Here is a 56,638-nt window from a genome sequence, read left to right as displayed (position 1 = left end):
GGGGGAGGGGTGGTGCGCGGAATTTAATCTGACCGGAAAACAAAACCCCCGGCCTGGGCCGGGGGTTCTGGTATCACTCGTCGAGGAAGGAGCGCAGATGCTCGCTTCGCGTCGGGTGGCGCAGCTTGCGCAGCGCCTTGGCTTCGATCTGACGGATCCGCTCACGGGTTACGTCAAACTGTTTGCCCACTTCTTCGAGTGTGTGGTCGGTGTTCATGTCGATACCGAAACGCATGCGCAGTACCTTGGCTTCACGGGCAGTGAGGCCGGACAGCACTTCGCGGGTCGCTTCTTTCAGGCTTTCAACGGTTGCAACATCGATTGGCGACTGCATGGTCGAGTCTTCGATGAAGTCACCCAGATGAGAGTCTTCGTCATCACCGATCGGGGTTTCCATGGAGATCGGCTCTTTAGCGATCTTCAACACCTTGCGGATCTTGTCCTCAGGCATTTCCATGCGTTCGCCCAGCTCTTCCGGAGTCGGTTCGCGACCCATTTCCTGCAGCATCTGGCGGGAAATACGGTTGAGCTTGTTGATCGTCTCGATCATGTGCACCGGAATACGGATGGTGCGGGCCTGGTCGGCGATCGAGCGAGTGATCGCCTGACGGATCCACCAGGTGGCATAAGTCGAGAACTTGTAACCACGACGGTATTCGAACTTGTCCACCGCTTTCATCAGACCGATGTTGCCTTCCTGGATCAGATCGAGGAATTGCAGGCCGCGGTTGGTGTACTTCTTGGCGATCGAGATCACCAGACGCAAGTTCGCTTCAACCATCTCTTTCTTCGCGCGGCGGGCCTTGGCCTCACCGATCGACATGCGACGGTTGATGTCCTTGATTTCAGCAATGGTCAGGCCGGTCTCGGTTTCCAGCGCAATCAGCTTCTGCTGGCAACGGATGATGTCCGGCTGTACGCGACCAATGGCTTCGGCGTATTTGCTCTTGCCTTTGGCCAGTGCGTCGGACCAGCTTTCGTCGACTTCATTGCCCGGGAACTGACGCAGGAAATCGGCGCGTGGCATACGTGCATCACGTACGCACAGTTGCATGATCGCGCGCTCTTGCTGACGCAGACGATCCAGGGCGCTGCGAACACGCTCGACCAAGGCTTCGAATTGCTTCGGCACCAGTTTGATCGGCATGAACAGCTCGGCCAGGGCCAGCAACTCGGCAACCGCTGCCTTGTTGTGACGACCGTGCTTTTTCAGGGCCTTGCGGGTGATTTCCATCTGATCGGCCACAGCGCCGAAACGCTGGGCAGCGATGACCGGATCCGGACCGCTTTCGGCTTCTTCTTCGTCATCCGAAGCTTCGGCGTCATCGTCGTCGGTGTCGTCGTCAGCCTTGGCGGCTTTCGCGTCGATCGGCGGCGGCACTTCGGCCGCCGGCGGCGCAATGCCGTCGTCCGGGTCGATGTAACCGCTCAGTACGTCGGACAGGCGACCACCTTCGGTGGTGACGCGGGTGTACTCGGAGAGAATGTGGTCAACCGTGCCAGGGAAGTGCGCGATAGCGCTCATCACTTCACGGATGCCTTCTTCGATACGTTTGGCGATTTCGATTTCGCCTTCACGAGTCAGAAGCTCGACCGTACCCATTTCACGCATGTACATGCGCACGGGGTCGGTGGTGCGACCGATATCGGTCTCCACCGCTGCCAACGCGGCGGCTGCTTCTTCCGCAGCGGCCTCGTCGGTATCGGCGTCGGCCAACATAAGGGCGTCCGCATCCGGAGCACTCTCGTGTACGGGGATCCCCATGTCGTTAATCATGCGGATGATGTCTTCCACCTGCTCCGGATCTGAAATATCCTCGGGCAGGTGGTCGTTGACCTCGGCGTAAGTCAGATACTTCTGCTCACGACCCAGTTTGATCAACTCAATAATACGAGACTGCTGTTGCGCTTTTCCGGACATAACACCCTATCCACTGAAGGTCTTGGCGGGCAAAAAACAAGCCGAGGATTATACCTGAGCTATGACCTCACGCGCCAGTTGAGGTCGGGTTTGATGCGGAAACATTGCGACTTAAAAGGTCGCGCAGTTGATTTTTCTCTTCGGCACTCAGTTCGCTTTGACGCGCTTTCCTGAGCAACTGTTCCAGATTTCGCTCGCGTTGGCGGGCTGACAAGCTAGTAATGGTGTCGAAAAACTGTTGTTCAAGGTTATCTCCGTCAATCAACCATTCCTTTTCAGCCAGTGCCTTGAGCAGACGCCCCTGTTCAGTGCCGTGCCATCGCGCGATCAACTGAAATGAGTTTAGCTTGGGATTCTTCTGTACGGCTTCGAGCAAGGCCACAAGCAACTGGGCATTGGTCTGGTTTTCGTCCGCAATGTGCCCGGCGTCTTCAACGCGCTCGGCCAGTTGCGGGTGATGAAGCAAGGTGCGCAGGGCGGTCAGGGTCGGCGATTCGACGCCAATCGGCGTGCGCTGACGCTGCGGTTGATCGCGATCGCCACGCTTGCCGTTCTTGTCCCAGGGCTTTTTGTCCCATTTCTTGCCGCCAGCGCCGGGTTTCTTCGGCGTCCACTCCTGCTGCGGCACGTACATGTCCTGTGCCTGCGGCTGATGGTAGTCGCTGTAATCCGGCATTGCGTCGTAGTCGATGCCCGGATCGTAGGCGGGCGGCGCTTCCTGCGGCGCACTTTGCGCCAGCTGGCTGACAGTTTCGCTGCTCAGGCCGGTGATTTCGGTCAGGCGCTGCCGCATCAGGATGCGCAAGTTCGCGCCCGGCACTTTGTCGATCAGCGGTGCGGCGAGGGTGGCCATGTGCGCCTTGCCCTCGAGCGAGCGCGGATCGGCTTCTTCGGTCAATTGCTGGAAGAAATAATCCGCCAGTGGCTGCGCATGCTGATTGATTCGCGCCTTGAAGGCGTCGGTGCCTTCGGCGCGGACCAGAGTGTCCGGGTCTTCGCCCTCCGGCAGAAACAGAAAGCGCGCGCGGCGTCCGTCCTGCAGGCATGGAAGGGTCGCTTCCAGTGCGCGCCAGGCGGCATTGCGGCCGGCCTGGTCACCGTCGAAGCAAAACAATACGTTCGGCACCACGCGAAACAGGCGTTTCAAGTGTTCTTCGCTGGTCGCGGTACCCAGCGTGGCCACGGCATTGCGCAGGCCTTGCTGGGCGAGGGCGATGACATCCATATAACCTTCGACGACGATGATTTCGTCGAGGTTGCGGTTGTTTTTGCGCGCTTCATAAAGGCCGTAGAGCTCCTGGCCTTTATGGAATACCGGGGTTTCCGGTGAGTTCAGGTACTTCGGCTTGTCGTCGCCAAGCACCCGGCCACCGAAAGCGATGATTCGGCCACGGGTGTCGCGGATCGGAAACATCACGCGATCGCGGAAGCGGTCATAGCGTTTGCCGGTTTCGGCGTTCTCGATCAGCAGGCCGGCGTCGATCATGGCCTTCTGTTGCAAGGTGTCGCTGCTCAGGTGCTTGAACAGGTTGTCCCAGCCCGGCGGTGCAAAACCGAGGCCGAAATCCCGGGCGATTTCGCCAGTCAGGCCGCGGCCCTTGAGATAGTCGACTGCGGCTTTGCGTGCCGGGTGGCTCTTGAGCGCCTGCCGGTAAAAATCGGCGGCGGCGGTGAGCAGCGGGTACAGCGGCGAATCCGTCGGTTGACGCGGTTTGTGTGGGCGACCGCTTTCTTCGCGGGGGATTTCCATGCCGGCGGCTTTGGCCAGATCCTCGACGGCCTGGGGGAAGTCCAGGTTGTCGTGATCCATGAGAAAGCCGAGGGCATTGCCGCCGGCGCCGCAGCCGAAGCAGTAATAGAACTGCTTGTCGGGGCTGACGCTGAACGACGGGGTTTTCTCTTTGTGAAACGGGCAACAGGCGGTGTAATTCTTGCCGGCCTTCTTCAATTGCACGCGCGAGCTCACCACATCGACGATGTCGGTGCGGTTCAGCAGGTCGTCAATGAAGCTCTGGGGAATCAGCCCGGCCATGGCGTTCTCGTCTGCGCTGTAATGAGTCCGATGCGAAGGGCGGCCGGACGCAGGTCTTGAGTGAAACGCACACAATGGGCGGTTCGACCGGGTTCGGTTGCGTAATCGCTGTCGGGAAGTGTATCTGCCGAAAATCCACTGACGTTAGTAACAATCAGCCTTCGACTATTTGAAAGTGTTGCGCTGAATCCGCTGACGGCCGGTCAAGGGCCTCGGATAGCTCAATAAAGCGGGCACGCATGCAGGTGCCTTGGGCTGATCGTCGTGAGAGGAATCAGTGGGTGTGCTCGTCAGTAGCCTTGAAAGGCTCGTCAGAAAAGACGTGCACCGCTGGCAAAAGAGCCAGGCCTGACGCGGTGAAGCGGGTTTGTCTAGGTCGCGTGTGCGGCTTCGACGGTGAAGCATCAAGCGTTTTTACGCAAATGCCATTAGCCCGGCTGAGGGCCGGGCTTGGCAGAAGCTTGCTACGATCGTCTGCGTATTAGTACAGACGAACGGCGCGGCGCTGTTCGCGCTGAACTTTCTTGGCGTGACGCTTAACAGCGGCTGCTGCTTTGCGCTTACGCTCAGAAGTTGGCTTCTCGTAAAATTCGCGGCTACGAACTTCAGCCAGTACACCGGCTTTTTCGCAGGAGCGCTTGAAACGACGCAGAGCTACGTCGAAGGGTTCGTTCTCTTTAACTTTGACGGCTGGCATCCAGAGCTACCTTCATTCATTACCGGGGTCAACATCCTCGCGGCAAAAGAGCACTTGAAGACGTCGGTTTTTAAGGGTTGCGGATGTTAACCCCTCATCGCTCGGAATGCAAAGCCTCTGATCGAAAACCGCTAGTCGGGGCATCGCGTGGCGACTATTATGCGCGCCTTCGAATTCAGCCTAAACAAGGCGCAAACCCATGCTAGTACTGGGATTAGAAACCTCCTGCGACGAAACCGGCGTCGCATTATATGACAGTGAACGCGGTCTGCTGGCCGATGCGCTGTTCAGTCAGATCGACCTGCACCGCGTCTACGGCGGTGTCGTGCCGGAGCTGGCCTCGCGTGACCACGTCAAGCGCATGCTGCCCTTGATTCGTCAGGTGTTGGCCGAGGCTGACTGCGTGCCTACCGAGATCGACGCCATCGCCTACACCGCGGGGCCTGGCCTGGTCGGCGCGCTGCTGGTGGGTGCTTCCTGCGCGCAGGCACTGGCGTTTGCCTGGGGCATTCCGGCACTCGGTGTGCACCATATGGAAGGCCACTTGCTGGCGCCGATGCTGGAGCCAAAACCGCCGGAATTTCCGTTCGTCGCTTTGTTGGTCTCCGGCGGTCATACGCAGCTGGTTCAGGTCGATGGCATCGGCCAATACAGCCTGCTCGGCGAAACGCTCGACGATGCCGCCGGCGAAGCGTTCGACAAGACCGCAAAAATGATGGGCCTCAATTATCCGGGCGGACCGGAAATCGCCAAGCTGGCCGAGAAGGGCGTCGCAGGACGTTTTACCTTTCCGCGTCCGATGTGTGATCGCCCGGGCCTGGATTTCAGCTTCAGCGGCCTGAAAACCTTTGCTCTCAACACCTGGCAGCAATGCGTCAGCGCCGGGGACGACGGCGAGCAAGCCCGTTGCGACATCGCGCTGGCGTTCCAGCAGGCCGTGGTGGAGACTTTGACCATCAAGTGCAAGCGTGCCCTGAAACAGGCCGGGATGAAGCGTCTGGTGATCGCTGGCGGCGTCAGTGCCAACAAGGCGTTGCGTGTTTCGCTGGAAAAGATGCTCGGCGATATGAAGGGCGATGTGTTTTATGCCCGTCCCGAGTTCTGCACCGACAATGGCGCGATGATCGCGTTTGCCGGTTGCCAGCGTTTGCAGGCCGGTCAGCAGGAAAGTCTGGCGATCAGCGTGCAGGCGCGCTGGCCGATGGAGCAGTTGTCGGCGCTGTGATGAGCGGCGTTCACGGGCGGTATTTAAAAATGCCGTTCGCGCCCGGCAAACAGGTCGCGTAGATTGCCGCGGTGGCGCCAGACGATCAGTAGCGTCAACGCGCTCATCGGCAATAGCGCTTCCGGTTCCTGCCAGGCCAGCAAGGGCAGGGTCAGCGGCGTGGCGATCAGCGCCGCCAGCGAGCTGGTGCGGGTCAGGTAGAACGTCAGCAGCCAGGCACACACCGCCAGCAGCGCGGCGGGCGGATACAGGCCCAGCAGCATGCCGGCAGCCGTGGCGACGCCTTTGCCGCCGCGAAAGCGGAAGTACAGCGGGAACAGGTGACCGATCACGGCGCACACGCCGATCCAGGCCTGATCCTGCAGCGAAAGGCTCATGGCCGCTGCAATCAGCACCGGCACCAGGCCTTTGCACAGATCACCCAGCAGGGTCAGGATCGCCAGTTTGCGACCGGCCAGGCGCAGCATGTTGGTGGCGCCGGCATTGCCCGAGCCACTCATTCGCGGATCCGGGTTTCCGGTGAGGCGGCTGAGCAAAATGGCGAAGGACAGAGAGCCGAGCAGGTAGGCGAGAGTCGCCAGTAACCAAAACATGCTAACTATTCCGGGCGAGGACGCCCTGATTCTAACGGCGCATTGCGCCCTTGTCGTGCAGCGGAGAGAAGTGCTTGGACAGAGTGTTTATCGAGGGCCTGGAAGTCGACACCGTGATCGGTGCCTACGACTGGGAGCGCGGCATCCGCCAGTGTCTGCGTCTTGACCTGAGCTTCGCCTGGGACAATCGTCCGGCGGCGGCCGGTGACGACCTGACCCTGGCGCTCGATTACGCCAGCGTCTCCACGCGCATCCAGGCCTTTGCCGAACAGGCACAGTTTCAACTGGTCGAGACGTTCGCCGAGCGTCTGGTGGAAGTGCTGATGAGTGAATTCAAGATCACTTGGGTGCGTCTGAAATTGACCAAGCCCGGCGCCGTGCCGGCGGCCAAGGGTGGCGTGGGCGTGGAGATCGAGCGCGGATGTCGCTGACTCAGATTTATCTCGGGCTCGGTAGCAATATCGAGCGTGAAACCCATTTGCGTGCAGGTCTCGACGCATTGGCGACGTTCTTGGTCGATATCCGCTGTTCGGCGGTATTCGAAAGCCAGCCGGTGGGAATCAAGAGTGGGCCGTTCTTCAACTTCGTGGTGTCGGCCTATACCGATCTGTCGCTGATGGAGCTGGATCGCCGCTTGAAGTTCATCGAGGCTGACAACGGCCGTTACGCGCCGGATCGCAAGGGTTTGCCATTGGATATCGACGTGCTGTTGTACGGCGATCTGGTGGGGAATTTCGATGGATTGACGCTGCCGCGCGCCGAAATCCTGAAAAACGCCTTTGTGCTGTGGCCGCTGTCGCTGATTGCGCCGGATCGCGTGCATCCGGGCGTGGGAAAAAGCTTCGCGACAGTGTGGGCCGAGGCGCAGATTGATCAGGTACTGGCGCCAGTGGCGTTCGAGTGGCGGGGCGAGCAGCTCACGCCTGCTGATTTGATGTGAGCTGACCGACGCCTTCGCGAGCTAGCCCGCTCCCACAGAGAAGTGCATTGCAATGTGGGGACGGACTTGCTCGCGAAACCTTTCAAGCTGACGCCGCTTCTTTGTAAGCCTTCAACGCCTTGAGCCGCTCGCGCTTGAGCGCCTCGCCCAGCTCCGGGCCTTTGAACCCTTTCTCCAGCAACGGCTGTACTGCCACGCCAAGCGCTACCTTGGCCGCGCCGCGTAAATAATCCGCTTGTGGATAACTACGCTGCTCCAGCCCTTTGCGTCCGCGCGCATCCATTTCGCAGGCGACGATGAATTCTTCGAAACGCTGCGGCCGGCGATACACATCGAAACTGTGCAGCAGCTCCAGCAGCGTCGATGCTTTCAGTTCCAGGGCGCGATGGCCGTGGGTGTGATACTGGCCCACCAGCAACGCCAGTTCCTGGCAATCCTTCGGCGCCTTGAAGCGCTCGTTGACTGCTTTGATCAGCCGCAGGCCTTTATGCTCATGGGCAATGTGCCGAGGCCACTCGTCTTCCGGTGTCAGGCCTTTACCGAGATCGTGCAGCAGGCAAGCCCAGCGCACGGTCAGCGGTTGCTTGTGCAGGGCTGATTGCTCCAGCACGCTCAGGGTGTGAACACCGCTGTCTATTTCCGGATGATGAGCCTCGGGTTGCGGTACGCCGAACAGCGCGTCAACTTCCGGCATCAACACTTTCAGTGCGCCGCAGTTGCGCAGCACCTGGATGAATACCTGCGGCTGATCTTCCATCAAAGCCCGAGAGATTTCTTTCCAGCTGCGTTCAGCCGTCAACGCTTGCAGTTCGCCGGAGTCGCTGAGCTGGCGCATCAACGCGAGTGTCTCGGGGGCGATCGTGAAACCCAGTCCGGCATAGCGGGCGGCGAAGCGCGCCACACGCAGTACCCGCAGAGGATCTTCGGCAAACGCCGGGGAAACGTGGCGCAAAATCCGGTTCTCGAGATCACGTTGCCCCTGATACGGATCAGTCAGATGCTGCTGATCGTCTTCGGCCATCGCATTGATGGTCAAGTCGCGGCGGATCAAGTCTTCTTCAAGCGTGACGTCGGGGCTGGCGTGAAAAGTGAAACCGCCATAGCCGCGACCGCTTTTGCGTTCGGTGCGGGCGAGGGCGTACTCCTCGCCGCTTTTGGGATGGAGAAACACCGGAAAATCCGCACCGACCGGGCGATAACCCTGGGCGAGCATTTCTTCCGTGGTTGCACCGACCACCACCCAGTCGACATCGGTAACCGGGATACCCAGCAAGCGATCGCGAACCGCGCCGCCAACCTTGAAAATCTGCATAAAAAACCTCCGTTAGCCTGACAGGATAACCCTTGTGTCAGGCTTTCGGAGGCCGCAAGCGGATCAAAGATGAATGACGGCGAGGTCAAGTCGGCCGTAATCCCCTTCGCTGTGTTCACTGCGTGGCGGAACGTGATGGGTTTTCATGATCTGGTCGCCTTGCAGGGTTTCCAGATGAATGTCGAAGCCCCACAGGCGATGCAGGTGTTTGAGCACCTCGTCGGTGGAGTCGCCCAGCGGTTTGCGGTCGTGCTGCTGATGGCGCAGGGTCAGCGAGCGGTCGCCACGGCGGTCGATGCTGTAGATCTGCACGTTCGGTTCGCGATTGCCGAGGTTGTACTGCGCAGCGAGGGTTTCGCGAATGATTCGGTAGCCACCTTCGTCGTGGATCGCCGGTACCAGCAGATCATCCTTCTGATCATCATCGAGAATGCTGAATAGTTTCAGGTCGCGGATCACCTTCGGTGACAGGTATTGCAGGATGAAACTCTCGTCCTTGAAGCTGCTCATGGCGAACTTGATGGATGACAGCCAGTCAGTGCCCGCCAGGTCCGGGAACCAGCGCCGGTCCTCTTCAGTCGGCTCTTCGCACATGCGCCGAATGTCGCGGTACATGGCAAAGCCCAGGGCATACGGGTTGATCCCGCTGTAGTAGGGACTGTCGAAACCTGGCTGGAACACCACGCTGGTGTGCGAGGTGAGAAATTCCATCATGAACCCATCCGTGACCAGGCCCTCGTCATACAGGTCGTTCATCAGCGTGTAGTGCCAGAACGTCGCCCAGCCTTCGTTCATCACCTGGGTCTGGCGCTGTGGATAGAAATACTGGGCGATCTTGCGCACGATCCGCACGATCTCGCGCTGCCAGGGCTCCAGCAGCGGCGCGTGCTTCTCGATGAAATACAGAATGTTTTCCTGCGGTTCGGCCGGGAAGCGTGCGTTGTCCTTGTCGCTGTATTTGTCTGCGCCTTTGGGAATGGTGCGCCACAGATCGTTGATCTGCTTCTGCATGTGCTCTTCGCGGTCCTTCTGCCGCCGGCGTTCCTCTTCGGCGGAAATCGGATACGGACGCTTGTAGCGGTCGACACCGTAGTTCATCAGCGCATGGCAGGAGTCGAGCAGGTCTTCCACTGCGTCGATGCCGTGGCGTTCCTCGCACTGCATGATGTACTGCTTGGCGAACACCAGGTAATCAATGATCGAGCTGGCGTCGGTCCAGGTGCGGAACAGGTAGTTGCCCTTGAAGAAGCTGTTGTGACCGTAGCACGCGTGCGCTACCACCAGTGCCTGCATGCAGATGGTGTTTTCTTCCATCAGGTAGGCGATGCACGGGTCCGAGTTGATCACGATCTCGTAGGCCAGGCCCATCTGCCCGCGGCTGTAGGATTTTTCGGTGCTGAGGAAATGCTTGCCGTAGGACCAGTGGTGATAACCCAGTGGCATGCCCACCGAGGCATACGCATCCATCATTTGCTCGGCGGTGATCACTTCGATCTGGTTGGGATAGGTATCCAGCGCATAACCGGCCGCGATACGGGCGATTTCGCGGTCATAGGTCTGGATCAGCTCGAACGTCCATTCGGAGCCGGTGGAAATGGGTTGGCGCTTCTGCTCTTTGGCGGTCATGTCACTAACCTGCGCTGGAAGAGTTCACGGAAGACCGGATAGATATCCCCGGCCGAGACCAGTTGCTGCTGGGCAAACGTGTCGGAAAAGGCTTCGGCGATGCGTTCGTACTCGTACCACAAGGCCTGATGTTCGCGCGGGGTGATCTCCACATAAGTGTAGTACTGCACAAACGGCATGATCTGGTTGATCAGGATGTCGCGGCAGATCGGCGAGTCGTCGTTCCAGTTGTCGCCGTCGGAGGCTTGGGCGGCGTAGATATTCCACTCGTTGCTCGGATAACGCTCGGCCATGATCTCCTGCATCAGCTTCAGGGCGCTGGAAACGATGGTGCCGCCGGTTTCCCGTGAGTAGAAAAACTCCTCCTCATCGACTTCTCGGGCGCTGGTGTGATGGCGGATGAACACCACGTCGATCTTGTCGTAGTTCCGCTTGAGAAACAGGTACAGAAGGATGAAGAAGCGTTTGGCGATGTCCTTGGTGGCCTGGGTCATGGAGCCGGAGACGTCCATCAGGCAGAACATCACCGCTTTCGAACTGGGGTTGGGCTGCTTGATCAGCAAGTTGTATTTCAGGTCGAACGTGTCGAGGAACGGAACGCGATGGATACGCGCGCTGAGTTTCTCGATTTCTGCCTCAAGCTCCTGAATATCGCCGAAGTTGTCTGGTTCTTCGCGTCTCAGACGCTCAAGTTCTTCTTTGACTTCCCGCAGTTTTGCCCGGCTGCTGCCGGACAGCGCGATGCGCCGCGCGTGAGCCGAACGCAGTGTGCGGATGATATTGATGCGAGAAGGGTTGCCTTCGTTGCTGATCCCGGCGCGCACGGTCTTGAAGGTGTCGGTACCGCTCAGGTTGCGTTTGACCAGATTCGGCAGTTCGAGGTCTTCGAACATGAATTCGAGAAATTCTTCCTGAGTGATCTGGAAGACGAACTCGTCCATGCCCTCGCCGGAATTGCCGGCCTTGCCCGGCCCGCGTCCGCCGCCGCCTCCCGGTGGACGGGCGATGTGTTCGCCGGCGGTGAACTCCTTGTTGCCGGGATGCACCACGGTCTGCTTGCCGCCGCGGCCATGATGAAGCACCGGTTCGTCGATGTCGCGACCGGGAATACTGATTTGCTCGCCGTGCTCCATATCGGTAATGGAGCGGCGGCTGACCGCCTCTTCGACAGCCTTCTTGATGTGATCACGGTAACGCCGCAGGAAACGTTGGCGGTTCACCGTGCTCTTGTTCTTGCCATTGAGACGTCGGTCGATCACATAGCTCATAGACCCCTCCGGGGAGCTTCAAGTCATAAGCCCCAAGCTGCAAGTGAAAGCTCTCCCGTTCCCGAAACCGGTCTCTGCTGTTCTCTTGCAGCTTGTCGCTAGAAGCTTGCAGCTGCTTTATTGCGATTTGCGGACCCGTAGGTACCATTCGGAAAGAAGCCGTACCTGTTTGTCGGTGTAGCCGCGTTCGACCATTCGTGTAACGAAGTCGTTGTGTTTCTGTTGATCCTCTTTGCTGGCCTTGGCGTTGAAGCTGATGACTGGCAGCAGGTCCTCGGTGTTCGAGAACATTTTCTTCTCGATGACCACCCGCAGTTTTTCGTAGCTGAGCCAGGTCGGGTTCTTGCCGTTGTTGTTGGCCCGGGCGCGCAGGACGAAGTTGACGATCTCGTTGCGGAAATCCTTCGGATTGCTGATGCCCGCCGGTTTCTCGATTTTCTCCAGTTCTTCGTTCAGTGCCACGCGGTTGAGGATCTCGCCGGTTTCCGGATCGCGGTATTCCTGATCCTGAATCCAGAAGTCCGCATACAGCACGTAGCGGTCGAAGATGTTCTGCCCGTATTCGCTGTAAGACTCGAGGTACGCGGTCTGGATCTCCTTGCCGATGAATTCGATGTAGCGCGGCGCCAAGTATTCCTTGAGGTAGCGCAGATAGCGCTCGCGGGTTTCGGCCTGGAACTGCTCCTGTTCGATCTGCTGTTCCAGCACGTAGAGCAGGTGCACCGGGTTGGCGGCGATTTCATGCGGGTCGAAGTTGAACACCTTGGACAGGATCTTGAACGCAAACCGGGTCGACAGACCGTTCATGCCCTCGTCGACGCCTGCCGAGTCGCGGTATTCCTGAATCGACTTGGCCTTCGGATCGGTGTCCTTGAGGTTTTCGCCGTCGTAGACGCGCATCTTCGAATAGATGTTGGAGTTTTCCGGCTCCTTGAGGCGTGACAGCACAGTGAACTGCGCCAGCATCTTCAGGGTGTCGGGTGCGCAGTGGGCCTTGGCCAGGGAGCTGTTGAACAACAACTTGTCGTAGATCTTCACCTCGTCGCTGACGCGCAGGCAGTACGGCACTTTGACGATGTAGATCCGGTCGATGAAGGCTTCGTTGTTTTTGTTGTTGCGGAAGGTGTGCCACTCCGATTCGTTGGAGTGCGCGAGCAGGATCCCGGTGAAGGGGATCGCGCCCAGACCTTCGGTACTGTTGTAGTTACCTTCCTGGGTGGCGGTCAGCAATGGGTGCAGCACCTTGATCGGTGCCTTGAACATTTCGACGAATTCCATCAGGCCCTGGTTGGCCCGGCACAGCGCACCGGAATAGCTGTAGGCGTCGGCGTCGTTCTGTGGGTATTCCTCGAGTTTGCGGATATCGACCTTGCCCACCAGTGCCGAGATGTCCTGGTTGTTCTCGTCGCCCGGTTCGGTCTTGGCCACGGCGATCTGGTTGAGGATCGACGGGTACAGCTTCACCACGCGGAACTGACTGATGTCGCCACCGAATTCGGCCAGGCGCTTGGTCGCCCATGGCGACATGATGGTGTTCAGGTAGCGCCGTGGAATGCCGAAGTCTTCCTCGAGGATCGCGCCATCTTCGGTAGCGTTGAACAGACCCAGGGGTGATTCGAATACCGGCGAGCCCTTGATCGCGTAGAAGGGCACTTTTTCCATCAGTTGTTTCAGCTTCTCGGCCAGGGACGATTTACCGCCGCCGACAGGGCCGAGCAGATAGAGGATCTGTTTCTTCTCTTCCAGGCCTTGGGCGGCGTGGCGGAAATACGAAACAATCTGGTCGATGCATTCTTCCATCCCGTGGAAGTCTTCAAAGGCCGGATAGCGCCGGATCACCTTGTTGGAGAAGATGCGCGACAGCCTCGAATTGGTCGAGGTGTCGAGCAGTTCCGGTTCGCCGATAGCCATTAACAGACGCTCGGCGGCGGAAACGTAGGCGCTGCGATCCTTTTTGCACAGTTCCAGGTACTCCTGCAGCGAGAGTTCTTCCTGGCGTGTGGACTCGAAGCGTTGTTGGAAGTGGCTAAAGATACTCATGACGTCACCTCGCTCGATACGTGGAGCCGACGCCGGATCAGTCAGTCGATGCTGGCAAGCAGCCGCGGTGGCCGCTTGTTTACCCCCCAGAACACTTTCGCGGTCGACAACCTTGAAAGTCACTCCCGATGACCCGTGCGCCGGTGTACCGGCTCTCCCCTGTTTTGGATGGCCTGGGCTTAAGGATAGTTGGGAATTCGCGAGGTAAAGGCGAGATACGTAATTATGTGTGGCAGACCGTTCGTCTGCCCCGCGCAGGCCCACGGCAGCCGGGGCCTGCACGTGACAAAAAAATTATTCGGCGGTGCCTTGCGCGGTTTCCGACGGATAAGTCGTACGCCACAGCTCGAAGCCGCCGTCCATGCTGTAGACGTCGGAGAAGCCTTGGCTGACCAGATAGGCCGCAGCGCCCTGACTGGAATTGCCGTGGTAGCAGACGACAACCGTCGGTGCGTCGAGATCGGCACCTTGGATGAAGGCGTGCAGCGAGTGGTTGTCCAAGTGCTTTGAACCGCTGATATGCAGGGCGGCATAAGTCGCAGGGTCGCGGACATCGACCACCACGGCGCCTTGCTCGCGCAGAGCCTGGGCCTGTTCCGGGGGGATTCGTTTGAATTCGCTCATGGCGGGTTCCTGTTGCTCGGCTGAAAGCGCAGTCTAACGCGGCGCGCTGACTGGCGATGGTTCGGGGATAAGTGGTGCGACGGTTGGCGCAAGGCCGCCGTGTGCATCGCATTTGCACGACACGCGCTCGCCGTTGTCGACGTTCATCAGGGTCAGGCTGCCACCCCAGACACAACCGGTATCCAGCGCCGAGATACCCGGTTCATGGACATCGCCTTCCAGCGCCGCCCAGTGGCCAAAGATGATGCGCAGGCCACGGGTTTTGCGCTCTTTATGCTGAAACCAGGGTTTGTAGCCTGGCGGGGCGGTGTCGAGGCCTTCCTTGCTCTTGAGATCAAGCTTGCCGTCGGCGGTGCAAAAGCGCATGCGGGTGAAATAGTTGGTGATGACGCGCAGGCGGGTCACGCCGGTGAGATCGCTGTCCCATTTCGCCGGTTCGTTGCCGTACATGCCATCGAGGTACAACGGAAGCAGGTTGTCGTCACGCAGTGCGGCTTCGGCTTCGGCGGCATACTTCAAGGCCTTGCGCAGGGACCATTGCGGGGGAATGCCGGCGTGGACCATGGCGACGTCGCGCTGCTCGTCGTAGTGCATGAGTTTCTGCTGGCGCAGCCACTCGAGCAGGTCGGTCGCGTCCGGCGCTTCGAGAATCTCGCGCAGGGTGTCGGACTTCTTCAGGCGCTCGATATTGTTAGCGGCGGCGAGCAGGTGCAGATCGTGATTGCCGAGGACGCAGACCAGCGATTCACGCATGCCATAGAGGAAGCGCAGGGTCTCCAGCGATTGCGGGCCACGGTTGACCAGATCGCCGACCAGCCACAGCCGATCGTGTGCCGGGTCGAACGCCACTTGTTTGAGCAGGCATTTGAGCGGTTCGAGGCAGCCTTGCAGGTCGCCGACGGCGTACGTCGTCATCAGTGCAGGGCTCCGGGCACGGCAAGGCGGAAGGGCTTGATGACTGCGTCGAAATGTTTGCCGTCATTGGCGACCATTTCATAGGTGCCCTGCATGGTGCCGACTTTGGTGGTCATGACCGTGCCGCTGCTGTAGGTGTGACTTTGGCCTGCATCGATCAACGGTTGCTGGCCAACGACACCGGCGCCGCGGACTTCCTCGACATGGCCGTCGCCATCGGTAATCACCCAGTGCCGGGACATCAGGCGCGCGGGCTGCTCGCCATTGTTCTGCACGGTGATGGTGTAGGCGAAGGCGAAGCGGTCGTGCTCGGGTTGCGATTGGTCTGCCAGATAGCGGGTAACGACGCTGACATCGACCTGGTAACGGGAATCGGACATGCAAAAGGCCTTAACGAAGCGGAACGCGGGGCGTAGCTGATGGGGATTCAGTCTAGGCAAGTATCGGGCAGTAAACCAGAGTGGCGTCCTGCCCGATAGCGTTCATCGCCAGTCAGTCGGCGACGGGAGAGGCCGGAACCTGTTCGGCGAGCTGGTCGGCCAGGCGCACGAATGCAGCCAGGTCCAGTTGCTCGGGGCGCAGACTGCCGTCAACACCGGCGGCCTCGATCTCGGCAGCGGTCATCAATTGCTTGAGGGTATTGCGCAGGGTCTTGCGACGCTGGTTGAACGCTTCGCGGACGACGCGCTCCAGCAGGCGATGATCCTTGGCCGGGTGTGGCAGTACCGTATGCGGCACCAGGCGGACAATGGCCGAGTCGACCTTCGGCGGCGGGTTGAATGCGCCCGGGCCAACGTTGAACAGGTGTTCCACGCGGCAGTGGTACTGAACCATGATCGACAGGCGACCCCAGTCACCGCCACCCGGGCCGGCCGCCAGACGCTCGACCACTTCTTTCTGCAGCATGAAGTGCATGTCGCGAATGATGCCGGCGTTGTTCAGCAGGTGAAAGATCAGCGGCGTGGAGATGTTGTACGGCAGGTTGCCGACCACTCGCAGGCTGTTCGGTGCGGCATTCAACGTATTGAAGTCGAACTTCAGCGCATCGCCCTGATGCAGGTTGAAGTTGCTCTTGCCGGCGAACTGCTGGTTGAGGATCGGAATCAGGTCCTTGTCCAGTTCCACCACATCGAGTTGCGCGCCGGAGCTGAGCAGGCCGGCCGTCAGTGCGCCCTGGCCCGGGCCGATTTCCAGCATGCGGTCGTCAGGTTTGGCGCTGATGGAGCGCAGGATGCGGTCGATGACGCCGGCATCGTGCAGGAAGTTCTGGCCAAAGCGTTTGCGCGCCTTGTGTTGGTATTGCTCGGTCATAAACGGGTCTCGGCCATCTGGTAGGCGGTTTCCAGGGCGACCTGCAGGCTGCCGGTGTCGATCTTGCCGCTGCCGGCCAGATCCAGGGCGGTGCCGTGGTCGACCGATGTACGGATGATCGGCAAGCCAAGGGTCACGTTGACGGCGGCGCCGAAGCCTTTGTACTTCAGCACGGGCAGGCCCTGGTCGTGGTACATCGCCAGCACTGCGTCGCAGTGCTCCAGATATTTGGGGGTAAACAGAGTGTCGGCAGGCAGCGGGCCACGAAGGTCCATGCCCTCGCCGCGCAGGCGCTCCAGAGTGGGTTCGATGATGTCGATTTCTTCATGGCCCAGGTGTCCGCCTTCGCCGGCGTGCGGGTTGAGCCCGCAGACCAGGATGCGTGGCCGGGCGATGCCGAATTTTTCTTGCAGGTCGCTGTGCAGGATCCGCGTGACTCGCTCCAGCCGCTGCGGCGTGATCGCATCGGCGATCTCGCGCAGGGGCAGGTGCGTGGTGACCAGTGCCACACGCAAACCGCGGGTGGCGAGCATCATCACGACCTGCGCGGTGTGGGTCAGGTCGGCGAGGAATTCCGTGTGCCCGGAGAACGCAATGCCCGACTCGTTGATCACACCCTTGTGCACCGGAGCGGTGATCATCCCGGCAAAGTCGCCGTTCAGGCAGCCGTTGCCGGCGCGGGTCAGGGTTTCGAGAACGAAAGCGGCGTTGGCCTTGTCCAGTTGCCCGGCAACCACGGGGGCGCTGAGCGGAGTATCCCAGACGTAAAGGCTGTTGGCGGGTGCAGGAACATCCGGCCACTGGTCAGGCGCAACGTCCAGCAAATTGACGACCAGCCCCAGTTGCGCGGCCCGCTCGGAGAGCAGGTCGCGGCTGGTAATGGCAATCAGGGGATGTGGCTGGGCTTGCGAGGCGAGCAGCAGGCACAGGTCGGGACCGATGCCGGCTGGTTCGCCGGGTGTCAGCGCAAAACGCTTGGGTTTCACTGCGCTGCCTGGTCTGCACCAGGGAGTTTGATCTCTACGTACGCTTCGTCACGGATCTGACGCAGCCAGGTTTGCAGCTCTTCGTCGTACTTCTTGTTACGCAGAACCGTCATCGCCTGTTGCTCGCGAGCCTGCTCGGTGCTGTCGGTGGCGCGACGGCCAAGGACTTCCAGCACGTGCCAGCCGTACTGGGTCTGGAACGGCTTGGACAGCTGACCTTGCGGGGTCTTGGCCATCACTTCGCGGAATTCCGGTACCAGTGCGTTCGGGTCGATCCAGTTCAGGTCGCCGCCGTTGAGCGCGGAGCCCGGGTCTTCGGAGTAGTTCTTCGCCAGTTCAGCGAAATCTTCACCGGCCAGGATACGCTCGTACAGCGATTGCACCAGGGCTTTGGTCTTGGCTTCGTCGCGGATCGGGCTTGGCTTGACCAGGATATGGCGCACATGCACTTCATCACGCATCTGCGCTTCGCCACCGCGTTTTGCCAGCAGCTTGAGGATGATGAAACCACCCGGAGTACGTGCAGGTTGAGTGATGTCGCCAACGGCCATGCTGCTCAACTCGCGGTCGAACGGCGGTGGCAGTTGCGCCGCTTTACGCCAGCCCATGTCGCCGCCTTCCAGCGCGTTGTCGCTGCCCGACTTGGCAACGGCCATCTGACCGAAGTCAGCGCCTTGCTTGAGTTGCTGGTAAACCTCCATCGCCTGACGTGCAGCGCTCTGAATGGCTTCAGAGTTGGCGCTTTCCGGGGTCGGAATCAGGATGTTGGCCAGGTGCAGTTCTTCGGACAGTTGCATCTTGCCGAGGTCGGAAGCGAGGAAGTTCTTCACTTCCTGCTCGGAGACCTGAATGCGCTCTGCCACACGGCGTTGACGCACGCGGCTGATGATCATCTCGCGCTTGATCTGGTCACGGGCGTCGTCGTAGTTCAGACCGTCGTGAGCCAAGGCTGCGCGGAATTGCTCCACAGTCATGTTGTTGCGCTGGGCAATGGTGCCGACAGCCTGATTCAGCTCTTCATCGGTAATGCGGATACCGGAACGCTCGCCGATCTGCAGTTGCAGGTTTTCGACGATCAGACGCTCCAGCACCTGCTGGTCCAGCACGCCCGGAGGCGGCAGACCGCCGCCACGCTTGGCGATGGTCTGTTGAACTTCATGGACGCGTTGATCCAGTTGGCTCTGCATGACCACGTCGTTATCGACGATGGCGACCACTTTATCAATGGATTGCACGGCGGCGTTGGCCGCCGTGCCCAGGAACAGCGCGCCCAGCATCAGCGGGCGCAGACAATCAGAAAGCTTGGTCTTCACGTTCACGATAACCTTGAATGCCTTTGTCGAGGAAGCTCTCTACCTTGGCGCCAGTCAGGCCGCCGAGTCCCTTCAGAACAATTTGGAGGAAGACGCCATGGTCGCCTTTTTCGTTTTGCGGAGCTTCCTGACTGAATTCGTCGTAGGAAACCCAGTAACGGTTGATCAGGCGCAGTTTCCAGCAGCAGTTGTCGTACTCGAAACCACCGAAGGCTTCCAGGGTACGGTTACGGTTGTAGTCGTACTGCCAGCGGCTGATGGCGTTCCACTGCGGAACGATCGGCCAGATGACCGAGAAGTCATGCTGCTTGATCTTGTAGTAGTCCTTCACGTAGCCAGGCGTGCCTGGTGTGCCGTAGTCACCGCCGCCCACCGACCATTTACCGGTGTTCTGGTCGTAACGAACCTGGTCATTGCGATAGCGATAGCCGGCGTTGATGACCTTGTTCGGGTTGTCTTCAGGCTGATAGTGGAACATCGCACTGCCGGAACGCGGGCTGCGGCTGTCCGGGTCCCAGTTGTAGTCGGCCGTGGTGCGCCAGTCGCGGTTCCAGCGGTATTCGTATTCCAGTGCGTATGGCGAAACATCGGACTGGGCATCTTTGCGATCCTTGAACGCGATGCCTGGCAGTTGTACTTCACGATCCTTGAAGTAGTAAGCCTGACCGACGCTGATGCGTTGACGCTCGAAACCGTTGTCTTCGATCCAGCGGCTGGTTACACCCAGCGACAGTTTGTTCTCGTCGCCGACGCGGTCGGCCCCGGAGAAGCGGTTGTCACGGAACAACGACGCATAGTTGAAGGTGTATTCGCTGGTGTCAAATACTGGAATGTCTTCCTGATCGACCTTGGGTACATAGAGGTAGAACAGGCGTGGTTCCAGAGTCTGGCGATAGTTTTTGCCGAAGTACGACGTGTTGCGGTCGAAATACAGGCCGCTGTCGATGCTGGCAATCGGTACGCCACGGTTCTGGCTGCTGTCGAATTCACCGTTGAGCTTTTTCTGCTCAGCAGTCATTAAATCGATCTGCGATTTACCGGTGTTGTCCAGGTCCAGCTGGTACTGGGTGTACTGGTACTTCAGCGACGGCTTCAGGAAGCCGTAAGTCCAGTTCATCGGCAGACTGACGCCCGGTTTCAGATTCAAACGGTCGCCATTGGCGCGTGCCAGACCAGTAATGTTGTTGTCCAGGCGCGGTTCGGTTGTGACGCCGTCTTCCTGTACAAAAGTGCCACTTCTCAGATCACGGTCGAAACGAACCAGCTCCGTCTCATAATCGAAGTTCAGGCCTTCAGGATGATACGGCAGCTGTCCATTGAAGGTGATCTGCGGCAGACGATCGTACGGCGTGATGTTCGAAACGGTTGCCAGCTGATACGCCTGAGCGTTCAAGCGAGCGGTATAGCTGTCACCACGGTAAGTCACCGAACCCTGTTGGTTCACGTAGTCAGCACTTTTCACACCAATCTGATCGGTCTGCAGATCCTGGAAGTAATACGGATCGCTGATCTTGGTGTAATCAACCTGGGTGAGCACACGGGAGTCGAGACCGCCCTTGTGCTGCCAGTTGTACATGTAGCGAGTCTCGCTGTAGTCGGACTGACGCTTGCGCTCATCGTCTTCGTCGTTCAGATAAGCCGCACCAAACTGACCCTCACTCGACTTGGTCAGGTAACGGAATTCGCCTTCCACCAACATGCCACGCTTGCTCATGTAACGCGGGTACAACGTGGCATCGTAGTTCGGCGCCAGGTTGAAGTAGTACGGGGTCACCAGCATGAAGCCGGTATCGCTGCCGGTGCCGATGGTCGGCGGCAGGAAGCCCGACTGGCGACGATCGTCAATCGGGAAGTAGATGTACGGCGTGTACAGAATCGGAATGTCTTTTACGCGCAGCGTCACGTTGGTCGCGGTACCGAAGCCGGTGGCCGGGTTCAGGGTGATGTTGTTGCCCTTGAGCTGCCACGCGTTGCTGTTCGGTTCGCACGTGGTGTACGTGCCGTCCTTCAAACGGATGATCGCGTTTTCGGCACGCTTGGCGTACAGCGCGTTACCGCGGATGCGCGATTTGTGCATCACGTATTCGGCGTTGTCGACCTTGGCTTCACCGGTGTCGAGCTGCACATCGGCATGGTCGCCGACGATCAGCGCGCCGTTGTCACGGATACGCACGTCGCCATTGAGTTCGGCGCGGCTTTCGGCCTGATACAGGCTGGCCTCGTCGGACTCGACCTGCATGCTGCCCTGACGCAGGACGACATCGCCGGCCAGCGTACCGACTTGATCATCGGTGTTATAGCGCGAGGCTTTCGCGCCGATAAAGGTCGGGGCGTCACTTTTATTCGTCTTGTCATTCATGCCAGGACGAATCGGTTCGATATAGGCACCAGAGCAGTAAGGTCCGGTCTCGGCCAATTGGGCGGCGGTGAGCTTCTCGCGCGGAACCCAGTCGAGGTGACTGAAGTCTTCGCTACGGGATTTCAGGCCACGGCCCTTGGCTTCGGTGACGAGGACCGGTTTGGCGCCAGTGTCGGCAACCGAACCGTTCTCGGCCGGGGCTTCGCCGGTGGCGCTGACGGCACTGCCGTCATGCACCGGACGCGGTGGCAATGCAGCCGCCGGCGTCTTGGGCGAACAGTCCCAGCCACCCGTAGCCGAGACGGAGCAGTCATACTGCTCGGCGGCAACAACGAATTGACTGGCCAGAGGTTGCATAGCCAGCAGACTGCCGGTTACCAACAACGGAAATTTTTTACGAAACGCGGGGGATTTCAATGCCATCTTATTAGTCCGGGCTTCCTGCGTGCCATCTGCCCGCGGTGTGGGCCGCACGCCTCTCGATGGTCTGAAAAAGATGCTGGATAATAAAGCATGACCCGCTTGACGGCTAGCGCCGTCGGAGACCCTTGCAATGCCTGACCAAGATGTACGCTTGCAACACCTGAAAGTTTGGCTCGATGAACAGCTGGAAAACCTGTTTGCAGATCAAGGCTGGGGCGCCGTGCCCCCGGCCACGTTGACTGCGGCCAGCAGTGACGCGAGTTTCCGCCGCTATTTCCGTTGGGAAGGTGCGGGTCGCAGCTTCGTCGTGATGGACGCGCCGCCGCCCCAGGAAAACTGCAAACCGTTCGTGGACATCGCCTTTTTGCTGGCGAAATCCGGCATAAACGTGCCGAAAATTTATGCCGAAGACCTCGAACGCGGATTTCTTTTGCTCAATGACCTGGGCAACAAGACCTATCTCGACGTGATCGACAGCGAAAATGCCGACGCGTTGTTCAACGATGCCCTGCAATCTCTGTTGGCTTTTCAGCAATTGCCGATGGTGGCACCGCTGCCGAGCTATGACGTCGCGCTGCTGCGCCGTGAGCTGGAACTGTTCCCGGAGTGGTACGTGAAGCGTGAACTGGGTATCGAGTTCGATGCGACTCAACAGCAGCAGTGGCAGCGCATCAGTGATCTGCTGATTGACAGCGCTCTGGCGCAACCGAAAGTGTTGGTGCACCGCGACTACATGCCGCGCAACCTGATGATCAGCGAACCGAATCCGGGGGTGCTGGATTTTCAGGATGCGGTCTATGGTCCGGTGACCTATGACGTGACCTGCCTGTTCAAGGACGCCTTCCTCAGCTGGCCTGAAGAGCGCGTACGCGGCTGGCTGGAAAGCTACTGGCAGCAAGCCGCTGCACTGAACATCCCGGTGCAGCCGGATTTTCAAGATTTCCTGCGCGCCAGCGACCTGATGGGCGTGCAGCGTCACCTGAAAGTCATCGGCATCTTCGCCCGCATCTGCCACCGCGATGGCAAGCCGCGCTATCTGGCCGACGTGCCGCGCTTCTTCTCTTATATAGAAGCGGTGATTGCCCGGCGTCCTGAACTGGCGGAGTTGCAAGCGCTGTTTACCCGCCTGCGAGGTGGAGCAACGGCATGAAGGCAATGATTCTGGCGGCAGGCAAAGGCGAGCGCATGCGCCCGCTGACCCTGACCACACCGAAACCGCTGGTGCGTGCCGGTGGCGTGCCGTTGATCGAGTATCACCTGCGTGCCTTGGCGGCCGCCGGTTTCAACGAAATCGTGATCAATCACGCCTGGCTCGGTCAGCAGATCGAGGATTACCTGGGGGACGGCACTCAATTTGGCCTGAGCATTCAGTACTCGCCGGAAGGCGAACCGCTGGAAACCGGTGGCGGGATTTTCCGTGCGTTGCCGTTGCTTGGCGACGATGCGTTCCTGGTGGTCAATGGCGACATCTGGACCGATTACGACTTCAGCGTCCTGCATCAGCCGATCACCGGTCTGGCGCATCTGGTCCTGGCGGACAATCCGGCGCATCACCCGGCCGGGGATTTCTCGCTGGTCGATGGGCGTGTGAATGATGGTCAGGCGGATGCCGCGACGCTGACCTATAGCGGTATCGCTGTCCTCCATCCGCAGCTGTTCGACGGCTGCGCCGACGGTGCCTTCAAACTGGCACCGCTGTTGCGTAAAGCCATGGCGGCAGGCGAGGTGACCGGCGAGCGGCTGAAAGGTCATTGGGTGGATGTCGGGACGCACGAGCGTCTGGCTGAGGCCGAAACCTTGATAGAAGCGAGTCGCTGATATGTTGTGGCCAGGGACTCTGATTGGAGCCGGAGCGGGTTTTGCGATCGCCAGCATTCCGGGGGCCATGCTTGGGGCGTTGCTGGGACAGGCGCTGGATCGGCGTCTGCATTTGCAGAGCTGGGGGCACTTGCGGGAAAAGCTCGGCGGCCGGCCGATGCTGCGCAACGACGAATTGTTGTTCGTGTTGCTCGGGCGTCTGGCCAAGAGCGACGGGCGCGTGACCGACGGCCATATCCAGCAGGCGCGCAACGAAATGCGCGCCCTGGAAATGAGCGAGCCGGCCACGCGTCGGGCCATTGCGGCGTTCAACCGTGGCAAGTCCGGCAGCGATAACCTGCGCGGTTATCTGCGGCGCCTGGGTGGCCAGCCCCATGCGGCCGAAGGTGTATTGCGCGCCTGTTGGCGGATGGTCTGGGCCGATGGCCGTGCCGGCGTCAGCGAGCGTGAACTGTTGGCGCAATGGGGCAAGTGGCTGGGCTGGACGACGCATCAGGTGCAGGCGCTGGCCAGTGATTACGAACCGGGCAAGCGGCCAATCGTCAGCGCGGCGGTAAGCTACCAGGAGGCGATGCGTTTACTGGGCGTGTCGGCGACCAGCGAACCGGCGCAGATCAAACGGGCGTACCGGCGTCTGCTCAGCCGTCATCATCCGGACAAAGTGGCGGGTAGCGGAGCGACGCCGGCGCAGGTGCACGAGGCGACCGAAAGGACGCGCGAGTTGCACAATGCCTATACGTTGATTCGTCAGCGGCGCGACTTTCGCTAGGCGTTAGCGGTTTGCTGTTTGTGAGGGCCTCTTCGCGAGCAGGCTCGCTCCCGGACTGGATCGTGTTTCTGCAGTTGGAATGCGATCGAGTGTGGGAGCGAGCCTGCTCGCGATTGGGGGCTATTGGGTTTTGCGGTCAATCCACGTTCTGCGGATTCAACCAGCCACGCACCCGCCGGAACAACTGCTCCTGCTCCGCCTTGTTATCCGGCAGCGCCTTGAGCGCCACCTGGCTGAAAGCCGAGGTCTTCAAACGCTTGCTCGCCTGCATGCGCTGCAGCGCCGCGTGACGATCCAGTGGCTTGTCCATGTAGAAAATGTCCGCCGTCGGCAGTTTCAAGGCAGGCGTCAGTTCCACCAGTTGTGGCTTGGCCTTGGTCGGTGCCTGCGCGTCGATCATGATGAATTTCTCCACCTGCGCCGTTTGTTTTTCGCTCAGGTAACGGGCGGCCCAATAGGCGCCGGTACCGTGACCGAGTACGACAATACTGCGGACACTTTGCTGTTCGGCGTAGGCAATCGCCGCGTCGATACGCGCGAAGATTCGTTCGGCGTCCGCCTTGGAGTGTTCTTCAGTCGTTTCGGCGACCACCTGATCGGCGACGTCCGCTTCGCCGCCGGCAGCCTGTTCGATGGGTTGCGCGGTGGTCGAGTCCTTGCTGCCGGACTCCGCGGCTTTCGGCGCCACCGGTGTTTCGACGACGCGCGGTGCAATGGCATCGCTTTGCAGGTCGGGCAGCGTGATACTCAGGCTGCTCCACTGCGCGTCCGGCAATTTCTGCCGCAACGGGCCGATTGCTTGCGGCCAGTCAGCTGTTTCGCCAGCGCCGGGGATGATAATCACCGCACCTTTGGGATCGGCGGTGTTGGCCGGTTTCCACAGGGCCAGAAAGGTGTCGCTGCCGGCCTGTAATTGTTGCTGTTCCTGCGCCGGCACTTGACGTTCCAGTGCGGCGGCCTCTTCCTGACTACGCTCAAGCAGTGGCTGGCGTTCGACCGGTTTTTCTTCGGCCGGTTTCTCGGCCGCTGGAGCAGAGTCGGCGGCGTTGACGGAAAACGCACAAGGCAGGATCAGCGACAGGCACAATGCTGGCATTGCCAGGCGGTAAACAGAGGGCATCGGTTATTCCAGGCCAGAAAGTATCCCGGCAGCCTAATGGGTTGGTCAGAATTTGTCAGTGTACGAGACTTCAATGAAGCGATTTTGCTGCCTGTGGGTTATCGGCTGTTTGTGGTTTCCCTTGATGGGCTGGGCGGCGCCTGCGTCCCCGGCGCACGTTGCGCAATTGTCCGCGAGTCAGCAGCAATGGCTGGCACAACATAATGAATTGCGGGTCGGGCTGGTGCTGCAGGCGCCGTACGCGCAATACGACCGGCGTTTGCAGAAGCTCTCCGGGGCCAACGTCGAGTTGATGAAGTGGCTGGCCCAGGCCCTCAATGTCGAATTGAGCTGGCGCAATTTTCCCGATCTGGGACGACTGGAGAGCGCCTTGCGCGAAGGCGAAATCGACGTCGCCCCGGGCCTGAGCCAGACCCCGAGTGCGCTGCGCCTGTGGCAGTTTTCCGACCCGTATATGCGCGTGCCGCAACTGGTGGTCAGTGATCAGAAGGCCAGCGGTGTGGTGGATCTGGAGAAACTCGACAGCCAGACCCGTGTCGCGGTGCGCATGCCCAGTACCACCGCGGATTATTTGCGCGGCACCTATCCCCATCTGAATCTGCAAGGCGTGCCGCTGGAACGTCAGGCGTTGCAGCTACTGTTGAGTCAGCAGGCGTCCTACGCGGTGGTCGATGAGGCGCAACTCGGGCGGCTGTCAGCCGAGCCAGAGTTCGCCGAGCTGGTGGTGGTCGGTGACATTGGCCTGCCGCAATTGCTGCGGGTCGGTACGCGTCGTGACTGGCCGGAGCTGGCCGGTATCGTCCAGAGTGCCTTGCGCGCGATCCCGGCCAAGGATCTGGAGCGCCTGCACAGCCAATGGTTGCAACCCAAGTACCCGCGACTGTCGGAGTCACCGGGGTTCTGGCAGAACCTCAGTCTGTTGTTCGCGGTCATGTTGCTCAGCTGCGTGGCGATTGTGTTCTGGCAACGGCGCCAGCAGCACAGCCTCGAGCAGCGCTTGCTCGCCGCACGGGAAGACATCGCCCTGCGCGCGGCCAGCGAAGAAGCGCTGCGGCTCACGCAGTTTTCCATTGATCAAAGCACGGTCGGCATTCTCTGGGTCAACTGGGACAGCCATGTGCGCTACGCCAACCGGGCGGCGGAAGTCATGCTTGGTTATCCCGTCGGCGGTCTGATCGAGCGACCGCTGATCGACTTCGAGCCGGGTCTGCACATGGACCGATGGCTCAACCTGTGGAAGCGCGCGCGAGCCAGTGAAGAAGGGCCGCTGAGCTTTGAATCCAGCTGCGTGCGTGCCGATGGCGGCATCCTGCCGGCGGACGTGTCACTGAGTTTTCTGCGCTTTCGCGACAGCGAATACCTGGTGGTTTATCTCACCGACGTCACCGAGCGCCGCCGCGCACTCGCCGCGTTGCAGGAAAGCGAGGCGCGCCTGCAAGGCATTGCCGCCAACGTCCCGGGTCTGGTGTTCCGCCTGGAGCGGGCACCGGTGACCGGGCAGATCGACTTTGCCTACATCAGCGAGGGCAGTGAAAGCCTGGTCGGTTACGCGCCGGCCACCATCGCCCATCGCGACATGGGCTTGCGCAGCCTGGTGCACCCGGACGATAAAGCCAGTTACCACCGGACCCAGGATCAGGCGCTGGACACCGACAGCGACTGGTCGTGGCAGGGCCGCATCCTCACGCGTCAGGGCCAGCAGCGCTGGGCCGAGATCAAGGCGATCACCCGGCAACTGGAGGACGGCGCTTATGTCTGGGACGGCATCGTCTGGGACATCACCGAAAGCAAGCGCATCGAACTGGAACTGGCCGCCTCCCGCGAGCAATTGCGCGAACTGTCGGCGCACCTTGAGAGCGTGCGTGAAGAAGAGAAGGCGCGCATTGCCCGGGAGGTGCACGATGAGCTGGGGCAAATGCTCACGGTGCTGAAACTGGAGACGTCGATGTGCGAATTGGCCTACGCGCAGCTCGATCCTGGTCTGAACGAACGGCTGAACAGCATGAAGCGCCTGATCGCCCAGTTGTTCCAGTTGGTGCGGGATGTGGCGACGGCGCTGCGGCCACCGATTCTCGATGCCGGGATTGCCTCGGCGATTGAATGGCAGGCGCGGCGCTTCGAGGCGCGCACGCAGATTCCGTGTCTGGTGCAGGTGCCGGACAATCTGCCGGCGCTCAGCGATGCCAAGGCGATCGGGCTGTTCCGGATTCTGCAGGAGGCACTGACCAATGTGATGCGGCATGCCCAGGCGCATACTGTGGAACTGACGCTGGCGCTGGAAGGCGATGAATTGCGTCTGACCGTCAGCGATGATGGCGTAGGATTCGTCGCCGCTACCGGTCGGCCGACTTCGTTCGGGCTGGTGGGCATGCGCGAGCGGGTGCTGATCATGGGCGGGCGGCTGGTGCTGGAGAGTGAGCCGGGGGAGGGCACCAGCCTGACTGTGTGGGTGCCGGTGAGTGAGGTTTGAAGGTGTGTGGTGTTTGCGCTGACGCTATCGCGAGCAGGCTCGCGCCCACAGGGTTTGGTGTGTGCCTGAAATCTGGAGAAAAAACTTGATCCGTGTACTGGTAGCCGAAGACCACACCATCGTCCGCGAAGGCATCAAGCAATTGATCGGCCTGGCCAAGGATCTGCAAGTGGTGGGGGAGGCGAGTAATGGCGAGCAGTTGCTGGAAACCCTGCGCAGTGTGCCGTGCGAGGTGGTGTTGCTGGATATCTCCATGCCCGGGGTCAATGGCCTGGAAGCGATTCCGCGGATTCGCGCGCTGAACAACCCGCCCGCCATTCTGGTGCTGTCGATGCACGATGAAGCGCAGATGGCCGCCCGTGCCCTCAAGATCGGTGCGGCCGGGTACGCAACCAAGGACAGTGATCCGGCCCTGTTGCTGACCGCCATCCGCAAAGTGGCGGCGGGCGGCCGCTACATTGATCCGGAACTGGCCGATCGCATGGTCTTTGAAGTCGGCCTGACCGATACGCGGCCATTGCACTCGCTATTGTCCGAGCGCGAATTCTCGGTGTTCGAACGCCTGGCCCAGGGCGCCAATGTCAATGACATCGCCCAGCAACTGGCCCTGAGCAGCAAAACCATCAGCACCCACAAGGCGCGGCTGATGCAGAAGCTCAACATCACCTCACTGGCCGAGCTGGTCAAATACGCGATGGAGCACAAGCTCCTTTAGCAACGCTGCACAAACCTGTGGGAGCTGGCTTGCCAGCGATGACGGAGTGCCAATCACATTAATGCCGGCTGACCCACCGCTATCGCTGGCAAGCCAGCTCCCACAGGTTTCTCTGTATGGCCTGAGAGTTTGGGCATATCTGTTAGCGACACGCGCTTTTGCTTGTTCTTGCAGCTTGCAGCTCAACCCTCGCCACTGCCTTATCCATTAGCGCCATCCTTGTAGGGCAATCCCTACCCCCAACCTTCCATCCGGCTGAGGCGATTCTCTCCTGCGCCCCGATTTGCGCGCCTGTCAGCAGCCACTAGGCTTAACCCACAAGCAGTCATCAACAACAAAGGTGTGGGTATGAGCCAGGTCGATTCAAACGCAGGGGCCAGTGATGTGCTGGTCAGCTTTCGTGGAGTGCAGAAGAGCTACGACGGCGAGAACCTGATCGTCAAAGACCTCAACCTGGACATTCGCAAAGGCGAGTTCCTGACCCTGCTCGGGCCGTCCGGTTCGGGCAAGACCACCAGCCTGATGATGCTCGCCGGCTTCGAAACACCGACCGCCGGAGAAATCCTGCTGGCCGGGCGCGCAATCAACAACGTGCCACCGCACAAGCGCGACATCGGCATGGTGTTTCAGAACTACGCGCTGTTCCCGCACATGACCGTAGCGGAAAACCTCGCCTTCCCGCTGACCGTGCGCGGCCTGAACAAGAGCGACGTCAGCGACAAGGTAAAGAAAGTCCTCAGCATGGTCCAGCTCGACGCTTTCGCCTCGCGCTACCCGGCGCAACTGTCCGGTGGTCAGCAGCAGCGGGTGGCGCTGGCGCGGGCGCTGGTGTTCGAACCGCAACTGGTGTTGATGGACGAACCGCTGGGCGCACTCGACAAACAGCTGCGCGAACACATGCAGATGGAGATCAAGCACCTGCACCAGCGCCTCGGCGTGACCGTGGTCTACGTGACCCACGACCAGGGTGAAGCGCTGACCATGTCCGATCGCGTGGCGGTCTTCCACCAGGGCGAAATCCAGCAGATCGCTCCGCCGCGCACCCTCTACGAAGAGCCGAAAAATACCTTCGTCGCCAACTTCATCGGCGAGAACAACCGCCTCAACGGTCGCCTGCTCAGCCAGAGCGGCGAGCGCTGCGTGGTCGAGCTGGGCCGTGGCGAGAAGGTCGAGGCACTGGCGGTCAACGTCGGCCAGACCGGCGAACCGGTGACCCTGTCGATCCGTCCGGAGCGCGTCAGCCTCAACGGCTCGAGCGATCAATGTGTCAACCGCTTCTCAGGGAGGGTGGCGGAATTCATCTATCTGGGCGACCACGTCCGGGTGCGTCTGGAAGTCTGCGGCAAGACCGACTTCTTCGTGAAACAACCGATTGCCGAGCTCGATCCAGCGCTCGCGGTCGGGGACGTGGTTCCGCTTGGCTGGCAGATCGAGCACGTGCGCGCGCTTGATCCTCTTCTAGAGGCGAACTGATCGCCCCGGCAATACCAACACCAACCCTGCACGTGGAGAGAACAATAAATGTTGAGATCCCTGAAGTTCACCGCCCTGACCCTGGGCCTGATGGGTGCGGCCAGCGCGATGGCGGCTGGCCCGGATTTGACCGTGGTGTCGTTTGGCGGGGCGAACAAGGCCGCGCAAGTCAAAGCCTTCTACGCACCGTGGGAAGCGGCGGGCCATGGCAAGATCGTCGCCGGCGAGTACAACGGCGAAATGGCCAAGGTCAAAGCCATGGTCGATACCAAGAGTGTGTCGTGGGATCTGGTCGAAGTTGAATCGCCGGAACTGTCCCGTGGCTGTGACGAAGACATGTTCGAGCAACTCGACCCTGCGCTGTTCGGCAAATCCGAAGACTACGTCAAAGGCGCCATCCAGCCGTGCGGCGTGGGCTTCTTCGTCTGGTCGACCGTCCTTGCGTACAACGCCGACAAGCTGAAAACCGCACCGACCAGCTGGGCCGATTTCTGGGACACCAAGAAATTCCCGGGCAAGCGTGGCCTGCGCAAAGGCGCCAAGTACACCCTCGAGTTCGCACTGATGGCCGACGGCGTAGCGCCGAAAGACGTCTACAAAGTGCTGGCCGGCAAGGATGGTCAGGACCGTGCGTTCAAGAAGCTCGATGAACTGAAGCCGAGCATCCAGTGGTGGGAAGCCGGCGCGCAACCGCCGCAGTACCTCGCTTCCGGTGACGTGGTCATGAGCTCGGCCTACAACGGTCGTATCGCTGCGGTGCAGAAGGAATCCAACCTGAAAGTGGTGTGGAACGGCGGCATCTACGACTTCGACGCGTGGGCCATCCCGAAAGGTCTGGACGCCAAACGTGCGGAAGCGGCGAAGAAGTTCATCGCCTTCTCGGTCCAGCCGCAACAGCAGAAGACCTACTCGGAAAACATCGCCTACGGCCCGGCCAACACCCAAGCCGTGCCGCTGCTGGCCAAGGATGTCCTGAAAGACATGCCGACCACCCCGGAAAACATCGCCAACCAGGTGCAGATCGACGTCAGCTTCTGGGCTGACAACGGCGAGCAACTGGAGCAGCGCTTCAATTCCTGGGCGGCGAAATAACCGAGGGCTCGCTCTCCTGTGGGAGCGAGCTTGCTCGCGAAAGCGCCAGTACATTCAACATTGATGTCGACTGATGCGCCGCCTTCGCGAGCAAGCTCGCTCCCACATTTGGATCTGTGTGCATCAATCGATCGAGGTGGTTCGCCACCTCTGTAACGATCAAAGATTTGCGGAGTACGTCATGGCCATCGCCGTTCCCCTGAACGAGGGCACCAGCCCCACCTTGAAGCAGAAGCTCAAGCGCGCCGAGCGAGTCAACCGCTGGAAGGCCCAGGCGTTGATTGCGCCGCTGGTGCTGTTTCTGTTGCTGGTGTTCCTGGTGCCGATCGTGGCGCTGCTCTACAAAAGCGTCGGCAACCCGGAAGTGGTCGGCGGCATGCCGCGCACCGTGGCGGCCATCGCCAGCTGGGACGGCCGCGGCCTGCCCGCTGAGCCGGTGTACAAAGCCGCTGGCGAAGACCTCGCCGAAGCCCGGAAAAACCAGACGCTGGGCGATTTGTCCAAGCGCTTGAACATGGAATTGGCCGGCTATCGCAGCCTGCTGACCAAAACCGCCCGTGCGCTGCCCTTTGCCAGCGAACCGGCCTCTTATAAAGAAGCACTTGAAGGCCTCGACGAGCGCTGGGGCGATCCGGCCTACTGGCAAGCGGTCAAGCGCAACACCAGCAGCATCACCCCGTATTACCTGCTGGCGGCGGTCGATCACCGCATCGACGACCTCGGCGAACTGGCCCCGGCCACCCCGGATCAGGCGATCTACCTCGACATCTTCGCCCGCACGTTCTGGATGGGCCTGGTGATCACTGTGATCTGCTTGCTGCTCGCCTATCCACTGGCTTATCTGCTGGCCAACCTGCCATCGCGCCAGAGCAACCTGCTGATGATTCTGGTGCTGCTGCCGTTCTGGACCTCGATTCTGGTGCGGGTCGCGGCGTGGATCGTGTTGCTGCAATCGGGCGGGCTGATCAACAGCGCGCTGATGGCAATGGGCATCATTGATAAGCCGCTGGAGCTGGTGTTCAACCGCACCGGGGTCTACATCTCGATGGTGCACATCCTGCTGCCGTTCATGATCCTGCCGATCTACAGCGTGATGAAAGGCATCTCACCGACTTACATGCGCGCCGCAATTTCGCTGGGCTGCCATCCGTTCGCCAGTTTCTGGCGGGTGTACTTCCCGCAGACCTACGCTGGCGTCGGCGCCGGTTGCCTGTTGGTGTTCATCCTCGCCATCGGCTACTACATCACCCCGGCGCTGCTCGGCAGCCCGAACGATCAAATGGTCAGCTACTTCGTCGCGTTCTACACCAACACCAGCATCAACTGGGGCATGGCCACGGCGCTGGGCGGCTTGCTGCTGCTGGCAACCGTGGTGCTTTATCTGATCTACAGCTGGCTGGTGGGCGCCAGTCGCCTGCGCCTGAGCTAAGGGGAATTTGAAATGCTGAGTCCTTACATGTCGCCCATCGAACGGGTGTGGTTCTACAGCTTGCGGATTCTCTGCGGCCTGATCCTGCTGTTCCTGATTCTGCCGGTGCTGGTGATCGTGCCGCTGTCGTTCAACTCGGGGAGTTTTCTGGTCTATCCGCTGCAGGGCTTCTCGCTGCAGTGGTACCACGACTTCTTCGCCTCGGCGGAATGGATGCGCGCGCTGAAGAACAGCATCATCGTCGCCCCGGCGGCGACGGTGCTGGCGATGATCTTTGGCACGCTGGCGGCAATCGGTCTCACTCGCGGTGACTTCCCCGGCAAAGCGCTGGTGATGGCACTGGTGATTTCGCCGATGGTGGTGCCAGTGGTGATCATCGGTGTGGCGAGTTATCTGTTTTTCGCACCGCTGGGCTTGGGTAACAGTTTCTTCTCGCTGATCGTGGTGCACGCGGTGCTCGGTGTGCCATTCGTGATCATCACCGTGTCGGCGACGTTGCAGGGTTTCAACCATAACCTTGTACGGGCGGCGGCCAGCCTCGGCGCTTCGCCACTGACCACGTTCCGCCGGGTGACCTTGCCGCTGATTGCGCCGGGGGTGATTTCCGGGGCGCTGTTCGCCTTCGCGACGTCGTTCGATGAGGTGGTGGTGACGCTGTTCCTCGCCGGCCCGGAGCAAGCGACCTTGCCACGGCAAATGTTCAGCGGGATCCGTGAGAACCTCAGTCCGACTATCGCTGCCGCCGCTACGTTGCTGATCGCCTTCTCGGTGATTCTGCTGCTGACCCTGGAATGGCTGCGTGGGCGCAGCGAGAAACTGCGTACTGCTCAGGTTTAAGGGCCAGATCAAAGGCTTACCCCCTCACCCCAGCCCTCTCCCCCAAGGGGGAGAGGGCTGGGGTGAGGGTTCTTGCTCTGGCCCTCGATGGCTCATTCACCACCTGAATACCAGACAACCCCAAACCCTCGACTACGCTTGTGCTCAGCTCCCACACCTATAAGAGGCTGCGCACGATGAGTCTGTCCCAGTTCAAAATCGCTCACAAACTGATCACCGGCGCCGCAGCCATCGAGCAACTGGCGGCGGAACTCACGCGCCTGGATATCGACAACCCGCTGATCGTCACCGACGCCGCACTGGTCAAATCCGGCACCGTGGAGCTGGCGCTGTGCCAATTGGGTGGGCGCGAATACGAGATTTTCGACCGAGTGCTACCGGACCCGGAAATTGCCATCGTCGAAGACTGCATGCGCGTTTACCGCGAGGGCGGACATGACGGCTTGATCGGCCTCGGTGGCGGCAGTGCCATCGACATCGCCAAAAGCGTCGCGGCGTATGCCGGTTACCACGGCGCGCTGGAAGATCTGTTCGGCGTCGAGCAGGTGCCGCGCAAAGGCCCGCCGCTGATCGCCATCCCGACCACCGCCGGCACCGGTTCGGAAGTGACCAACGTGGCGATTCTCTCCGACAAGGTCGCGCAACTGAAGAAAGGCATCGTCAGCGACTACCTGTTGCCAGACGTCGCGCTGGTCAGCCCGCAAATGACCCTGACCTGTCCGCGCAGTGTCACTGCCGCCAGTGGAGTCGATGCGCTGGTGCATGCCATCGAATCCTATCTGTCGGTCAACGCTTCGCCGATTACCGACTCGCTGGCCATCGGCGCAATCAAACTGATCGCCCGGGCGCTGCCCAAGGCTTACGCCAATGGCGCCAATCTGCAGGCCCGCGAAGACATGGCCACCGCCAGCCTGATGGCCGGCATGGCGTTCGGCAATGCCGGGGTCGGCGCGGTGCATGCATTGGCGTATCCACTGGGCGGTCGCTTCAACATCGCCCATGGCGTGAGTAACGCCTTGCTGCTGCCGTACGTCATGACCTGGAACAAGATGGCCTGCGTCGAACGCATGCAGGATATCGCCGAAGCCATGGGGGTGAAGACGGCTCATCTGAGCGCCACGGAGGCGGCGGATAAAGCTGTGCAGGCCATGACCGATTTGTGTGCGGCGGTAGAAATTCCGCCGGGCCTGCGCAGTTTCGGTGTGCCTGAAGACGCGATCCCGGCGATGGCAGTGGAAGCCGCAGGGATCGAGCGTTTGATGCGCAACAACCCGCGCAGGCTCAGCGCTGCGGACATCGAAAAGATCTACCGCGCGGCGTACTGAGTCGCCGTCGGTCTCGCTCATGGCACAACCCAATCATCGTGGTCACGGTGCGCGCGCGGAAACTTGAGGTATACAATGCGCGCCATCGTGATTTAGCTCAGAAAAGGTGCGTCATGCAGCCCTTCGTAATTGCTCCGTCGATTCTCTCCGCCGACTTCGCCCGCCTCGGCGAAGAAGTGGACAACGTTCTGGCCGCCGGTGCCGACTTCGTCCACTTCGATGTCATGGACAACCACTACGTGCCGAACCTGACCATCGGGCCGATGGTCTGCGCGGCACTGCGCAAGTACGGCATCACCGCGCCGATCGACGCGCACTTGATGGTCAGCCCGGTGGATCGCATCGTCGGCGACTTCATCGAGGCCGGCGCCACCTACATCACCTTCCACCCGGAAGCCACGCTGCACGTCGATCGCTCGCTGCAACTGATCCGTGAAGGCGGCTGCAAATCCGGCCTGGTGTTCAACCCGGCGACCCCGCTGGACGTGCTCAAGTACGTGATCGACAAGGTCGACATGGTCTTGCTGATGAGCGTCAACCCGGGCTTCGGCGGGCAGAAGTTCATTCCCGGCACCCTCGACAAACTGCGCGAAGCGCGGGCGATCATTGATGCTTCGGGCCGCGACATCCGTCTGGAAATCGACGGCGGCGTCAACGTCAACAACATCCGTGAAATCGCCGCGGCCGGTGCGGACACCTTCGTCGCCGGTTCGGCGATCTTCAATGCGCCGAACTATCAGGAAGTCATCGACAAGATGCGTTCCGAACTGGCGCTGGCGCGCCCATGAGCGGTTTTGAGCAGCTGTTCCCGGGGCAACTGCCACGGTTGGTGATGTTCGATCTGGATGGCACGCTGATCGACTCGGTTCCCGACCTGGCGGCGGCGGTGGACACCATGCTGCTCTCCCTCGGGCGCAAGCCTGCCGGCATCGAGTCGGTGCGCGAGTGGGTCGGCAATGGCGCACCGGTGCTGGTGCGCCGGGCGCTGGCCGGCGGCATCGATCATTCGGCGGTGGATGACGTCGAGGCCGAGCACGCGCTGGAAGTGTTCATGGAAGCTTACGGCGCCAGCCATGAGCTGACCGTGGTCTATCCGGGTGTGCGCGACACCCTCAAATGGCTGAACAAGCAAGGCGTGGCGATGGCGCTGATCACCAACAAGCCGGAGCGTTTTGTCGCGCCGTTGCTGGATCAGATGAAGATCGGCCGCTACTTCAAATGGATCATCGGCGGCGACACCCTGCCGCAGAAGAAACCCGACCCGGCTGCACTGTTCTTCGTGATGAAAATGGCCAACATCCCGGCCTCGCAATCGCTGTTCGTCGGCGACTCGCGCAGCGACGTGCTGGCGGCGAAAGCGGCGGGGGTCAAATGCGTGGCGCTCAGCTACGGCTACAACCACGGCCGACCGATTGCCGAGGAAGGCCCGGCGCTGGTGATCGACGATCTGCGCAAGCTAATTCCCGGTTGCCTCGGTACAGCCGCTGAGATAACGTTGCCCGACGCTGCTCAATCCCATTCTGGAAACGCCATCGTGGTGGTCACTCGCAAACTCTGGATGAAAGTCATCAAGGCCCTGGCCCGCTGGCGTTGGCGCGCCTGACTGTTTCCTGGCCGGCCCGCCGGCGCGTTTGCACACCTGACTGTTAGCACCTCACACCACGAGGCACCTCATGATCCGCGAAGAATTCCTGCGCTTGGCCGCCGACGGCTACAACCGCATTCCGCTGGCCTGCGAAACCCTGGCCGACTTCGACACGCCGCTGTCGATCTACCTGAAACTGGCCGACCAGCCCAACTCCTACCTGCTCGAATCGGTGCAGGGCGGCGAGAAATGGGGCCGTTACTCGATCATCGGCCTGCCGTGCCGCACCGTGCTGCGGGTTCACGATCATCATGTGAGCATCACCGTCGACGGCGTCGAGACCGAAAGCCATGACGTCCAAGACCCGCTGGCCTTCGTCGAAACCTTCAAGGCCCGCTACAACGTGCCGACCATCGCCGGTCTGCCGCGTTTCAACGGTGGCCTGGTCGGATACTTCGGTTATGACTGCGTGCGTTATGTCGAGAAACGCTTGGGCAAATGCCCGAACCCGGATCCGCTGGGTGTGCCGGACATTCTGTTGATGGTTTCCGATGCGGTGGTGGTATTCGACAACCTCGCCGGCAAGATGCACGCGATCGTCCTCGCCGACCCGGCGCAAGCCGACGCTTACGAGCAGGGGCAGGCGCAATTGCAGGCACTGCTGGAAAAACTGCGTCAGCCGATCACCCCGCGCCGAGGCCTGGACTTCAGCAAGCAGCAGTCGGCTGATCCGGTATTCCGTTCCAGTTTCACCCAGGACGATTACGAAAAAGCCGTCGACACCATCAAGGAATACATCCTTGCCGGTGACTGCATGCAGGTCGTGCCGTCGCAGCGCATGTCGATCGACTTCAAGGCTGCGCCGATTGATCTCTACCGCGCCCTGCGGTGCTTCAACCCGACGCCGTATATGTATTTCTTCAACTTTGGCGACTTCCACGTCGTCGGCAGTTCGCCGGAAGTGCTGGTGCGGGTTGAAGACAACCTGATCACCGTGCGCCCGATTGCCGGTACGCGTCCGCGTGGCGCCACCGAAGAAGCGGATCTGGCGCTGGAAGAGGATCTGCTGTCGGACGACAAGGAGATTGCCGAGCACTTGATGCTGATCGACCTCGGGCGTAACGACACCGGGCGGGTTTCGGAAATCGGCTCGGTGAAACTCACCGAGAAAATGGTCATCGAGCGTTATTCCAACGTGATGCACATCGTTTCCAACGTCACCGGCCAGTTGAAGGCCGGGCTGACGGCGATGGACGCACTGCGGGCGATTCTGCCGGCCGGCACCTTGTCCGGTGCACCGAAGATTCGCGCGATGGAAATCATCGACGAACTGGAGCCGGTCAAACGTGGTGTGTACGGCGGCGCGGTCGGTTACTTTGCCTGGAACGGCAACATGGACACCGCGATTGCCATTCGCACGGCGGTGATCAAGAACGGCGAACTGCACGTGCAGGCCGGCGGCGGCATCGTTGCCGACTCGGTGCCGGCGCTGGAATGGGAAGAAACCCTGAACAAGCGCCGCGCGATGTTCCGTGCTGTGGCCCTGGCTGAGCAGACACCGGACGCCTGAGCCACGCAAAACACTGGTAGGCCTTCGCCTGCTCGCGATTTCGGTCTGACATTCACCTTAAATGTTGGCTGATCCACCGCCATCGCGAGCAGGCGCAGGCCTGCATTGAGTTGTGCTCGGACCTAAAAAAAACGCGGCGCCTGTAAGGGCGCCGCGTTTTTTTATGCCGGCAAATCAGAAGTCGAGGCTGACCCCGACGTTCACCCCTTGCTGGGTAAAGTCGTCATCCTTGCGCACGTTGTAGCTGGCGCGCAACGCCAGATCCTGAGTGAGCTTGTGGCTCACGCCCAGGTTCAGGCGATTGAGGTTGGTCTGCGGCTCGTAGCCTTCGAGGGTGAAACGATTGTTCGGCAGGCTGTTGAGGTTGATGGTCAGGTCTTGCCGGTCGTCGTTGTACTCACGCTCGTGAGCGAACTCGCCGAACACTTCGGTCTGTGCAGTGATCTGGTACTTGCCCTGGATGCCCAGGCCCAGACGCCGCGAGTTGCGCGACTGGTCATCGAAGGTCAGCGCGGTGGAATCCGCGCCTTTTTCCGAGTAACCATCCACTTCGGTCTTGCCGAAATCGGCGCTGACGAACGGCGACAGGTGCCATGGACTGCTGGCCTGCTGCGCGATGTCGTAGCCGATGCGGCCGCTGATCGCCAGGACGTAGCCGTCGGTATCGCCTTTCTCTCCGCGCTCGTTGACCCCGAGCTGGAATTTACGCTTGAGGCTGTCGTAGTCGAGTTTGCCGGCGGTCATCGCCAGATCGCCCCACCAGCGGTTTTGCTGGTACTGGGCGAATGCGGTGCCCATGTAGGCGTTGAGTTTGTATTCCGAGTCGGCGTCGCCGGCTTCGAGTTTCTGGTTATAGAAACCCGCGGCCACACCGACACGCCAGGCTTCGTTGACGCGATAGCTGCCGCCGATGTTCAGGTTATAGCCGTTGCCGTCGGCACTGGCAGCGCTGTGCTGGCCGTCGAAATCCTGATGTTGACCGCCGCCGGCAACGATGGCGCGCCATTGGCCGATGCCCTGCCAGTTTTCCCAATCGGCCAGCCACTGGTTACGCAGTTCATCCTGATGCGCACGCAATGAACCCTGGGCCATTTCCGGAAGCAGGGTCAGTTCCCACGGTGCTGCCAGCAGTGAGTAGGCGTAGTCGGCAATCAGCCGCTGGCCGGTTTCGGTCGGGTGCACCGCGTCGTTGTAAATCAGCTTGGTCGGATCCGGGGTGGCGCTGTTGATGCCGTATCGGGCGTTTTCTGTGCAACTGTTGCCGCTGAAGCAGGTGGCCGTGAGGTTCTGGTCCGTCGCGAGGCCGAACTGCGCCGGGTTGGCGAAGGCCTCTTTGAGCAGCACCGGAATGTTCAGGGGAATGATTTCAGCGTTGATGCCCTGCAGCTGGCTGACCAGCTCGGTGTTGAACTGGGCGCTGAGCTGCGAGGTGAAAGCCTGCAGCGGCGAGCCATTGACCGCCGGGGTCAGGCCGATGTCTGGCAGCAGCCAGACCATGATGTATTTGGCGCCGGCACCTTGCAGCGTACGTACGCTATCGGCCAGGCGATCGGCCGCCAAGTTGGCCTGGTCAAGACTGAGCACGCGACCCTGGAGGAAGTCGTTACCGCCACCGGACAGGTAATACAGCGCGTTCGGGTCGGCGCGGAAGCCGTTCGAGGGCAGGTAACCGGCGCGGGTGCGCTCACCGGTAGCCGATTGTGTGGTGATCGAGTCGAGAATCTGGTCGGTACGGTATCCGCCCACCGCCCAGTTGTTGCCATCCGCCAGCCCTTCACCGGCACGCACCGCCGAGGATGACGACGCGGTTTGATCAGGGCTGAAACCCAGTTTGCCGCCGATGATCTGGGTGGAGTTGAGGTTACGGTTTTCGCCAGTGCCATCCTGGTACAGCGGGCCGGTGCGGTTGGTGTAGCGCTGCGTGGCGCCGGCCGGGCCGCCGGTGTCGCTGAAGGTCCCGGCATCGTTCAGGCTGTCGCCGAAGACGATGAAACTGGAATAAGGATTGGGTGCCGCATTGGCCTGGGCGCAAGCCAGAGCCAGCAGGCATCCGGCGAGCGGTACAAACAACGTCTGTTTGATCATGAGCAAGTCCGTTTATTTATTGTTTTAGGTGAACGAAACGACAGTACCAAAAACTCCCGGCATTTTGCCATCGGTCGCGAAGCCTCCCTTAGTTTTGTCCCCCGTCAGCACCGCCATATTGCACGCTCTGCCCAGCTAAGTTACTGTGCCGGAACGTATGAACGAGACCTTCCCCGTGTTGATCGTCAGCAAACTACTGGATCAAGTCATCAAGGCACACGCCCGTTGGCGTTGGCGCGCCTGAATCTTTTTTGCCGGCCCGGCCGGATCTGTATCGCTTTGCCTTCCTTGCCCGTTTGAAATGCCGCTGTGCCGACGCCCTCTGCGCGTCCGACATCGTGCAGCGCCCTGCGGGCAAGTCATTCGAAGGCTGTCTTCAAGTCAGAATTCAAGAGGTTCGAAACGCCATGTTGCTGATGATCGACAACTACGACTCCTTTACTTACAACGTTGTGCAATACCTCGGCGAGCTGGGTGCCGAGGTCAAGGTCGTGCGCAACGACGAACTGACCATCGCCGAAATCGAAGCGCTCAACCCCGAGCGCATCGTTGTGTCCCCCGGCCCCTGCACACCGACCGAAGCCGGCATCTCCATCGAAGCCATCAAGCACTTTGCCGGCAAACTGCCAATCCTCGGCGTTTGTCTGGGCCACCAGTCCATCGGCCAGGCCTTTGGCGGTGACGTGGTGCGTGCCCGGCAGGTGATGCACGGTAAGACTAGCCCGGTACTCCACGAGGACAAGGGCGTTTTTACCGGTCTGAATCATCCGCTGACGGTTACCCGTTACCACTCGCTGATCGTCAAGCACGAGACCTTGCCCGATTGCCTGGAGCTGACCGCGTGGACGCAACACGATGACGGCAGCGTCGACGAAATCATGGGCCTGCGTCACAAGACCCTGAACATTGAGGGCGTACAGTTTCACCCCGAGTCGATCCTGACCGAACAGGGCCATGAACTGTTTGCCAACTTCCTCAAACAAACCGGCGGCACGCGCTAAGGACTTCCCATGAATATCAAGACAGCCCTGAGCCGTATCGTCGATCACCTCGACCTCAGCACCGATGAAATGCGCGACGTGATGCGCGAAATCATGACCGGCCAATGCACTGACGCGCAGATCGGCGCGTTCATGATGGCCATGCGCATGAAGAGCGAGAGCATCGACGAGATCGTCGGCGCCGTGTCGGTGATGCGCGAGCTGGCCGACCAGGTCGAACTCAAGACCCTCGACGGTGTGGTCGATGTGGTCGGCACCGGCGGTGACGGTGCCAATATCTTCAACGTGTCGACGGCGTCTTCGTTTGTCGTCGCGGCCGCCGGTTGCACCGTGGCCAAGCACGGTAATCGTGCAGTCTCGGGCAAGAGCGGCAGCGCCGACTTGCTGGAAGCCGCCGGCATTTACCTGAACCTGACGCCGGTCCAGGTGGCCCGTTGCATCGACAACGTCGGCATCGGTTTCATGTTTGCCCAGACCCACCACAAAGCCATGAAGTACGCCGCCGGCCCGCGCCGCGATCTCGGCTTGCGTACGCTGTTCAACATGCTCGGCCCGCTTACGAATCCGGCCGGTGTGAAACATCAGGTGGTGGGCGTCTTCACTCAGGCGCTGTGCCGGCCATTGGCCGAGGTCTTGCAACGTCTGGGCAGCAAACATGTGCTGGTGGTGCATTCGAAGGATGGTCTGGACGAATTCAGCCTCGCCGCGCCGACCTTTGTTGCCGAGCTGAAAAACAACGAGATCACCGAGTATTGGGTCGAGCCCGAGGACTTGGGCATGAAGAGCCAGAGCCTGCACGGGCTGTCGGTCGAAGGACCGGAGGCGTCGCTGGCGCTGATCCGCGATGCACTGGGCAAGCGCAAAACCGAAAACGGCCAGAAAGCCGCTGAAATGATTGTGCTCAATGCCGGTGCAGCGCTGTACGCCGCCGATCTGGCCACGAGTTTGAAAGAAGGCGTGGCGCTTGCGCACGACGCTCTGCACACCGGCCTCGCTCGGGAAAAACTCGAGGAGTTGGGTGCCTTTACCGCGGTATTCAAAGTGGAGAATGAGGGATGAGTGTACCGACGGTTCTGGAAAACATTCTGGCGCGCAAAGTCCAGGAAGTCGCCGAGCGCAGCGCTCGCGTCAGCCTGAGCGAGCTGGAAGGTCTGGCCAAGGCGGCCGATGCACCCCGTGGTTTTGCCCAGGCATTGCTGGCGCAGGCGAAGAAGAAGCAACCGGCGGTGATCGCCGAGATCAAGAAGGCTTCGCCGAGCAAAGGCGTGATCCGCGAAAACTTCGTGCCTGCCGACATCGCCAAAAGCTATGAGAAGGGCGGGGCGACCTGTCTGTCGGTGCTGACCGACATCGATTACTTCCAGGGCGCCGATGCTTACCTGCAACAGGCCCGTGCCGCGTGCAGCCTGCCGGTGATCCGCAAGGATTTCATGATCGACCCCTACCAGATTGTCGAAGCCCGTGCCCTCGGCGCCGACTGCGTGCTGTTGATCGTCTCCGCACTGGATGACGTGAAAATGGCCGAGCTGGCGTCGGTGGCCAAAGGCGTTGGTCTTGATGTGTTGGTGGAAGTGCACGACGGCGATGAACTGGAGCGTGCGTTGAAAACCCTCGACACGCCACTGGTCGGGATCAACAACCGCAACCTGCACACCTTTGACGTCAGCCTCGAAACCACCCTTGACCTGTTGCCGCGCATTCCGCGCGATCGACTGGTGATCACCGAGAGCGGCATCCTCAACCGGGCCGATGTCGAACTGATGGAAATCAGCGACGTCTATGCGTTCCTGGTCGGTGAAGCATTCATGCGCGCCGAAAGCCCAGGCACCGAACTGCAGCGTCTGTTCTTCCCGGAGCGTGGTGGCCCGGTAGTCAGTGGTTCGACCCTCGACTGATTCAGTCAGTCCGAGTAGACGCCATCGCGTGCAGGCTTACTCCTACACTTGGAATGCGTTCCCCCTGTAGAAGCGAGCCTGCTCGCGATGACGGCATAAGATTCACCTCAGACTGAACGTCCTACGGAAACCTTATGATCCCGACCTCCCTCACCATCGAAGCCGGCCTGCAAGCCGAACAAGACTTGTTGGCTTCGGTCTGCGCCGGCGACGCCGAATTCGGCCTGTTGTTCTGGCGGCCTGGCGATCGCGCGCTGGTCATGCCGCGCCGCCTCAACCGTCTGCCGGGTTTCGATCACGCCTGTGCAGTCTCCGCCGCTGCCGGCTGGCCCGTCTTGTTGCGTGAGACCGGCGGTGAGCCCGTTCCGCAATCTGCCGCAACCCTCAACATCGCACTGGTCTACGCACCGCCGCGCAGCGAAGGCGATCTGAACCGGATCGAAACCGGCTACCGCCGCCTCTGCGATCCGATCTGTGAGTTACTGGACGAATTGGGGGGCACGTCGTCCCTGGGGGAAATCGACGGCGCGTTCTGCGACGGTCGTTTCAACGTCAATCTCGATGGGCGCAAGATGGTCGGCACGGCTCAGCGCTGGCGCCAGAGTCAGGGCGGACAACGCCCGGTCGGTCTGGTACACGGTGCGATGCTGATGGATAACGAGCGCGAGTCGATGGTGGCGGCCGTCAATCGCTTCAATGAAGCCTGCGGTCTGGAGCAGCGGGTGCGGGCTGAAAGCCACATTGCCCTGCACGAGAAGTTCGCCGCGCCAAATGCATTGGCGCGTCTTGATGAGCTGTTTCGTCTGATGCTGGCGCAGGTCTACAGCGCCTGACGTTACGCGCTTAGCGGGTGCCGAAGACCACCATGGTCTTGCCTTTCACATCGACCAGGTTGCGTTCTTCAAGATCCTTGAGCACGCGACCGACCATCTCCCGCGAACACCCGACAATCCGCCCGATTTCCTGACGGGTCACCTTGATCTGCATGCCGTCCGGGTGAGTCATGGCGTCCGGTTGCTTGCACAGCTCCAGCAGGCAGCGGGCCACACGACCGGTGACGTCGAAGAACGCCAGGTCGCCGACCTTACGCGTGGTGTTGCGCAGACGTTGTGCGATTTGTCCGCTGAGGACGTAAAGAATGTCCGGGTCCTGTTGGGACAGTTCGCGAAACTTGGCGTAACTGATTTCGGCCGTTTCGCATTCGACCTTCGCCCGCACCCAGGCACTGCGCTCCTGTTCCTGGCCCGCCTGTTCGAACAGGCCCAGTTCACCGAAGAAGTCTCCGGCGTTCAGGTAGGCGATGATCATCTCGCGGCCGTCGTCATCCTCGATCAGGATCGTCACCGAGCCCTTGATAATGAAATACAGCGTGTCCGAGCGATCACCCGCACAAATGATATTGCTCTTGGCCGCATGGCGACGGCGCTGGCAATGCATCAACAGCTTGTCGAGGTTCTTGATTTTGGGTGTGGGGGTAATAGCAACCATGGTTGTATCCCGAAAAGACTGCACGGTGATGTTTGATTTTTTATGAGGCGCTGAAGGCGGTCGCTACACAGGCTGACAATTGGCGCCAGCGAATTGGCGCCAGCTTACCAGACACTTCGTCGAAAATTCGAGAAATTACCTACGCCGTAGACGCATGCGTCCCACGATCGGCGCCCACTGTCAGAATGAATCCCTGTGCTAAGCTGGCGACCCTTTTTTTACAGTGGAGTCTTGGCGATGAAGGCACGCATCCAATGGGCTGGCGAAGCCATGTTCCTCGGCGAATCCGGTAGCGGTCATGTCGTGGTGATGGACGGTCCGCCGGACGCCGGTGGTCGCAATCTGGGGGTTCGGCCGATGGAAATGCTCCTGCTGGGTGTTGGCGGTTGCAGCAACTTCGACGTGGTCAGCATTCTGAAGAAATCCCGTCAGGCCGTTGAAAGCTGTGAAGCCTTTCTCGATGCCGAGCGTGCTACCGAAGATCCGAAGGTGTTCACCAAGATCCACATGAAGTTCGTGGTCAAGGGCCGGGGCTTGAAAGAAGCCCAGGTCAAACGCGCCGTCGAGCTGTCTGCGGAAAAGTACTGCTCGGCCTCGATCATGCTCGGCGCTGCGGGCGTGGACATTACCCACGAGTACGAAATCGTCGAACTCGGTTGAACCGACATTCAACTATCATAAAAGCAGTGCAGACTCTGGCGATCCCCCCGCTGACGTCTGCATGATGCGCCACTTTTTTCAGGGCAGTGACCGGTCAGCCGACGGGTCATCCGCCTGTACATATAACCAGAATCGCCATCGTGAAGAGGTGTTAACCGTCCTACGCAAGTGCGTTGTTCGCACTTGACGGGCATGCTTGATCACGCGGCCGCGCCGCAAGCACAGCGAGTTTCCAACGGTGAAAAGCAAACTCAAGCTCCACGGGTTCAATAACCTGACCAAGACCTTGAGCTTCAACATCTATGACATCTGTTATGCGGAAACCCCGCAAGACCAGCAGGCCTACGTCGAGTACATCAATCAAGAGTACAACGCGAAACGCCTGACGCAGATTCTCACGGAAGTTGTCGAGATCATTGGTGCCAACATCCTGAACATTGCCAGTCAGGACTACGAGCCTCAGGGCGCCAGTGTCACGATTCTGATTTCTGAAGAACCAGTGACCCCGACCGAAAGTCAGATCGAAGAGTCTCCGGGCCCCTTGCCCGAAATCATCCTTGCCCACCTCGACAAGAGCCACATTACGGTGCACACCTACCCGGAAATCCATCCGGACGACGGTATTGCGACGTTCCGTGTGGACATCGACGTGTCGACGTGTGGTGTGATTTCACCGCTCAAGGCGCTCAACTTTCTCATTCACCAGTTCGATTCCGACATCGTCACCGTGGATTATCGTGTGCGCGGCTTCACTCGTGATGTTGAAGGCAACAAGCACTTCATCGACCACGAGATCAATTCAATCCAGAACTACCTGTCCGAAGACACCCGCGACGCTTACCAGATGACCGACGTGAACGTGTATCAGGAAAACCTGTTCCACACCAAAATGCTGCTGAAGGACTTCGAACTGGACAATTACCTGTTCGGCGACGCCACCAGTAACCTGTCCGCTGAACAGCGTGCTCAGGTGACCGACCGGGTGAAACACGAAATGCTGGAGATCTTCTACGCGCGCAACATGTCAGCGTAAGATCTTCGGGCACAAAAAAAGCGACTACTTTGCGGTAGTCGCCTTTTTGATTGCCAAAGTACCGGGCCCTGTGGGAGCAGGCCTGCCAGCGATGAGGCCCTAACGCACCCGGGCCATCAGATCCGATAAGTACTCTTGGTCATCACCTTGGCCAACAGACTCATCCCGAACTTCACCGGCGCCGGAAAACGGAAACCACCTGCATCCAGCGCACTCTCCGCATGATGTTCTTCGTCGATGCGCATCTGCTCCAGAATCGCCCGGGACTTTTCATCCTCGGCCGGCAACTGCTCCAGATGCTCGTTCAAATGCTTGCACACCTGATGCTCGGTCGCCGCGACGAACCCGAGGCTGACCTTGTCGCTGATCAACCCGGCCACGGCACCAATCCCGAACGACATTCCATAAAACAATGGATTGAGCACGCTGGTATGACTGCCCAACTGATGAAGGCGCTGTTCGCACCACACCAGATGATCAATCTCTTCTTCGGCCGCATGTTCCATGGCTTCGCGCACCTGGGGCAACTTGGCGGTCAGCGCCTGCCCCTGATACAGCGCCTGGGCGCAGACTTCACCGGTATGGTTGATGCGCATCAGGCCCGCGACGTGGCGCGTGTCTTCATCGCTCATTTGCGTGTCCGGCTGCAGAATTGCTGGCGACGGACGGTACGGCTGGCCACTGAAGGGCAGCAGGGTGCGCATCGCGGCATCGGCTTGCAGCAGCAGGCGGTCAATTGGCGAGTAGTGACGTTGGGTAGTCATGCTGACCTCCGGGAAGAATCTCGGCGGCCAGTTTAACCGAATCGGCCGGGGAACGTTTGCGCTGGGTCATTTGCCGTACGGTACGGGATTTGTGCGCTCATGCTTTGAGTGGGAGCTGGCTTGCTCGCGAAGACGTCGGTACATGCAAAATATTCATGGCAGATACTCCGCTTTCGCGAGCAGGCCCGCTTCCACGGGATGTCCGGTGAATCAGCCCGGCGGCCAGTTCATCTGGCGCTGACCGAGCACATGCATATGAATGTGATAGACGGTCTGCCCACCCTTTTCATTGCAGTTCATCACCACCCGGAAGCCTTCCTCGCAGCCCAGCTCCAGGGCCAGGCGCTGGGCAGTGAACAGAATGTGCCCGGCCAGTGCCTTGTCGTCTTCGGTCAGGTCATTGAGGGTGCGCACCGGTTTCTTCGGGATCACCAGGAAATGCACCGGTGCCTGAGGGGCGATGTCGTGGAACGCCAGAACCTGGTCGTCCTCGTAGATGATCTTGGCCGGAATCTCCCGGTTGATGATCTTGGTGAACAGAGTATCCACTGCTGTTTTCTCCGTTGTGGGGGCTGGCCTGAGTGTACTCATGGGAAATGACCGCGCCCAGTGTTTTGCCGTAGGACCGTTCAGCGCGGGCAGTAAGCCTTGTTGACCATGCCGACGATGGTGCGGTTGAGCCAGCGCGAACCAAGGCGCGGCAGAAAGGCGAACCAGCGGTTGCGCCGTCCGGGAATGATGATTGCGCGGTTTTTCTCCAGCGCGCGCACGGTGTACAGCGCGACTTCCTCGGGGCTCATCAGCAGCTTGCTGTTCTTGAGTTTGTCGTCGTTGAGCTGTGCGGTGCGGAAGAACGCGGTGCGGGTCGGTCCGGGACAAAGGACCGACACCTTGACCGCGCTCTGTTTGAGTTCAACCCGCAGCGCTTCGGAGAAGTGCAGTACGTACGCTTTGCTGGCGTAGTAGGTGCTCATCCACGGACCGGGATTGAACGCCGCCACTGAGGCGACATTGAGAATCTGCCCGCCACCCTGCAGGGCCATGCTGTTGCCGATGGCGTGACACAAGCGGGTGAGGGCGAGGATGTTCACTTCGATCAGATCCTGCTCGGTCATCCAGTCCTGGGCCAGAAACGGGCCGCAGGTACCGATGCCGGCGCAGTTGACCAACAGGTCGATCTGCCGGTCGCCTTCTTCCAGCTCCAGCAGGAAACCGGACAGGCGCAAAGGCTCGCCGAGGTCGCAGGCACGGAATAAAACCTCCACGCCAAACCGCTGGGTCAGTTCGATCGCGATACTTTCCAGCTGATCACGCTGTCGGGCCACCAGGATCAGGCTGCGGCCGCGCCGGGCCAGCGCTTCGGCCATGGCCAGACCGATGCCGCTGGAGGCGCCAGTGATCAGTGCGTAACGGGTCATGCAATTCTCCATCGCAACAGCTCCGCGCCGGCGACGCGGGTGTCACGGCGGGGAGCGCTGTTCATTCTTTCGCAGAGTCTACAGGGGCCTGCGCCGCTTCGGCTGCATCGTCAACGGAATTCGCTGCCGGCTCGACCTCCACGTCGACCTCGTCGGTGGTCACCGAGCCACTTTCGTAGCTGCTTTCCAGAGTGGTTTCGTATTCCTGCTGGATGGCCGAGATGCCGCCCAGCATGCCACCCACGAAAAACAAGCCGATAAAGACGATCCACAGAGAGCACAGCACTTTGACGGCCGTGGTGTTCGGCGGCGGCGGCGGCCCATAGCGATTGGCGTGGGTGTTGCCCGGCATGACCATGATCACCAGCGGGAAGAAACTGCCCACGAACGGTACAAGGGTCAGTAGCCATAGCCAGCCTGACCAGCCGATATCGTGCAGACGCTGAACGCTGAACAGGATGCCGACAATCATGAACGCCAGGAACAGGAAGAAGGCGAAGATGCCACCGATGATCAGGCCGGTGGTCGAGTCAGTGCTCACCAGGCCCAGACCGATCAGGGCGAATACGCTGACGATTGGCAGGGTCACCAGGCTCAGCACCATCGACCAGGCGAGGTAGCGCAGCCGTCCGATCCGCCCTTCGACGCTGAAGGGTTTGAGTGTGGCGAACGCTGGCAGGTTTTCCCCGACGCTGGCGCGGGGCGGTGCATAGGGTGAATCCGGCTCTGCGACGGCAGAGGCGTGATCCTGCACGTCCGACAGATTAAGCTCGATCGCCGTTTCGGCTTCGATTCGTGCGTCGATCCCGGTCTTGCTCAGCGCCTGCAGATAAGCTTGCGCGTCGTTGTGCGACAAATCGCGCTTGAGTGCCACGGTGCGGCCATTGAACAGGCGTTCGATGGCGGCCACGTCGCTTTTGAACAGGTTGGCCAGATTGAGCTTGGCCGTGGTGATATCGACACCGGGCTGCAGAGCACCGTCGAAAACGATCTTGTAACGGGGGTCGCTCATTACCGAGGCATCCTTGTCGCGAATGGTTTGAAAAGGTCATCAGTGTAAGGCCAGTCCCTGAGGCTGGCCTGATTTTTACCCACGTGGCCAGTGTTTCGCCAACTGGGTCGTGCGTCCCTGGGCCTGACGGTATTCAGCATCGAGGCGCGCGATCAGTTCATCAACGCTCGGCAGATCACTGATGTCGCCAACGCCCTGACCCGCAGACCATACGGTTTTCCAGGCTTTGGCTTCATCGTTGATTGGCTTGAGCTTGTCGCCGAAATTAACTTCGCCCTTGCCTTGCAGCGCGGCCAGATCGAAACCGGCGGCTTCCAGGCTTTGACGCATGAAGCTCGCCGGAACCCCCGACACGGCGGGAGTATGGATGATGTCCGCCGCTTTGGCAGTCAGCAGCATGTCCTTGTAGGCGTCAGGTGCATGACTTTCGGTGGTGCCGATAAATCGCGTACCGAGGTAGGCCAAATCCGCGCCCAGCAACTGAGCAGCCACAATCTCGTGGCCGTGGTTCAGACAACCTGCCAGCAACAACGTTTTATCGAAGAACTGGCGGATTTCGGCGATCAGCGCAAACGGACTCCAGGTGCCGGCGTGGCCCCCGGCGCCAGCCGCCACCGCAATCAAACCGTCGACACCGGCCTCGGCCGCCTTTTCGGCATGGCGGCGGGTGGTCACGTCATGGAACACCAGGCCACCGTAGCTGTGCACTGCATCAACCAGTTCCTTCACCGCGCCGAGGCTGGTGATGACGATCGGCACTTTGTGCTCGACGCAAATGTTCAGATCCGCCTGCAGGCGCGGGTTGCTGTTGTGGACGATCAGGTTCACTGCATAAGGGGCCGGATTATCCAGTGTTGCCAGCCCCGCTTCGATCTGTTCCAGCCAGGCTTTGAACCCGCTGCTTTCACGCTGGTTCAGCGCCGGAAAACTGCCGACCACGCCATTGCGGCAGCAGGCGAGCACCAGTTCCGGGTTGGAAATCAGGAACATCGGCGCTGCTACTACAGGCAGGCGCAGACGTTGTTCGAGCAGAGCGGGCAGCGACATTATGAACACCCCAATGATCTGTACTTGTTGAAGTTAGAACGGCTTGACCACGACCAGAATTACGATAGCCAGCAATATCAGAACCGGCACTTCATTGAACCAGCGATAAAAGACATGGCTGCGGGTGTTCTCGCCACGGGCAAAACGTTTTACCTGAGCGCCGCACATGTGGTGGTAGCCGATCAGCAACACGACCAGGGTCAGTTTGGCGTGAATCCAGCCACCCATGCTGAAAATGCTCGGGTTCAGGTAAATCAGCCAGCCGCCGAAGATCAGCGTGGCGATCATCGCCGGGCCCATGATGCCGCGATACAGCTTGCGTTCCATGACGCTGAAGCGTTCTTTGCTGATCGTGTCTTCGCTTTGCGCGTGATAAACGAACAGCCGCGGCAAGTAGAACAGCCCGGCAAACCAGCACACGACGCTGACGATATGAAACGCTTTGATCCATAGATAGAGCATTTTTGGTTATTCCCAGGTTCACGGTAGCCCGGATAGTAGAGGCTTGAGCGTCCGCACGTCACCTTGACGGTTGTCGCAGGGCCGCGCGGCCCCTATTATCGACGGCTTTCCAGTGGGTTCTTTGAGGGCAGGTTATGGTCAAGGTCGGTATCGTCGGCGGCACGGGTTACACCGGTGTCGAACTGCTGCGTCTGTTGGCGCAGCATCCGCAGGCAGAAGTGGTTGTGATCACTTCCCGATCCGAGGCCGGTCTGGCCGTGGCTGATATGTACCCGAACCTGCGCGGCCACTATGACGGTCTGGCGTTCAGTGTGCCGGACATCAAGACGCTGGGCGCGTGTGACGTGGTGTTCTTCGCGACGCCGCACGGAGTCGCGCATGCATTGGCCGGTGAATTGCTGGCAGCGGGCACCAAGGTGATCGACCTGTCCGCAGACTTCCGTCTGCAGGACGCCGATGAATGGGCCAAGTGGTACGGCCAGCCGCACGGCGCGCCGGCGCTGCTCGACGAAGCCGTCTACGGGCTGCCGGAAGTCAATCGCGAGCAGATCAAGAAAGCCCGTCTGATCGCGGTGCCGGGTTGCTACCCGACCGCTACGCAGCTGGGTTTCCTGCCGTTGCTTGAAGCCGGTCTGGCTGACGCTTCGCGTCTGATCGCTGACTGCAAGTCCGGCGTCAGCGGTGCCGGTCGTGGCGCCGCTGTAGGCTCTTTGTACTCCGAGACGTCGGAAAGCATGAAAGCCTATGCGGTGAAAGGTCACCGTCACCTGCCGGAAATTCGTCAGGGCCTGCGCCGCGCCGCCGGTAAAGACGTCGGTCTGACCTTCGTGCCGCACCTGACCCCAATGATCCGTGGCATTCACTCCACGCTCTACGCGACTGTTGTTGATCGCTCGGTGGATCTGCAGGCGCTGTTTGAAAAGCGTTATGCCAACGAGCCGTTCGTCGATGTGATGCCGGCCGGCAGCCATCCGGAAACCCGTAGTGTGCGCGGCGCCAACGTCTGCCGCATTGCGGTGCATCGTCCGCAGGATGGCGACCTGGTGGTGGTGTTGTCGGTGATCGATAACCTGGTCAAAGGCGCGTCGGGTCAGGCAGTTCAGAACATGAACATCCTGTTCGGGCTGGACGAGCGCTTCGGTTTGTCCCACGCCGGCATGCTGCCGTAACACGTTAAGCCGCACAGCAAAAAGGCCCGTCAAACGGGCCTTTTTGCATTCTGGGCAGTTGGTCGGGTTTATTGATATACCGTAACAATAGTTGACCGATTTTCTAGGACAAGCGGATAATGCGCGTCATCACGCATTATGGCGGCGTAACGCCGGGAGATAGTCAGCATGAGCGTCGAATCCTTCACCCCCACGGCTTTGCAATTCACCCAAGGTGCTGCGCACAAGGTGAAGAGCCTGGTCGATGAAGAGGGGAATGATCGCTTGAAGCTGCGCGTATTCGTTACGGGCGGCGGTTGTTCAGGGTTTCAGTACGGTTTCACCTTCGATGAAGATGTGGCCGAGGACGACACCATCGTCGAGCGCGAAGGCGTGAGCCTGGTGGTTGATCCGATGAGCTTCCAGTACCTGGCCGGTGCCGAAGTCGACTACCAGGAAGGTCTGGAAGGTTCGCGCTTCGTGATCAAGAACCCGAACGCCACCACGACCTGTGGTTGCGGTTCTTCATTCTCGATCTGATCGCACTGCGCTACACACAACAAAACGCCACAGAGCCTTACGGTTCTGCGGCGTTTTTTGTTGTCTGCGTTTTGCTTAGTTAGGGTAGATCGCACCGAGTACGCGCAGGCCTTTTGCGCCGGTAACACTCGGGCGGTTGGCGGCTATGCCTTCGAGGCAGCAATGGGCCAGCCAGGCGAAGGCCATGGCCTCGACCCAGTCTGGATCGACGCCGTGGCTGGCAGTGCTGGCGACAATTGCATTCGGCAGTAGATCCGCCAGGCGTTTCATCAGCGTGGCATTGTGTGCGCCGCCGCCGCAAACCAACAACTCTTGCGTGTCCGATTGAGCGCTCTGCAGCGATTCGACGATGCTCAGCGCCGTCAACTCGAGCAGCGTGGCCTGGACGTTCTCTGCGGCGAAGGTCGGCAGTTTCGAGAGGTGTCGCTCCAGCCAAGGCAGGTTGAACACTTCCCGGCCGGTGCTTTTCGGGCCTTTGGTAATAAAGAACGGGTCACTGAGCAGAGCTTTCAGCAGGGCCGGTTCGACGCGGCCAGTGGCTGCCCATTGGCCGTTGCGATCGTAGTTTTCGCCCCGTTGCTGATGAATCCAGGCGTCCATCAGCACATTTCCCGGGCCACAGTCGAAACCGGCTACCGGCTTGCTCGCCTCAATCAGGCTGAGATTACTGAAACCGCCGACATTCAAGACGGCCTGGTTGCCGCTACGCTCTTCGAACAACGCCTCATGAAAGGCCGGCACCAGCGGTGCGCCCTGGCCGCCGGCTGCGACGTCGCGGCTACGGAAGTCGCTGACAACGGTGATACCGGACAATTCAGTCAGCAGGGCCGGGTTGCCAATCTGCACGGTAAAGCCACGTGCCGGCTCATGGCGAATGGTCTGCCCGTGGCTGCCGATGGCGCGAATGGCTTGCGGTTTGAGTTGCTGTTGTTCAAGGAGGGTGTGAATACCTTGCGCGGCGAGTTTCACCCAGTGTTGCTGAGCAATCGCCGAGCGGGCGATCTCGTCGGGGCCGCTGGCGCACAAGCTCAAGAGCTCAGTGCGCAGGGAGTCAGGCATGGGAATGTAGTGGGTGGCGATCAGTTTGATCGCCGAGGTTTGCTCGATCAGGGCGATGTCCAGCCCGTCGAGACTGGTTCCGGACATCACGCCGATATACAGGGCCATGACTTAGCGCTTGCTCGAGGCCAGCATGGTGGCCTTTTCCTGATCCATGCGCGCCATCAGTGGCTGGCTCTGCGCCAGGAAGCGGGCGCGTTCGGACTTGGCGATCGGGTCGGCCATCGGCAGCTTCTGGCCCAGTGGATCGACGTGTACGCCATTGACCTGGAATTCATAGTGCAGGTGCGGACCGGTGGACAGGCCCGTGGTGCCGATGTAACCGATCACTTGGCCCTGCTTGACGGTACCGCCGGTTTTCACGCCTTTGGCGAAACCTTGCATGTGGCCGTACAGCGTGCGGTAGGTATTGCCGTGCTGGATGATCACGGTATTGCCATAGCCACCACGGCGACCGGCCAACAACACTTTTCCGTCACCGGCAGCCTTGATTGGCGTACCGCGCGGAGCGGCGTAATCGACGCCTTTATGGGCGCGGATCTTGTTGAGGATCGGATGTTTGCGGCCCATGGAAAACTTCGAGCTGATGCGGGCGAAGTCCACCGGCGTGCGGATGAACGCCTTGCGCATGCTGTTGCCATCGGCGGTGTAGTAACTGCTGTTGCCTTGTTTGTTGGTGTAACGCACGGCGGTGTAGGTTTTACCGCGGTTGGTGAAGCGTGCAGACAGGATGGGACCGGTTCCGACTGCCTTGCCGTTGACCACTTTCTGCTCGTAGATGACGTCGAATTCGTCGCCTTGGCGGATGTCTTGAGCGAAGTCGACGTCGTAGCCGAAGACGCTGGCCATATCCATGGTCAGGCTGTGGGAGAGGCCTGCACGGGCGGCGGACTGCGACAGCGAGCTGTTGATGACACCGTGTACGTAAGCGTTGCGAACCGTAGGTTTTGCGGTGACCCGGTTAAACGCGTAACCCTTGTCGTTCTTGGTCAGGGAAATGGTTTCGACGTCGCTGACCTTGCTGTGCAGGCTGGCCAACTGGCCTTCAGGCGTCAGTTCAAACTCCAGCTTCTGGCCGTGTTTCAACTGACTGAACTGCTTGGCTTGCTTGTCGCTGGCGAGTACTTCGTGCACTGCGGCAGCCGGAAGGCCGACCTTTTCGAACAGGGTGGACAGGGTGTCGCCCTTCGACACGACGACTTCCCGATGGCCGGGAGCTTTTGGTTTTTCGGCGACCTTGGCTGGCTCTGGCGCGGCTTCAGCGGTTTCCGAGGCAGTTTCGTCAGGGTTTTCGATCTGGGCAAACGGCGAGGCTGCTGGCTCATTTGTGGCTTGAACCGCGTCAGCAGCGTCTTGATCTTGTGTCAGTTGTTCAGCAGGACTTTCCAGTTCAAGGCTCAGGGTCGTCTTTTTGGCTTCAACATCACTGGAAGGGAATACCAGGAGTGCCAGGCTGAGAAGGGCGGCGATACCACTTGCTGCGAGCAGGTGGGTCTTCGGGTAAAGCGGTGGCGCTTTAGACGGTTCTGTGGTCATAAGTAATTTTGACTTTGAAAAAAGATGAATTGGAAAAGATGAATGACATGATGAAGATGAAATAACTGTATAAAATATAACCAAATCATCTCTGAAGCAAGTCTACAGACAGTCTGTCTGTGGATTGGTGTCCGTGCGCCGGGCAAAACTTGTAATTGGTGCGCGATCTTGTATGGTTGGTTCCCTTTGAATCTGAGCCTTGCGGGTCTGTTATGAAGTCGGTTGAAGAGCAGCTAGCGCTGATTAAACGTGGTGCGGAAGAACTATTGGTCGAGTCCGAGCTGATCGAGAAGCTCAAGCGCGGCCAACCGCTGCGTATCAAGGCTGGTTTCGATCCGACAGCGCCGGATCTGCACTTGGGTCATACCGTGCTTATTAATAAGCTGCGCCAGTTCCAGGAGCTGGGGCATCAGGTGATCTTCCTTATAGGTGACTTCACCGGAATGATCGGTGACCCGAGTGGAAAGAGCGCCACGCGTCCTCCGCTGACTCGCGAGCAGGTTCTGGAAAACGCCGAGACTTACAAGACTCAGGTGTTCAAGATTCTCGATCCGGCGAAAACCGAAGTCGCGTTCAACTCCACCTGGATGGACCAGATGGGGCCTGCAGACTTCATTCGCCTGACGTCGCAGTACACTGTTGCGCGGATGCTTGAGCGCGATGACTTCGACAAGCGCTACACCACCAATCAGCCAATCGCTATTCACGAATTCCTCTATCCGCTGGTGCAGGGTTACGACTCGGTTGCTCTGCGTGCCGATGTCGAGCTGGGCGGTACCGACCAGAAGTTCAACTTGTTGATGGGACGTGAGCTGCAGCGTGGATATGGTCAGGAGGCTCAGTGCATTCTGACCATGCCGTTGCTTGAAGGTCTGGATGGCGTGAAGAAGATGTCCAAGTCGTTGGGCAACTACGTCGGCATTCAGGAAGCACCGGGCGTCATGTACAGCAAGTTGGTGTCGATTCCGGATGCGCTGATGTGGCGCTACTTCGAGCTGCTCAGTTTCCGCTCGATGGATGAGATCAATGCGTTGCGTGCCGATGTCGAGGCAGGCGCCAATCCGCGCGATGTGAAAATCAAGTTGGCTGAGGAGATCGTGGCACGTTTCCATGGTGAAGAGGCTGCGGCCAATGCTCACCGCGCCGCGGGCAACCGTATGAAGGATGGCGAACTGCCGGATGATTTGCCTGAAATCGAGCTTGCGTCTACTGAGGACATGCCGATCGCGGCTGTCCTTAATAAAGCGGGCCTGGTGAAGAACTCGGCAGCGGCGCGTGATTTGTTGTCGTCGGGTGGGGTGCGTGTAGATGGTGAAGTGGTTGATCGCTCCTTTATATATGTACTGGGCGCTACCCACGTTTGCCAGGCCGGAAAGAAGGCATTTGCACGTATTACGCTGAAATCTGAATAAAATTGAAATTAGGGATTGACGGCGAATTCTAGAAGTCTATAATTCGCCCCACTTCCGGCGCAGTCGAAACGGAAAACTCCTTGAGATTCAATGAGTTACGCGGTTTTCGACAGCGGCTTGCTTCAGTTCATCGAAGTCTGGAAGGAGTTGGAAATGCCGGTTGATTCGGCGCTTTCAACGGTTCGATCTTCTCGGTCGAAAGCGGAGAAAAAGAGGTGTTGACAACAGCGAGTAACGCTGTAGAATTCGCCTCCCGCTAACGAGAGATCGGAAGCGCAAGTGGTTGAAGT

At 60.0% G+C, this 56,638-nt stretch carries 51 protein-coding genes; 25 read left to right on the top strand and 26 right to left on the bottom strand.

Features of this window, described 5'->3' with window-relative positions; all coding sequences use genetic code 11:
- Positions 1-73: 73 nt before the first annotated feature.
- From rpoD to rpsU, 3 genes are all read right to left on the bottom strand, one after another.
- The gene (gene rpoD, locus PseuLF5_RS22885; protein WP_108592083.1) at positions 74-1,921 is read right to left on the bottom strand and encodes an RNA polymerase sigma factor RpoD; all 1,848 of its coding nucleotides are present in this window, start codon (positions 1,919-1,921) and stop codon (positions 74-76) included.
- Positions 1,922-1,988: 67 nt separating this feature from the next.
- Entirely contained in the window at positions 1,989-3,953 is a 1,965-nt protein-coding gene (gene dnaG / locus PseuLF5_RS22880) for a DNA primase (RefSeq protein ID WP_123469284.1), read from the bottom strand.
- 481 nt (positions 3,954-4,434) lie between these two features.
- The gene (gene rpsU, locus PseuLF5_RS22875) at positions 4,435-4,650 is read right to left on the bottom strand and encodes a 30S ribosomal protein S21 (protein ID WP_002551877.1); all 216 of its coding nucleotides are present in this window, start codon (positions 4,648-4,650) and stop codon (positions 4,435-4,437) included.
- 199 nt (positions 4,651-4,849) lie between these two features.
- Between rpsU and tsaD the strand changes: the two genes are divergently transcribed.
- A complete protein-coding gene (gene tsaD, locus PseuLF5_RS22870; protein WP_123469282.1) occupies positions 4,850-5,875 on the top strand; it encodes a tRNA (adenosine(37)-N6)-threonylcarbamoyltransferase complex transferase subunit TsaD in 1,026 nt (341 codons plus the stop codon).
- Between the two features lie 23 nt (positions 5,876-5,898).
- On the opposite strand, the gene plsY is transcribed toward tsaD, so the two are convergent.
- Positions 5,899-6,468, bottom strand: coding sequence for a glycerol-3-phosphate 1-O-acyltransferase PlsY (gene plsY, locus PseuLF5_RS22865; protein ID WP_336347445.1), 570 nt, complete (start codon positions 6,466-6,468; stop codon positions 5,899-5,901).
- 74 nt (positions 6,469-6,542) lie between these two features.
- Here plsY and folB point away from each other — a divergent pair, with 74 nt between their 5' ends.
- Both folB and folK read left to right on the top strand, forming a co-directional pair.
- A complete protein-coding gene (folB, locus tag PseuLF5_RS22860; RefSeq protein WP_064390789.1) occupies positions 6,543-6,899 on the top strand; it encodes a dihydroneopterin aldolase in 357 nt (118 codons plus the stop codon).
- On the top strand, positions 6,890-7,408 hold the full coding sequence (folK, locus tag PseuLF5_RS22855; RefSeq protein ID WP_123469278.1) for a 2-amino-4-hydroxy-6-hydroxymethyldihydropteridine diphosphokinase: 519 nt from the start codon (positions 6,890-6,892) through the stop codon (positions 7,406-7,408). The genes folB and folK overlap by 10 nt, the downstream gene beginning before the upstream one ends.
- Before the next feature lie 82 nt (positions 7,409-7,490).
- Here the strand turns inward: folK and PseuLF5_RS22850 are convergent, their stop codons facing one another.
- The 11 genes from PseuLF5_RS22850 to PseuLF5_RS22800 all read right to left on the bottom strand — a co-directional run bounded on the left by PseuLF5_RS22850 (position 7,491) and on the right by PseuLF5_RS22800 (position 21,585).
- Positions 7,491-8,720, bottom strand: a complete 1,230-nt coding sequence (locus PseuLF5_RS22850) for a multifunctional CCA addition/repair protein (RefSeq protein WP_340134802.1) — start codon at positions 8,718-8,720, stop codon at positions 7,491-7,493.
- A 63-nt stretch (positions 8,721-8,783) separates the two neighbouring features.
- Positions 8,784-10,346, bottom strand: coding sequence for a SpoVR family protein (locus tag PseuLF5_RS22845; protein ID WP_123469274.1), 1,563 nt, complete (start codon positions 10,344-10,346; stop codon positions 8,784-8,786).
- Positions 10,343-11,614: a YeaH/YhbH family protein gene (locus PseuLF5_RS22840; RefSeq protein WP_007910114.1), complete on the bottom strand. Its 1,272-nt coding sequence runs from the start codon at positions 11,612-11,614 to the stop codon at positions 10,343-10,345. The genes PseuLF5_RS22845 and PseuLF5_RS22840 overlap by 4 nt, the downstream gene beginning before the upstream one ends.
- Before the next feature lie 117 nt (positions 11,615-11,731).
- Positions 11,732-13,654, bottom strand: a complete 1,923-nt coding sequence (locus PseuLF5_RS22835; protein WP_003228848.1) for a PrkA family serine protein kinase — start codon at positions 13,652-13,654, stop codon at positions 11,732-11,734.
- A 294-nt stretch (positions 13,655-13,948) separates the two neighbouring features.
- Positions 13,949-14,278 carry a thiosulfate sulfurtransferase GlpE gene (gene glpE / locus PseuLF5_RS22830; protein WP_123469272.1) on the bottom strand — a complete coding sequence of 110 codons (330 nt, stop codon included), beginning with the start codon at positions 14,276-14,278 and terminating at the stop codon, positions 13,949-13,951.
- Between the two features lie 33 nt (positions 14,279-14,311).
- Complete coding sequence (locus PseuLF5_RS22825) at positions 14,312-15,193, bottom strand: symmetrical bis(5'-nucleosyl)-tetraphosphatase (protein WP_340134801.1); 882 nt, start codon at positions 15,191-15,193, stop codon at positions 14,312-14,314.
- Positions 15,193-15,573, bottom strand: a complete 381-nt coding sequence (apaG, locus tag PseuLF5_RS22820; protein ID WP_222834183.1) for a Co2+/Mg2+ efflux protein ApaG — start codon at positions 15,571-15,573, stop codon at positions 15,193-15,195. Before apaG ends, PseuLF5_RS22825 begins: the two co-directional genes overlap by 1 nt.
- A gap of 112 nt (positions 15,574-15,685) precedes the next feature.
- Entirely contained in the window at positions 15,686-16,504 is an 819-nt protein-coding gene (rsmA, locus tag PseuLF5_RS22815) for a 16S rRNA (adenine(1518)-N(6)/adenine(1519)-N(6))-dimethyltransferase RsmA (RefSeq protein WP_123469266.1), read from the bottom strand.
- Positions 16,501-17,490, bottom strand: coding sequence for a 4-hydroxythreonine-4-phosphate dehydrogenase PdxA (gene pdxA, locus PseuLF5_RS22810; RefSeq protein WP_123469264.1), 990 nt, complete (start codon positions 17,488-17,490; stop codon positions 16,501-16,503). Before pdxA ends, rsmA begins: the two co-directional genes overlap by 4 nt.
- Entirely contained in the window at positions 17,487-18,809 is a 1,323-nt protein-coding gene (gene surA / locus PseuLF5_RS22805; RefSeq protein WP_177490682.1) for a peptidylprolyl isomerase SurA, read from the bottom strand. The genes pdxA and surA overlap by 4 nt, the downstream gene beginning before the upstream one ends.
- Positions 18,784-21,585: an LPS-assembly protein LptD gene (locus PseuLF5_RS22800; protein ID WP_340134800.1), complete on the bottom strand. Its 2,802-nt coding sequence runs from the start codon at positions 21,583-21,585 to the stop codon at positions 18,784-18,786. Before PseuLF5_RS22800 ends, surA begins: the two co-directional genes overlap by 26 nt.
- Before the next feature lie 130 nt (positions 21,586-21,715).
- Between PseuLF5_RS22800 and PseuLF5_RS22795 the strand changes: the two genes are divergently transcribed.
- The 3 genes from PseuLF5_RS22795 to PseuLF5_RS22785 are packed head-to-tail and all read left to right on the top strand — an operon-like array spanning position 21,716 to position 24,172.
- On the top strand, positions 21,716-22,735 hold the full coding sequence (locus tag PseuLF5_RS22795; protein WP_340134799.1) for an aminoglycoside phosphotransferase family protein: 1,020 nt from the start codon (positions 21,716-21,718) through the stop codon (positions 22,733-22,735).
- The gene (gene murU, locus PseuLF5_RS22790) at positions 22,732-23,403 is read left to right on the top strand and encodes an N-acetylmuramate alpha-1-phosphate uridylyltransferase MurU (protein ID WP_123469258.1); all 672 of its coding nucleotides are present in this window, start codon (positions 22,732-22,734) and stop codon (positions 23,401-23,403) included. The genes PseuLF5_RS22795 and murU overlap by 4 nt, the downstream gene beginning before the upstream one ends.
- Before the next feature lies 1 nt (position 23,404).
- Positions 23,405-24,172, top strand: coding sequence for a TerB family tellurite resistance protein (locus tag PseuLF5_RS22785; protein ID WP_123469256.1), 768 nt, complete (start codon positions 23,405-23,407; stop codon positions 24,170-24,172).
- A gap of 136 nt (positions 24,173-24,308) precedes the next feature.
- Here the strand turns inward: PseuLF5_RS22785 and PseuLF5_RS22780 are convergent, their stop codons facing one another.
- On the bottom strand, positions 24,309-25,292 hold the full coding sequence (locus PseuLF5_RS22780) for an alpha/beta hydrolase family protein (protein WP_340134798.1): 984 nt from the start codon (positions 25,290-25,292) through the stop codon (positions 24,309-24,311).
- Between the two features lie 73 nt (positions 25,293-25,365).
- Between PseuLF5_RS22780 and PseuLF5_RS22775 the strand changes: the two genes are divergently transcribed.
- From PseuLF5_RS22775 to trpE, 10 genes are all read left to right on the top strand, one after another.
- Positions 25,366-27,762 carry a PAS domain-containing sensor histidine kinase gene (locus PseuLF5_RS22775; protein WP_340134797.1) on the top strand — a complete coding sequence of 799 codons (2,397 nt, stop codon included), beginning with the start codon at positions 25,366-25,368 and terminating at the stop codon, positions 27,760-27,762.
- Positions 27,763-27,847: 85 nt separating this feature from the next.
- The gene (locus tag PseuLF5_RS22770; protein ID WP_123469250.1) at positions 27,848-28,477 is read left to right on the top strand and encodes a response regulator; all 630 of its coding nucleotides are present in this window, start codon (positions 27,848-27,850) and stop codon (positions 28,475-28,477) included.
- Positions 28,478-28,825: 348 nt separating this feature from the next.
- Positions 28,826-29,950, top strand: a complete 1,125-nt coding sequence (locus PseuLF5_RS22765; protein WP_123469248.1) for an ABC transporter ATP-binding protein — start codon at positions 28,826-28,828, stop codon at positions 29,948-29,950.
- Positions 29,951-29,998: 48 nt separating this feature from the next.
- Positions 29,999-31,042, top strand: coding sequence for an ABC transporter substrate-binding protein (locus PseuLF5_RS22760; protein ID WP_128616097.1), 1,044 nt, complete (start codon positions 29,999-30,001; stop codon positions 31,040-31,042).
- Between the two features lie 181 nt (positions 31,043-31,223).
- A complete protein-coding gene (locus tag PseuLF5_RS22755) occupies positions 31,224-32,471 on the top strand; it encodes an ABC transporter permease (RefSeq protein ID WP_123469244.1) in 1,248 nt (415 codons plus the stop codon).
- Positions 32,472-32,483: 12 nt separating this feature from the next.
- Positions 32,484-33,308: an ABC transporter permease gene (locus PseuLF5_RS22750; protein ID WP_123469242.1), complete on the top strand. Its 825-nt coding sequence runs from the start codon at positions 32,484-32,486 to the stop codon at positions 33,306-33,308.
- A gap of 176 nt (positions 33,309-33,484) precedes the next feature.
- Entirely contained in the window at positions 33,485-34,633 is a 1,149-nt protein-coding gene (locus tag PseuLF5_RS22745) for an iron-containing alcohol dehydrogenase (protein ID WP_123469240.1), read from the top strand.
- 113 nt (positions 34,634-34,746) lie between these two features.
- Positions 34,747-35,421 (top strand): ribulose-phosphate 3-epimerase, encoded by a 675-nt coding sequence (gene rpe, locus PseuLF5_RS22740; RefSeq protein WP_003228808.1) that lies wholly within the window; start codon positions 34,747-34,749, stop codon positions 35,419-35,421.
- Entirely contained in the window at positions 35,418-36,236 is an 819-nt protein-coding gene (locus tag PseuLF5_RS22735) for a phosphoglycolate phosphatase (RefSeq protein ID WP_340134796.1), read from the top strand. The genes rpe and PseuLF5_RS22735 overlap by 4 nt, the downstream gene beginning before the upstream one ends.
- Positions 36,237-36,306: 70 nt before the next feature.
- The gene (gene trpE / locus PseuLF5_RS22730; RefSeq protein ID WP_340134795.1) at positions 36,307-37,788 is read left to right on the top strand and encodes an anthranilate synthase component I; all 1,482 of its coding nucleotides are present in this window, start codon (positions 36,307-36,309) and stop codon (positions 37,786-37,788) included.
- A 174-nt stretch (positions 37,789-37,962) separates the two neighbouring features.
- On the opposite strand, the gene estP is transcribed toward trpE, so the two are convergent.
- Positions 37,963-39,873 (bottom strand): esterase EstP, encoded by a 1,911-nt coding sequence (estP, locus tag PseuLF5_RS22725; RefSeq protein WP_340134794.1) that lies wholly within the window; start codon positions 39,871-39,873, stop codon positions 37,963-37,965.
- A gap of 407 nt (positions 39,874-40,280) precedes the next feature.
- Here estP and PseuLF5_RS22720 point away from each other — a divergent pair, with 407 nt between their 5' ends.
- The 4 genes from PseuLF5_RS22720 to PseuLF5_RS22705 all read left to right on the top strand — a co-directional run bounded on the left by PseuLF5_RS22720 (position 40,281) and on the right by PseuLF5_RS22705 (position 43,602).
- Positions 40,281-40,874: an aminodeoxychorismate/anthranilate synthase component II gene (locus tag PseuLF5_RS22720; RefSeq protein WP_340134793.1), complete on the top strand. Its 594-nt coding sequence runs from the start codon at positions 40,281-40,283 to the stop codon at positions 40,872-40,874.
- Between the two features lie 9 nt (positions 40,875-40,883).
- The gene (trpD, locus tag PseuLF5_RS22715) at positions 40,884-41,933 is read left to right on the top strand and encodes an anthranilate phosphoribosyltransferase (RefSeq protein ID WP_096817925.1); all 1,050 of its coding nucleotides are present in this window, start codon (positions 40,884-40,886) and stop codon (positions 41,931-41,933) included.
- Positions 41,930-42,769 (top strand): indole-3-glycerol phosphate synthase TrpC, encoded by an 840-nt coding sequence (trpC, locus tag PseuLF5_RS22710; RefSeq protein WP_123469231.1) that lies wholly within the window; start codon positions 41,930-41,932, stop codon positions 42,767-42,769. Before trpD ends, trpC begins: the two co-directional genes overlap by 4 nt.
- Before the next feature lie 134 nt (positions 42,770-42,903).
- A complete protein-coding gene (locus PseuLF5_RS22705; RefSeq protein ID WP_336347437.1) occupies positions 42,904-43,602 on the top strand; it encodes a lipoate--protein ligase family protein in 699 nt (232 codons plus the stop codon).
- Positions 43,603-43,612: 10 nt separating this feature from the next.
- Here the strand turns inward: PseuLF5_RS22705 and crp are convergent, their stop codons facing one another.
- Entirely contained in the window at positions 43,613-44,257 is a 645-nt protein-coding gene (gene crp / locus PseuLF5_RS22700) for a cAMP-activated global transcriptional regulator CRP (RefSeq protein ID WP_008088598.1), read from the bottom strand.
- A 237-nt stretch (positions 44,258-44,494) separates the two neighbouring features.
- Between crp and PseuLF5_RS22695 the strand changes: the two genes are divergently transcribed.
- Both PseuLF5_RS22695 and speD read left to right on the top strand, forming a co-directional pair.
- A complete protein-coding gene (locus tag PseuLF5_RS22695; protein ID WP_123469228.1) occupies positions 44,495-44,917 on the top strand; it encodes an OsmC family protein in 423 nt (140 codons plus the stop codon).
- Positions 44,918-45,155: 238 nt separating this feature from the next.
- The gene (speD, locus tag PseuLF5_RS22690) at positions 45,156-45,950 is read left to right on the top strand and encodes an adenosylmethionine decarboxylase (RefSeq protein WP_123469226.1); all 795 of its coding nucleotides are present in this window, start codon (positions 45,156-45,158) and stop codon (positions 45,948-45,950) included.
- 116 nt (positions 45,951-46,066) lie between these two features.
- Here speD and coq7 read toward each other — a convergent pair whose 3' ends face one another.
- From coq7 to hemJ, 6 genes are all read right to left on the bottom strand, one after another.
- The gene (coq7, locus tag PseuLF5_RS22685) at positions 46,067-46,714 is read right to left on the bottom strand and encodes a 2-polyprenyl-3-methyl-6-methoxy-1,4-benzoquinone monooxygenase (protein WP_123469224.1); all 648 of its coding nucleotides are present in this window, start codon (positions 46,712-46,714) and stop codon (positions 46,067-46,069) included.
- 210 nt (positions 46,715-46,924) lie between these two features.
- Positions 46,925-47,263 (bottom strand): histidine triad nucleotide-binding protein, encoded by a 339-nt coding sequence (locus PseuLF5_RS22680; protein ID WP_003228789.1) that lies wholly within the window; start codon positions 47,261-47,263, stop codon positions 46,925-46,927.
- An 80-nt stretch (positions 47,264-47,343) separates the two neighbouring features.
- Entirely contained in the window at positions 47,344-48,132 is a 789-nt protein-coding gene (locus tag PseuLF5_RS22675) for an SDR family NAD(P)-dependent oxidoreductase (protein WP_123469221.1), read from the bottom strand.
- A gap of 61 nt (positions 48,133-48,193) precedes the next feature.
- Positions 48,194-49,144 (bottom strand): DUF805 domain-containing protein, encoded by a 951-nt coding sequence (locus PseuLF5_RS22670; protein ID WP_123469219.1) that lies wholly within the window; start codon positions 49,142-49,144, stop codon positions 48,194-48,196.
- A 75-nt stretch (positions 49,145-49,219) separates the two neighbouring features.
- A complete protein-coding gene (locus tag PseuLF5_RS22665; protein WP_340134792.1) occupies positions 49,220-50,191 on the bottom strand; it encodes an NAD(P)H-dependent flavin oxidoreductase in 972 nt (323 codons plus the stop codon).
- A 33-nt stretch (positions 50,192-50,224) separates the two neighbouring features.
- Positions 50,225-50,653, bottom strand: coding sequence for a protoporphyrinogen oxidase HemJ (gene hemJ, locus PseuLF5_RS22660; protein ID WP_053124346.1), 429 nt, complete (start codon positions 50,651-50,653; stop codon positions 50,225-50,227).
- Positions 50,654-50,787: 134 nt separating this feature from the next.
- Between hemJ and argC the strand changes: the two genes are divergently transcribed.
- Positions 50,788-51,822: an N-acetyl-gamma-glutamyl-phosphate reductase gene (argC, locus tag PseuLF5_RS22655; RefSeq protein WP_123469215.1), complete on the top strand. Its 1,035-nt coding sequence runs from the start codon at positions 50,788-50,790 to the stop codon at positions 51,820-51,822.
- Between the two features lie 168 nt (positions 51,823-51,990).
- Complete coding sequence (gene erpA, locus PseuLF5_RS22650; RefSeq protein ID WP_003228776.1) at positions 51,991-52,341, top strand: iron-sulfur cluster insertion protein ErpA; 351 nt, start codon at positions 51,991-51,993, stop codon at positions 52,339-52,341.
- A gap of 75 nt (positions 52,342-52,416) precedes the next feature.
- Here the strand turns inward: erpA and PseuLF5_RS22645 are convergent, their stop codons facing one another.
- A complete protein-coding gene (locus PseuLF5_RS22645) occupies positions 52,417-53,508 on the bottom strand; it encodes an anhydro-N-acetylmuramic acid kinase (protein WP_186746592.1) in 1,092 nt (363 codons plus the stop codon).
- A gap of 3 nt (positions 53,509-53,511) precedes the next feature.
- Complete coding sequence (locus PseuLF5_RS22640; protein WP_340134791.1) at positions 53,512-54,936, bottom strand: peptidoglycan DD-metalloendopeptidase family protein; 1,425 nt, start codon at positions 54,934-54,936, stop codon at positions 53,512-53,514.
- A 212-nt stretch (positions 54,937-55,148) separates the two neighbouring features.
- On the opposite strand from PseuLF5_RS22640, the gene tyrS reads away from it, so the two are divergent.
- On the top strand, positions 55,149-56,348 hold the full coding sequence (tyrS, locus tag PseuLF5_RS22635; RefSeq protein WP_186746594.1) for a tyrosine--tRNA ligase: 1,200 nt from the start codon (positions 55,149-55,151) through the stop codon (positions 56,346-56,348).
- Positions 56,349-56,638: the final 290 nt, after the last annotated feature.

Source organism: Pseudomonas sp. LF-5 (assembly GCF_037626295.1).
GTDB classification, from domain to species: Bacteria; Pseudomonadota; Gammaproteobacteria; order Pseudomonadales; family Pseudomonadaceae; genus Aquipseudomonas; species Aquipseudomonas monsensis.
Note: the sequence above shows the minus strand (reverse complement) of the source record. Positions and strands in the feature narration are given on the sequence as shown.

Excerpts from the sequence above, each read along its gene's own strand:
- rpoD (WP_108592083.1), bottom strand. The coding sequence starts at position 1,921 with ATGTCCGGAAAAGCGCAACAGCAGTCTCGTATTATTGAGTTGATCAAA.
- dnaG (WP_123469284.1), bottom strand. The coding sequence starts at position 3,953 with ATGGCCGGGCTGATTCCCCAGAGCTTCATTGACGACCTGCTGAACCGC.
- rpsU (WP_002551877.1), bottom strand. The coding sequence starts at position 4,650 with ATGCCAGCCGTCAAAGTTAAAGAGAACGAACCCTTCGACGTAGCTCTG.
- tsaD (WP_123469282.1), top strand. The coding sequence starts at position 4,850 with ATGCTAGTACTGGGATTAGAAACCTCCTGCGACGAAACCGGCGTCGCA.
- plsY (WP_336347445.1), bottom strand. The coding sequence starts at position 6,468 with ATGTTTTGGTTACTGGCGACTCTCGCCTACCTGCTCGGCTCTCTGTCC.
- folK (WP_123469278.1), top strand. The coding sequence starts at position 6,890 with ATGTCGCTGACTCAGATTTATCTCGGGCTCGGTAGCAATATCGAGCGT.
- PseuLF5_RS22850 (WP_340134802.1), bottom strand. The coding sequence starts at position 8,720 with ATGCAGATTTTCAAGGTTGGCGGCGCGGTTCGCGATCGCTTGCTGGGT.
- PseuLF5_RS22845 (WP_123469274.1), bottom strand. The coding sequence starts at position 10,346 with ATGACCGCCAAAGAGCAGAAGCGCCAACCCATTTCCACCGGCTCCGAA.
- PseuLF5_RS22840 (WP_007910114.1), bottom strand. The coding sequence starts at position 11,614 with ATGAGCTATGTGATCGACCGACGTCTCAATGGCAAGAACAAGAGCACG.
- PseuLF5_RS22835 (WP_003228848.1), bottom strand. The coding sequence starts at position 13,654 with ATGAGTATCTTTAGCCACTTCCAACAACGCTTCGAGTCCACACGCCAG.
- glpE (WP_123469272.1), bottom strand. The coding sequence starts at position 14,278 with ATGAGCGAATTCAAACGAATCCCCCCGGAACAGGCCCAGGCTCTGCGC.
- PseuLF5_RS22825 (WP_340134801.1), bottom strand. The coding sequence starts at position 15,193 with ATGACGACGTACGCCGTCGGCGACCTGCAAGGCTGCCTCGAACCGCTC.
- apaG (WP_222834183.1), bottom strand. The coding sequence starts at position 15,573 with ATGTCCGATTCCCGTTACCAGGTCGATGTCAGCGTCGTTACCCGCTAT.
- rsmA (WP_123469266.1), bottom strand. The coding sequence starts at position 16,504 with ATGACCGAGCAATACCAACACAAGGCGCGCAAACGCTTTGGCCAGAAC.
- PseuLF5_RS22800 (WP_340134800.1), bottom strand. The coding sequence starts at position 21,585 with ATGGCATTGAAATCCCCCGCGTTTCGTAAAAAATTTCCGTTGTTGGTA.
- PseuLF5_RS22795 (WP_340134799.1), top strand. The coding sequence starts at position 21,716 with ATGCCTGACCAAGATGTACGCTTGCAACACCTGAAAGTTTGGCTCGAT.
- murU (WP_123469258.1), top strand. The coding sequence starts at position 22,732 with ATGAAGGCAATGATTCTGGCGGCAGGCAAAGGCGAGCGCATGCGCCCG.
- PseuLF5_RS22785 (WP_123469256.1), top strand. The coding sequence starts at position 23,405 with ATGTTGTGGCCAGGGACTCTGATTGGAGCCGGAGCGGGTTTTGCGATC.
- PseuLF5_RS22780 (WP_340134798.1), bottom strand. The coding sequence starts at position 25,292 with ATGCCCTCTGTTTACCGCCTGGCAATGCCAGCATTGTGCCTGTCGCTG.
- PseuLF5_RS22775 (WP_340134797.1), top strand. The coding sequence starts at position 25,366 with ATGAAGCGATTTTGCTGCCTGTGGGTTATCGGCTGTTTGTGGTTTCCC.
- PseuLF5_RS22765 (WP_123469248.1), top strand. The coding sequence starts at position 28,826 with ATGAGCCAGGTCGATTCAAACGCAGGGGCCAGTGATGTGCTGGTCAGC.
- PseuLF5_RS22760 (WP_128616097.1), top strand. The coding sequence starts at position 29,999 with ATGTTGAGATCCCTGAAGTTCACCGCCCTGACCCTGGGCCTGATGGGT.
- PseuLF5_RS22755 (WP_123469244.1), top strand. The coding sequence starts at position 31,224 with ATGGCCATCGCCGTTCCCCTGAACGAGGGCACCAGCCCCACCTTGAAG.
- PseuLF5_RS22750 (WP_123469242.1), top strand. The coding sequence starts at position 32,484 with ATGCTGAGTCCTTACATGTCGCCCATCGAACGGGTGTGGTTCTACAGC.
- PseuLF5_RS22745 (WP_123469240.1), top strand. The coding sequence starts at position 33,485 with ATGAGTCTGTCCCAGTTCAAAATCGCTCACAAACTGATCACCGGCGCC.
- rpe (WP_003228808.1), top strand. The coding sequence starts at position 34,747 with ATGCAGCCCTTCGTAATTGCTCCGTCGATTCTCTCCGCCGACTTCGCC.
- PseuLF5_RS22735 (WP_340134796.1), top strand. The coding sequence starts at position 35,418 with ATGAGCGGTTTTGAGCAGCTGTTCCCGGGGCAACTGCCACGGTTGGTG.
- trpE (WP_340134795.1), top strand. The coding sequence starts at position 36,307 with ATGATCCGCGAAGAATTCCTGCGCTTGGCCGCCGACGGCTACAACCGC.
- estP (WP_340134794.1), bottom strand. The coding sequence starts at position 39,873 with ATGATCAAACAGACGTTGTTTGTACCGCTCGCCGGATGCCTGCTGGCT.
- PseuLF5_RS22720 (WP_340134793.1), top strand. The coding sequence starts at position 40,281 with ATGTTGCTGATGATCGACAACTACGACTCCTTTACTTACAACGTTGTG.
- trpD (WP_096817925.1), top strand. The coding sequence starts at position 40,884 with ATGAATATCAAGACAGCCCTGAGCCGTATCGTCGATCACCTCGACCTC.
- trpC (WP_123469231.1), top strand. The coding sequence starts at position 41,930 with ATGAGTGTACCGACGGTTCTGGAAAACATTCTGGCGCGCAAAGTCCAG.
- PseuLF5_RS22705 (WP_336347437.1), top strand. The coding sequence starts at position 42,904 with ATGATCCCGACCTCCCTCACCATCGAAGCCGGCCTGCAAGCCGAACAA.
- crp (WP_008088598.1), bottom strand. The coding sequence starts at position 44,257 with ATGGTTGCTATTACCCCCACACCCAAAATCAAGAACCTCGACAAGCTG.
- PseuLF5_RS22695 (WP_123469228.1), top strand. The coding sequence starts at position 44,495 with ATGAAGGCACGCATCCAATGGGCTGGCGAAGCCATGTTCCTCGGCGAA.
- coq7 (WP_123469224.1), bottom strand. The coding sequence starts at position 46,714 with ATGACTACCCAACGTCACTACTCGCCAATTGACCGCCTGCTGCTGCAA.
- PseuLF5_RS22675 (WP_123469221.1), bottom strand. The coding sequence starts at position 48,132 with ATGACCCGTTACGCACTGATCACTGGCGCCTCCAGCGGCATCGGTCTG.
- PseuLF5_RS22670 (WP_123469219.1), bottom strand. The coding sequence starts at position 49,144 with ATGAGCGACCCCCGTTACAAGATCGTTTTCGACGGTGCTCTGCAGCCC.
- PseuLF5_RS22665 (WP_340134792.1), bottom strand. The coding sequence starts at position 50,191 with ATGTCGCTGCCCGCTCTGCTCGAACAACGTCTGCGCCTGCCTGTAGTA.
- hemJ (WP_053124346.1), bottom strand. The coding sequence starts at position 50,653 with ATGCTCTATCTATGGATCAAAGCGTTTCATATCGTCAGCGTCGTGTGC.
- argC (WP_123469215.1), top strand. The coding sequence starts at position 50,788 with ATGGTCAAGGTCGGTATCGTCGGCGGCACGGGTTACACCGGTGTCGAA.
- erpA (WP_003228776.1), top strand. The coding sequence starts at position 51,991 with ATGAGCGTCGAATCCTTCACCCCCACGGCTTTGCAATTCACCCAAGGT.
- PseuLF5_RS22645 (WP_186746592.1), bottom strand. The coding sequence starts at position 53,508 with ATGGCCCTGTATATCGGCGTGATGTCCGGAACCAGTCTCGACGGGCTG.
- PseuLF5_RS22640 (WP_340134791.1), bottom strand. The coding sequence starts at position 54,936 with ATGACCACAGAACCGTCTAAAGCGCCACCGCTTTACCCGAAGACCCAC.
- tyrS (WP_186746594.1), top strand. The coding sequence starts at position 55,149 with ATGAAGTCGGTTGAAGAGCAGCTAGCGCTGATTAAACGTGGTGCGGAA.